The following is a 57,671-nucleotide window of genomic DNA, read 5'->3' as shown; positions in this document are numbered from 1 at the left end:
TCTAGCGTAATGCTACGCGACACCGAGAGCACTTGATGCTCACCCAACTTTTCTATGCTGGATTGATGCAGGGAATGGAACACGAATGTCCCGTTCCTGCCCAATACGTTAAAATGATCAGGAGAGAAATCCTCATAGGGCAAGAAGTCATAGAAATAGCTCTCCCCCGTCTTCGGATCAAAATAGGTTCTGCCAATGAGATTGCTGTTCGAGAAAGTGATCTTGACCAGATTATCGGAAATTTGCTGTCCCAGCTGATACTTTTCGAAATTGGAGTTTTCCTGAAAATAATCGCCTAACAAGGAACCTACTGTCCCCTCCGGTGACATCTGCTGGGACACCTGCGACATATTTTTGTAGCTCTCTTCCATTTTGTCCGTCAATTGCTGCAGATCGATCACCATCGAGGTTTTTAATTTATTTTTCTCTATGGAATGAATCGCCTCATAAGAGACGACAGCTAGAATCATCAGGATGACGATCGTCTCAATGACAACAACAAAGATCAATCTCTGCTTCAACGCTCTTACCTTGAACAAATCTGTAAAATAGAATCCAAGTCGAAGCCTCTTCATTCCGTGTCCTCCATTACATGTTGGAGACCTGTTATTTCAGCCTGATGTGAAGCGCTTTCATTGTTGTCATGAAGCTTTTTCTTCAAGCAGCCATCTCCTCTCCTGCCCTACTCTATAGTTGTGCAAACGTTTGTAATTTATTGTATAACGAACCACTGACCTACTCAACTTTATTTATCATACAATATATGCCTGATCCTTTAAAATCATATGTATTTGAGATTATTCCCTGGGCGATTTCCCATCATTTCTCTATTTTTCTTCAAATATCGTATTGATCCAATTTCCGAAAGGCACCCTCATCAGATAGGTGACATAAGTGATCTGATGCGAATAATAAAAAATCGAGCCCGGGCAGCAGCCCAAACTCGACCTTCTTCAACTCATAAGCATTCATTGATTGCTTCACCTTCGACGTTATTCTGTGGTGCCTATCCTTCTAAATCTGTACGGGCTGTCCGCCATTCAGACGGGACTGCTCAGCGGCGAAGGCGATCAGATGGCTCTGCAACGAGGCTGTCGCAGATGTCAGTCCATAACCCGACTTCTGCTCGAAGTTATGGACATGCTTAATGAACTGGCTGATCATACGCTCATCGCCTCCGCCATGCCCATCTCCGTTCACACTGCACTCGATCTCGACCCGTTCGTCGGTGGCGTAACGATATAAAGTGAACTTGCCTTCCTCCATATCCCCAATAATCTCCCCGCGGGTTCCCATGAGCTGCACTCGTCTTGTGCCACTCTTCGTTAGCCCTGACATGATGAAGGAGGCGTTCGCCCCATTTGCAAACTCCATGTTGACGATCTGATGATCTACCACGTTGTTATCGCAGCGATACACACAGCGTCCGAACGGGCCTTCCTTGATCGCCTTCAGAATTCCCTGCTGGGATAGATCGTCGGTCATATAACGAGCCCACGGATGCTCAGGCGGCTGAATATACATCTTCATCGCGGAGAAGGGACATTCCTTCTCAACCGCGCACAGATCGATGCAGCGCTCCGTTGACCCTTCAGGAGCATTCTCCTTCCTGAAGTGCAGCAGTGATCCATACGAGCTGACACTGGTGCATTTCTCGTCCATGAGCCAGGAGATCAGATCCAGATCATGACAGGACTTGGCTAGAATCATCGGACTCGACTCTTCGGAATTTCTCCAGTTGCCTCGCACATAGCTATGCGCCATATGCAGATAACCCACATTCTCCGTCAGCTGTATCGTAGCTACTGTCCCCAATTCCCCGTCATCGATACAGCGCTTGATTCCCGACCAGAATGGGGCGTAGCGCAGCACATGGCTCACAATAAGCAGTCTTTGATATTGAAGAGAAGCTTGCTCCAACTGGATGCATTCTTCCTTTGAAGGTGACATCGGCTTCTCTAGCAGAACATGATAACCTAGAGCCATCGCCTTCATCGCTGGCTCATAATGCTCCCGATCGAGCGTACTGATGATCATGACATCAGCAAGTTTCCCGTGCTCGAATACCTTCTCCCAAGTATCAAATACATATTGAGGCGCAATCTGATGAATGCCGGCGAATTGCTCTCGACGTTCGGCACTCGGTTCTGCTACCGCAACGAATTGAAGCTCATTCGGAAATTTCTCAGCATAGGGGCCGTAGATGAAGCGCCCTCTGCTCCCAGCACCCAGTAAGACAGCTGTAATTGTCTTCATATCTATTCCTCCTCGTCAGTTTACCGGTTACTTAATAGAGGTGGTTCAAAAAATCTGACTTTTTTGAACTCGCACTTATATTGTAGTAACTGACCCTAAGGTGGATAAATAGATAAGAATAGAGATTCATATACACTTATTGACTTTGCTGCTGAATCTCCGATCCCAGCATTCTGAATTCCTGCGGAGTCATACCACTCTGCCGTTTGAAGAAGCGTATGAAGGCTAGTGCAGAGTTATAGCCTAACGCAGCAGCTACCTCGCCTACTTTTTGGGATGAGTTCAAGAGCATGGACTTCGCCGCCAACGTACGATAATCGTTAATATACTTCGATAATCCCTCTCCCGTAATTTGCTTATACAACCTGGATAAATAGGAAGGATTCAGTCCTACATAATCCGCGAGCGCATTTAATGAAGTGTCCGCGGCAATATTCCTCTCAATATACTGATGAACCTTGGCGACAACCTCAGCCGGAGTATCCTCTTCCCTGGAGGCAATCCATTCAAATATATACTCGGCCAGCTGCCAGAAATAATGATCAAGCTCCTCCCAGGACCCTTGATGCTGCGGATGAAATAGTTGATCCAGGTCAAGCAAGGTATTCAAATAATCCCGAACGTCCGGATGCTTGCTGAGGTAAAACAAGTAGACCGCTGAAAGAGAGTGGTATAGTTCGATTTTTCGCTCATAGGACCCTGTATCTTCCTTCCATATGGAGACCAGTTCGAGGTAGAGCTCACTGAATTGCTCCTGATGGTTGTTCTCCAGACAGGTCATCAGAAGCTGTACGCGGGTATGGTAGAAAGGATCATAGCTCTGCGCCTGGGCCCTGACCTCATCGTTGTCGGTCGTCTCAGCAAACGCCGCAGATTCGATATCTCTTATTCCTTCCCGCTGGGTGGCAAAATCATATTTAAGCGTATGGAAGCATGGGGATAGTTCATTCCATGAAGTACTTCTGTTGCTAAGTACAAAGGAGGCGGATAAACCTAATACCCGTTCACAGCTCTGCTGAATTACATGAATGAGCCGCTTCGCCTCGCGATGCGCTCTCATCCAATCCATGAAGGGCTCGGCGCCCCCGCCCAAGTCCTCTCTGACCGGTTGAATCAGCCAGACGATTCTGTTCTGATCATAGCAGCAGGAGTAGCTCCGCACATGAGATGATAAATATTCATCGCTAATATTTTTGAACGCATAGATATAGAGCGCTTTATCCTGCGCAGACAAGCCTTGCTTCCATTCCTCGATCCGGCCCAGCATCATGTACACCGGCAGCTCGGCCTCCAGTGGAATGCGAACCTCCTCGAGCCTATGGTGAAGCTGCTGAGCACTTAGCTGCTTGCCCTTCAGCAGTTCCAGCACAGCCTCTTTCTGCAGCGAAGGCATCGCCATCCTCATATTGGCCTGGGCCTTGGCGATCATCGCCTTCTCCTTCGCCTCCTCTTCCAGCTTGGCAATCGCTCTTTCCACAGACTGAATGATTTTATCATCGCTCTCGATCTTGAGGATATATTCAAATCCGCCATAGGTTATGGCGCTTCTAGCATATTGGAAGTCGTTATATGCCGACAGAAATATCACTTTGCAGGACGGCCAATGGCTCCTGATCTCCTGCAGCAGCTCAATCCCTTCAAGACCGGGCATCTTGATATCCGAGATCACAATATCGATAGAATGCGCTTTCAAAACTTCCAGGGCCTCCTCCCCGGAATTGGCTTTGTACAGCTCAAGCTCCAGATGCGATGTCTGCTCGAACAATTCGAGAAGGCCATCAACAATAATGGGAAGATCATCGACGATTAACAAGTGATACATGCTGTTTCCCCCTCTAGCTCATTCTTAATTGAATCGTCACCTTCAAACCTCCTAGATCGGAACGTGAGACCGTGATTCCATACTCCTCGCCGTATCGCAGCTGCAATCGGCGATGGACATTAATCAGACCGGTCGTCTCTTCAAAGGTATAGTGAGGCCGTGCCAAGCGGTCATTAAGCTGATGAATATTTAAATCGCTCATACTATCACCGTTATCTTCAACGCAGAGAATAAATGTGTCATCTTGCGGTTCCCCGTACACACGAAGCATGCCGTTGCTTCTCATATTTCCTAGAGCATGTACATAGGCATTCTCAATAATGGGCTGCAAAATAAGACGTGGCACCATCATATCAGGCACGCGAGCGTCAAATTCCACCTCAATCCGGTCGCCATAGCATATACGCTGCATTTCAACATAAGTCCGTGAATGATCCATCTCCATACTCAGCGGGATTTCATCCTCGGTATTGCGGGTAATAAATTGAAAATACTGGCCAATATAAAGGCAGAATTGATATGCCTTCTCTTTCTGATGATCCGATTTGATCAAACGGCACAATACAAAGAAGCAATTGTACAGAAAATGTGGATTAATCTGTGATTGCAGTCGCTTTAACTCCGAGCGTTGATTTCGGATTTGTTGTTCGTAATTTTCTTCGATCAATGTCTTCAAAGATCTTACTGTATTATTAAAGGCATGATATAAATAGCCGAATTCATCCTCGCCCCGATCAATCGCTATGTACTCCAGCTTATTCTGCTGTACGCGGCGGAACGAGTAGATGAGCTTCATCAAAGGGCGGTAGATTAACCTTCGTAATGAATAGGTGAAGAAAAGAACGATACCGACGGCGAGCACTGCAGCGCACCAGAACCACACCTGGTACTTGCGGATCGGGCCTAATATCGCCGATTCAGGAACGCTTGATACTAAGTACGAATTCCAGAGTTCGGAATAGCGATAGACCGTTAAATAACGCTTCCCTTCAAATTTGATCGTTTCATAGCCTTCCTTTGCTTGCTGCTCCTGCTTGTCAACCGCCAGCTGCTTCATCACTTCCAGAAGTCCCGTATTGCTCCCGCTTACCAATGACCACTCCTGATCCATACGTAGCATCGCAGTCTGCCCTTCTCGGGAATTGGTAATCTGCGAGAGCTTCTCGATAATTCTGTTGGTGGACAGCTCAATACTAATGGCAAAGAGAGGTTCCCTAACCGTACTCCCAGGGTACTGCATGCTGATGAACAGACGATTCTGCCAATAGATGAACGGCTGATCATACATATTGGCACTCTGGCGCATCGCTTGATACTCCTGCTCCTCGACATTCGTCTCATAGCTGGAGCTTAGTATCGTTCGCTCAATCAGAGGCACATACGCTCTGGACTCCTGAATGAACGGACTTGAATCCTTCATCAGATGCAACCGCTTCTGGATCTCTAGCACTTTGGCAGACCGCTCGTAGGCGCTCATCACATCTCCTGTAGCGGCCAGCTCCATCAGGTCCGTATCCATCACATAGTTTGGCAAATAGCGGTATATACGATCTACTTCCTGATCGAGAGAATCGAGGTAGAAATGGGTGGTGTTCATCATCGACTCGGAGATTCCCTTACGAATGCTGGCAGCCCCCTGCTGGTTAATAATCCATGTAATCAGCATTAACGGCAGCAAGGCAGCCAGAAAGGCCGCCATAATCTTCTTAAATATGGAAAAGTCACGGAAATGTAGAAGTTTTCTCATAGCTAGCTCTCCTGTATAGATGAATCAGCCTATTCATCCATGTTCAAAAAGGCCGGTTTTCAGCACCGGGAAGGTTGGAACTACTCCTTAACACTCCCCATGACAATCCCCTTAATAAAGAAGCGCTGCATAAACGGATAAATAATCAAAATCGGAAATGCGGCCACGAAAATCTGGGCGGCTCTACTGGTCCGGTCCGACAGCTTCAGCATCAACTCGGCATTCTCCGCCTTAATGAACCGAAAGTCCATATTAATTATAACCGTTTGCAGGAAGGTTTGGAGCGGATAATTATCAGGATGGTTCATATAGAGCATTCCGTCGAACCAGCTGTTCCAATGACCTACAATCGTAAATAGTCCGGTAGTCGCAAGCGCTGGCAATGACAAAGGGGCATATATTTTCCACAATGTCTTGAAATGGCCAGCCCCGTCAATACGAGAGGATTCCTCCAGCTCCTTCGGCAGATTCCGGTAGAAGTTCAGCAGCAGGATAATATTAAATACTTGCACCGCTCCCGGCAGCACCAGCGCCCAGATCGAATCGATTAGGCCCAGCGATTTGACGGTCAGATACATCGGAATCAGCCCGCCGTTGAAGAGAATCGTGAATACGAATATCCAGGCGTACCCGGTGCGAAAACGAAAATGCTGTGTATCTTTGGACAAAGGGTAGGCGGTTATGATCGTTAAGAGCATACTAAAGGCCGTTCCTAGAACTACTCTTTGAATCGATACGGCAAAAGCGCGCAAATACTCCGGTTTGCCGAACACATTCTCGTAGGCGGCTGTTGTAAATTCAACCGGCCACAAAATGACCTTTCCCGCCGATGCAGCCGCTCCGGAGCTTAATGACATCGACAGGATATGGATGATCGGCATTAAGCACAACAAGGAGACGAATCCTAGAAAACAATAATTGCCGACTAGAAACACCTTTCTGCCCCATGATTTATTGTGTGTCATGATGCTGCTCCCTTCCAAGCATTCGCTAATGAACTAGAAAATTCGATAGTTGGCAACTCGATAAGCTAGAATATATGACAATGACATGAAGATGAAGGAAACTACGGATTTCAGTAATCCTACCGCAGTAGCAAAGCCGAACTGCGCTTGCTGGATCCCCATGCGATATACAAATGTATCGATAATATCCGCACTTTCATATACTTGAGGACTGTACAGGTTGAATATCTGATCGAAGCCTGCATTCAGGACATTACCGATATTCAGGGTCATCATCAGAATGATAATCGGCATCATTCCCGGCAGCGTCACATACAGTGTCTGTTTGAACCGGCCGGCGCCATCGATCTCTGCAGCCTCATAGAGAGATGGATTAATGCCTGTCAACGCGGCCAAGTAGACAATGGTACCGAAGCCGAATTCCTTCCATACATCCGAGATAACCATCACATACGGGAACCAGGCGTTATCGCCTAAGAAGAAGATCGGTTTGGCTCCAAATAGTCCAAGCACCTGGTTAACAATCCCGGAGGAAGGCGACAATACATCGATCAAAATACCGCTGAGCAGAACCCAGGATAAGAAGTGCGGCAGGTAGACCAGGGTCTGGAATGTCCTTTTTACCCATTCTCTGGCAATCTCATTGAGCAGAATCGCCATCGTAATCGGCACAACCAGGCCAGCTACTATTTTCATAAATGCAATAAATATCGTATTGAAGAAGATGCGGCCGATGTCCGGGTATTCAAGCAGCAGCTGGAAGTTGGACCAGCCGATAAAAGGTGACCCGAACAAACCGCGATTCGGAATATATTTCTGAAAGGCCATCATAATTCCGGCCATCGGTATGTAGCTGAATATAATCAGCATCGCCAGTCCAGGGATCAGCATCATATGAAGCGGCCATTCTTTTCTCCATGTCCGCGTTATAGTCTTCACTCGTATCACCTCTTTGGAATAGAAAGAGGGATTGAGTCACCCAACCCCTCTATACTGAATGTGCTTTATTTATGATCGGCGTACCATTCGTTCACTTCTTTAGTCATTTCATCTCCGCCAAGCTTCTTCCACTCGGCAGCAAATTTATCAAATTCATCGACGGAAACTTGATTCATAATAATTTTAAAGAACACTTCGTCCCGCTTCTTCTTCAGGATTTCCTCCCGATCTGCCATAGTCGGCGTAGGTGCACCATAAAACTTGTTTTGCAAATAAAGTTTCTCTTCCTGTACCTTTGGAACGATCGAGAACGCGCCATTAGGACCAGAGATTAAATATTCCCACCACAAGCTTGTATCTCCATCCAAATATTGCATAGCTCTTCCATAACGAGTTCGCTGATCTGCGGTCTCTAGAATGCTTTCATCCTTGTCAGCAATTGCTTTCGGCAAGATGGCTCCGTTATTGTCTGTTTGGTTGCCTACGCGGACAGGGCTGAGCAGCCAATAGTTGTTCCCTTTCTCCTTGCGATCTTTACCGTACATATATATCTTTTGATCTTCTGTCGGATCGAGTGCGTTATCCACCACAATCCACTGATTAAGCAGCTTAATAAAACCTTCCGGATGCTTGGCTTGCTTCGCTACGACATAATATTCGTCCGCACCTAGGCCAATTTGGTTCAAGGCTGGATTGCCGTCTACTGAAGGTATTGGATAGACCCCCCACTCCTGAACAACCTTGCCATCCTTAACTGCACCTTTGACAAGCTGTGCTGGCACCCAAGAAGCACCATATACAAGCCCAATTTGATTATTGTAGATTAACTCCGCTTCCTTCTCTGCATCCTTAACAGCAAATTCCGGATCAATCAGGCCTTTCTTGAACATATCCTGCAATGCGGCAAGAGCATTTTTCATTTCAGGCTGAATATCGCTATTCACTAAATTGCCGTTCCCGTCTTCGATCCACATGTTCTCGTATGCATGGTAACCGTTTAGGAAGGCTCTAAGTCCCGTCACGCCTGTATCGACATTAAAAGGATCTTTACTAACGGCAAGGCCGTACGATTTACCGTTTTCAGTTCTCTTTGAAAATGCCTCAGAGATCTTCATCAGATCATCCATCGTCTTCGGTTCAGGAAGATTCATCTCTTTCAGCCAATCTGTACGAACGTATAAGAATTGGAGATATAGAGGGTTAGACGATCTCGGAATTCCCATCAGCTTGCCGTCGAACATAGCAGATTTCATCTGCATGCCGCCATCCTTCTGGAAGAATTCCTTCGTTTGATCCGTTGCATACTGCTCGTATATATCCGTCAAATCCATAATCATATCTGCTTCCGTTAATTCTTTTAGCTGAGTTGCGTTGACTGGCATGAAATCCGGCAGATCATTGGAAGCGATCGTCATCTTAACCTTCTCTTTAAATTGGCTTGTGTCCGTGATCCATTTATTTGTAATTTTCACACCAATGTCTTTCTCGTACTGATCGTAAACCGCATTCTTGTCGTACGTCTCGCCTTCATCAAACTTTAAATATTGGTCACTCGGTACTACGGTCGATACTTCGACCACTGTATTCGGATCCTCTTGCGCTGCTGAAGTTTCCGGCTTCTGTGGCTGCTCAGCTTTCTCCTCAGCTTTGCCACACGCTGTAAGCGCCAGGCTGAACACTAATGTTAAGACTAGAAGCATCTTTGCCTTTCTGTTCATATTACCCCTCCATATGACTTTTTGAGTTCACTACTGCTTTCTTAATTCAAGTATAGAAATGTAAACGCATGCATTCTATATACTTGTGTTGACATTGATATACAGATCTTGACCCCGGAACTGCCTTAGGGATCCTCCTAAATCTTACCTGGGTAGCAAGCTGTAAGATTTTAACGCGTGCCCAGAATCATTTGTTACAACCCCTAGTTCCCTCTTCCATAAGTAAAAAAAAGGCCGTCCTGCGCCGTTTCAACAACGACGAGGACAGCTATATATAAAGGGTGTGGACACATAGTTAAAAAATCACTGTTCCATGAATTCAGGTGCAGGGGATATCTGAACAACCTTACCCCCGGCACGAATTGACTCTGTCGCAGCGCAGCCCACAGCTACGCTCATTCTTCCCGCGATTGGAGTAGCTACCGGTTGTTTGCCATCGAGAATCATATCGATGAAGTCCTTGCAAATATTCGGATCTGCACCACCGTGGGAGCCTTCGGCTTCCTTGATATGATAGACGCGATCGGAGAGTTCCCTGGCATTGTTCGAAAGTCTCGTCTTCACATATACCTTATTCTCAGGCTCGCTATTCTCCATCCGACCTTCCGTACCAATGAACACATAATTGCGCTGATAATCCGGAGTAAAATGACATTGAAGATACGAGGCTTTGATGCCGCCTTCAAGTTCCATGATAACCATATTGTTATCCTCGACATTCACCTCTTCGCGGAAGGCGCATTGAATAAGTCGTCCCGGACTTGCTTCCGTGCAAGTCTCCCGCTCGCTGCAAGTTGGACAAGTCAGATCATTAGGCTTATCTCCGCCATAGAAATCCAGGCTGCCGAACGCGCTAACCTTCGTTGCATATCGGCCAGTGATCCAGTGAATGACATCCAGATCATGCGATCCCTTCTGGAGCAGTAGTCCGGTCGTATTCTTAGAATTGGCATGCCAGTCATGATAATAATAATAGCCCCCAAGTCCGACAAAGTGACGCACCCATACGGCCTTGATCTCGCCAATCACACCTGAATCAACGATTTCCTTCATCGTGCGGTACATGTTCATATAACGCATGTTGAAGCCGACCATCAGATGCTTGCCGGATTCCTTCCATGCTCTTAATATATTGTCACAGCCGTCCACTGTAATCGCGAGCGGCTTCTCACAGAACACATGCTTGCCTGCCTTCAAGGCCGCTATCGCATGCTCCTCATGACAATAATCCGGCGACATGACAGCAATCGCATCTATATCCTCACGGGCAATAAGCTCACGATAGTCCGTCGTTACGAACGCATCCGGATTTACATCCTCTTTGAACTCCCCCAGCTTCTTGGGATCGACGTCCGCCGCACCGACAACAACCGAGCGACCCTCCGGGTTATGCCAATACTTCGCAATGATACCTCTTCCTCTTGCTCCAATGATCCCTAATCTGACTTGCTCCATATGTACGCTGCCTCCCATATGTAGTGGTAGAATGAAAGCTTGCTGGCAGAGATGTGGACCTGCAGATCAACACAATTCGTACAGCTTCAGCGCAATAAGTGATCATGCAACATTAATGCAAATTAGTGCAAAAGTTGCGCAAATAACGAATGAGTTAACTAGATGAGTCGTCCTTCTCTGCTAATATAACATACGATCCTGGGAACTGTAATATCGCCAGGTATATCGTATGACCGCAATAAAAATTGCAATTCAACAGCATTATATCGCCATTCATCATAACGCTTACATCATACATCCGTCGATTTGCTGAGTCAATACATTTGCGCAAATTAATTATAATATTTATTTATTTGGGGCAAATTATTGCTTAGAAAAAAGGACCTGAATTTCGACAATACCCCGTCGATCTTCACAGTCCTCTTATTTCATGGGATGAACTGATTGCCGCTTTTTAAGCTGAACAGGAACTTGCATTCGAAATGGAAATGGATAGGCCTCCTCCATGCTGTCCACCATTATTCTGGCTGCTGCATAGCCCATTTCATATTTTGGAACTTGCACTGTCGTTAATGGCGGCGCTGTATATTTGGAGAACTCAATATCATCTATGCTGACAAAAGACATGTCCAAAGGCAGGCTCATCCCTACTTCGGCAGCTGCCCTCATTGCTCCAATGGCCAGCATATCGCTGGCACTGAACATCGCTGTCGGCCGTTCAGGCAGATCAAGAAGAGCCTTCATTCTCTGATAGCTCTCATCCGCGTCCCAATTAGCGTTAATGACCCACTCGTCCCGGTATTCCAATCCGTGCTCCTCAAGTGTTTTGCGATAGCCAGCATACCGCTTCTCCCGGTCCAGGCTGCCCGATAAGCCGATCCCGCCAATGAATCCGATTCTTGTGTGGCCGCGCTCGATCAGATGTTTGACTGCTATTTGGGCCGCCGCGACCCGATCATAGGTAACGACCGGAATATCCGGGTCATTCACATCGATACCTACGAGCAGCGGAACCCGTCCCTTGAGCCGCTTATAGAGTTCCTTGCTTAACCCCTCGATGCAAATAATGCCCTGCAGATTCGTCACTTCCAGCATAGATTCCAATACAGCTTCGTTATGCAGTTCAGCTTGCGTATGTAAGAAGGCCATAGATAGGCCTCTTTCCAGCAGCTTCGCTTCGATCCCCTGAATAATCGGGGAGAAGTAAGGATGATTGTATTTGTTATCCTGCAGCGCTAATATACATCCGATAGCGGGTCTAGCCAATGAAGCATCCCTGCCCTGCTTCGTCTTGGCAGACTTTGTCCTGCGGGTTGAACTATAGTCCATTTCCTTAGCAGCCTTCCATATCTTCTGCTTCGTCTCTTCACTAATCCTTCTGCTATCATTCTGATTAATGACCCGCGACACAGTCGAGATGGATACACCTACCCGTTCTGCAATTTCCTTCAGTGTAGTCATGTGCCCCTCCGATCCTATTTCCAGGCTTGTACGCTCATAGTCGTTGGTACCTCCCATTATAACGAGCAATATAATTTAGTAAAATAGGTAGTTCGAAAATGGAGTTGCCGAACCTCTCTTGTGCAAAGGTTTGAACAATGCTATAATCCAGTCGAACAAATCATTTTTTATGTTACATATGTGGCCCTTGTATAGGGTCATACAATTTGAAGGCACTGTTATCGTTAGGATACATCCTCGGCCCTAGTTTTTTCGGCTTTGGAGTATCTTTTTTTGTTTTTATCACAACCTATCATAACAGAATCAGGAGGATTACTTATGTTGCTTGAAGCAGTTTACCACCGTCCTAAGCTCAACTGGTCCTACGCTTATGACCAAGGGACGATTCATCTCCGCCTTCGTGCCAAGAAGGGAGATCTATTACAGGCTTTCGCTTTTGCTGGCGATAAATATATGTGGGATCAGAGCAAGGAACTGGTTCCTATGCGGAAGCTGATTAGCGATGAAATGTTCGACTATTGGGAATGTGCGATCAAACCAACGTATCGCAGACTCAAATACGGATTCCTGCTCAAGAGCGCGGATCAAGAAATGTGGATGACAGAGGATAACTTCTCTCCCGAACGTCCAGAAAATCCGGATCGCCTATTCGAATACCCCTTCCTGAATCCGGCGGATGTGTTCACTGTCCCGAACTGGGTTAAGGACGCTGTGTTCTATCAGATCTTCCCGGAACGCTTCGCTAACGGCAATCCGGACAATGACCCGGAGGGTGTGCTTCCTTGGGGCGGTAAGCCAGAGCGCCACAACTTCTTTGGCGGAGACCTACAAGGGGTTATTGATCATCTAGATCACCTGAGCGAGCTCGGCATTAATGCCATTTATTTTACACCGGTATTTGAGGCGACAACCAATCATAAGTACGATACGACGGACTATATGAAGATTGACCCGCATTTCGGTGATGTGAATACGATGAAGAAGCTGGTCAAGGCTTGCCATGAGCGGGGAATCCGGGTAGTGCTGGACGCAGTGTTCAATCACTCTGGGCAAGCTTTTGCCCCATTTCTTGACGTGCTGGAAAAGGGCGAGAAGTCCCGTTACAAGGATTGGTTCCATATTCATCAGTTCCCGCTTGATCCGATCCGTGGCCTACCGACCTACGATACCTTCTCGTTCGAGCCGATCATGCCGAAGCTGAATACCAGCAACCCGGAGACGAAGCAGTATTTGCTGGATGTCGCTGAATTCTGGATCAAAGAAGTGGGCATTGACGGCTGGCGACTTGATGTAGCGAATGAAGTAGACCACCAGTTCTGGCGCGAATTCCGCAAAGTGGTTAAGAAGGCGAATCCCGAAGCATACATTCTCGGTGAGATTTGGCATGAGTCTTCTCCCTGGCTGCAAGGCGACCAGTTCGATGCCGTAATGAACTATCCGTTCACCAATGCGGTAATTGATTTTGTCATTCGGCAAAAGATGGACGCTCAAAGCTTCGCCAGTGTCATCGGCAAGCAAATTTCCCGTTATCCGCAACAAGCGAGCGAAGTGGCCTTCAATCTGCTGGACAGCCATGATACTCCCCGCTTGTTGACCCTGTGCGATGATAACAAGGATCGCATGAAACTGGCTGCATTGTTCCAATTCACTTATATGGGCACGCCTTGCATTTACTATGGAGATGAAGTCGGCCTTGACGGTGGACCGGATCCAGATTGCCGTAAATGTATGGAATGGCGCCCTGAGCATCAGGATCAGGACTTGTTCGACTTCTATCGCAAGCTGATCGCCTTGCGCAAGGAGCTGGCTCCGCTGCGCACCGGTACAATCCGCTTCCTAGAAGCTGAGGAGTATGGCTCGAAGCTCGCCTATGAGCGTAAGCTCGGCGGAGAATCGGCAATTGTATTGCTTAACAATTACGACGCCGGCCAAACCTTCGAGATCGACACGACAGATAAGCTATGGCTGGACAAGATCAGTGGTAAGGGTTATACAGCAGCTGACGGCAAGCTGATGGTAAGGCTGCCTGCTTATGGCTACGCCATTCTAACATCGGAACAATAAGCAATTCATTCACGCCCCCTCCCATACTATAGACATTGAACTAATGATTGTGCGGATACAGGCAGCCGGGTGAAATGTTCAAAGCTTCTCTTCTTTTGAATATCGAACCCTCTTGCCTAGTCCCTGCCCTTTCTTTAGTTCAACATCTATAGCCGCATTAGGAGGGGGCTTTATTTTAAAGAGAAAGTCTTCTCGAGGCATTAAGCGTTTATGACGGATGTTTGAATACGCAGGCCATTAGCGCAAACGATACCACTAATCCTATTTACATTCGATGCCGTATCGATTAATATTACTGTGTAAAGCAAACGGTTCCACAAAGGAGAGTATTTCAATGGCCGTTACGATCAAGGACGTCGCCAAAAAAGCAGGAGTATCGCCCTCCACCGTGTCCCGGGTGCTATCCAACCATCCCAGAATAAGCGCAGAAACCTCAAGAAGAGTAAGAGAAATTATGGAAGAGCTCGGCTATCATCCGAATATTATGGCTAAGAGCCTCGTATCCCGGACGACCAACAGCATTTGCATTATGCTGCCGAAGTCTGCCGAAGAACTGTTCTCCAATTTCTTCTTCATGGAGTTGATCCGTGGTATCGTTACCCAAGCTAACCGTCAAGGTTTTGATGTGCTGCTGAGTTCCGGAGCCAATGAGAAAGATGAGGTTGAAGGGGTAGCAAGGCTCTTGAACGGACACCGGGTAGATGGGGTGATCTTACTCTATTCAAGAACTGACGATCCTGTTGTCGATTTTCTATACCAAAATAACCATAAGTTCGTCCTGATTGGGCGCAGTGAGCAATACGCCGACATATTATCGGTTGATACAGATAATGTACAAGCCTCCTACGATGCTACGAAGCATTTGATCTCGCTCGGACATCAGCGGATCGGATTTGTCAGCGGTCCTCCTGAGCTCGTCGTATCCAAGGATCGCTTGCAAGGTTACCTGCAGGCATTAAGCAATGCCGGGCTGGAATCGAAGCCGGAATGGATTGTCGAAGGCGAATTCCTACAGGAGAGCGGGTACCGGGCCATCTCTTTCTTTATGAATCTTCCCGACCGCCCTACAGCGATCGTTCTGGTCGACGATGTCATTTCCTTTGGCGTATTACGGGGATTGCACGAGCTCAACTACAAGGTTCCTGACGATCTGTGCCTGGTAAGCTTCAACAATATTCCGCTGGCGGAGATGTCTACACCCCCGCTGAGCAGTGTCGATATCGGCATTTATAATATGGGATACACCGCTTCCCAGATGCTGATTCAAGCGATTCAACACAAGGACAACGATAAAGTAACAGCAAGATATGTCATTCCACATCGCCTGGTTGTACGCGAGTCTTCTATATTCTCCGTTCCTAAGGCTTGATGTTCGGATTGTCCCCATTCTACAAAAATAATGGAAGCATTCGCGCTTCTTTTATTTTTTGATATTGATTCAAACGTTTGCGCAAATTTGTAATTCACTGTTATTTCACTATTCATTGCAGGAGGAGATATGATGAGTCACATTCAAGCATGTCTGTTCGACCTCGACGGTGTTCTCGTAGACACCGCCAAGTACCACTATTTAGCCTGGAAGCGGCTGGCCAATGAGCTGGGCTTCGATTTTACGGAGCAGGATAACGAAAGATTAAAGGGCGTTAGCCGTATGGCCTCGCTCGACATTCTGCTAAGTATTGGGAAGCTTACATTGGAGGATGCTAAGAAGCAGGAGCTGGCCGCACGCAAGAACGATTGGTATGTTGAATCGATATCCCGGATGGATCATACGGAAATCTTGCCAGGAGCGTTGGAATTTCTGCAAGCCTGCCGGGAGAACGGACTTAAGACCGCTCTGGGTTCAGCCAGTAAAAATGCGATGACCATCCTGAACAATACAGGACTGACCCCCTATTTCGATGCCATCATCGACGGCACACATACTTCCAGTGCCAAACCTGATCCTGAAGTGTTCCTACTGGGAGCTCGGGAGCTTGGCATATCCCCAGGAAGCTGTGTCGTCTTCGAGGACGCCGAAGCCGGGATTGAAGCAGCGGGCCGCGCTGGTATGAATTGCATCGGTATCGGGTCACCGGCGACGCTTAGCCAAGCTGACTTCGTGATCGCTTCCCTCGCCGAGATGACCGTGGAACGTCTAGATCAGCTCGAACAAGCTTAAGGATCCTCCAGGAGACAGGGTAGGCAATAGGACTTGTTGATATGATGCATAGCTTTGTTCACCACTCATTAAACATATAAATGACAGTTATGAAAAGGAGAAGATCAACGTGAAGCAATATTTGAAATTAGATGAATGGTCCATCATCGAAGAGTCCTTCGACCCGCAAAACCATGAGATATCCGAGAGTATCTTCAGCATCGGCAACGGATATATGGGACAACGGGCCAATTTCGAAGAGCAATACAGCGGCGCAAGCCTGCAGGGCAGTTACATGGCAGGAGTATATTATCCGGACAAAACCCGCGTAGGCTGGTGGAAGAACGGATACCCGGAGTATTTTGCCAAAGTACTGAATAGTACGAACTGGATCGGAATCAATGTCACGATCGATGGCGCTGCGCTTGATCTGGCGGAGTGCGAGGTCAAGGACTTCGTGCGCGAGCTGAATATGAAGGAAGGGTATCTGTCCCGCCGTTTTACTGCTATGCTGAAGGACGGCAAAGAGGTGGCCGTGGAAGCAATCCGCTTCGTCAGTGTCAAACGCCATGAGATCGGGGCGATTCGCTATACGGTAACGCCGCTCAATTTTAGCGGGACAATCACGCTAAATCCATATCTTGACGGGGATGTACAGAATAAGGACTCCAACTATGAGGAGAAGTTCTGGCTGGAGGTAGAAAAATCTGCCGAGCCTGAGCTTTATTATCTAACGGTGAAGACGAAGAAGTTGGACTTCCATGTGACCTCGGTAATGTCCTTCGATGTATTTAAGAATGGAGTCAAGCTGGATATCCAACCTAACGTAAGTGAGAAGGAAAAATATGTTGCCGGTGAAGTCAGTGTTGAGGCGCATGCAAATGAGCCGATTACTTTGTTCAAATATGTAGCCAATGTGACCTCTCGTGATCACGGATTGGGCGAATTGGTCCCAGCTGGCAAAAGCCTGCTCTCGGCAGCGAAGCAAGCCGGATTCGATACCCTGCTCAGCGAACAGGCTGCCGGATGGGCGGATAAGTGGAGAGATAGCGATATTATTATCGAAGGCGATGTCTCGGCGCAGCAGGCGATCCGCTTTAATATTTTCCAATTGAATCAGACTTATAGCGGTGAGGATGACCGCCTCAACATCGGTCCGAAAGGCTTCACAGGTGAGAAATACGGCGGAAGCACTTATTGGGATACAGAAGCTTACTGCATTCCTTTCTACCTTAGTACCGCGGATTCCCATATCGCCCGCAATCTCTTGATCTATCGCTACAAGCATCTGGAGAAGGCTAAAGAGAATGCGAAGAAGCTCGGCTTCACCAAAGGCGCCCTCTACCCGATGGTAACGATGAACGGTGAGGAATGCCATAACGAATGGGAGATTACATTTGAGGAAATTCACCGTAATGGTGCGATTGCCTATGCGATCTATAACTATGTGAATTACACTGGCGACTTCGCCTATCTAGGCCAATACGGACTTGAAGTGCTGGCTGAGATCTCCCGCTTCTGGGAGCAGCGCGTGAACTTCTCCAAGGCCAAGAACAAATACGTCATGCTCGGCGTTACCGGACCGAACGAATACGAGAACAACGTCAACAACAACTGGTATACGAACCGGATTGCCGTCTGGACGCTCGAATATACGCTGGAGGTTCTTGAATACCTGAAGGCTAATGAGTCGGACAGATATCAGGCTCTGATCGACAAGCTTGATTTGCAGGAAGAAGAGACGAAGCAATGGCAGCATATTATCGACAATATGTATTATCCGTACGATGAAGAACGTAGTGTGTTCCTGCAGCAGGATGGCTTCCTAGATAAGGAACTGATCGCTGTGAAGGACCTTCCGGCTGGAAATCTGCCGATCAACCAGAACTGGTCCTGGGATCGTATTTTGCGTTCCTGCTTCATCAAGCAAGCTGATGTCTTGCAGGGCTTGTATTTCCTTGGCGACCGTTATGATCTCGATACGAAGAAACGGAACTTCGATTTCTATGAGCCGATGACGGTACATGAGTCCTCCCTGTCCCCTTGCGTGCATTCTATTATTGCCTGCGAGCTCGGTTATCAGGAGAAAGCCTATGAGATGTATCTGCGGACGGCCAGACTCGATCTGGACAACTATAACAACGATACAGAGGATGGCTGTCATACGACCAGCATGGCAGGCACCTGGATGTCCATCGTACAGGGCTTCGGCGGGCTTCGCGTCGTTAACGGTGAATTGGTTCTGCGTCCTTTTGTACCCTCTCATTGGGACAATTTCTCGTTCAAGGTGATGTTCCGTGACTCACGTCTGAAGGTGAACGTAACCGGAGACAGCATTCATGTCATTAATGAGACCGATGCTCCTGCGGCAATCAGCGTATATGACACGAGCTATACCGTGGACGGACATGGCGAGATCAAGCATCAGAGCGCCTCGTCAAACTTATAAAGACAAACTTAAAGGGACATTCCTGAATGCAGATTCAGGAATGTCCCTTTTTTACTTATTATCAAGCATGAACGGCCAGTACAACTATACCTACTCCATGTACTTGAATTTGCTGCTGCTTCAGGGAGATGACGTGCTCTTTGCCGAAATGCACTTCCCAATCCCCAAGCTCTGGAAGCTGAAGTGTAGTCGGTTCTGGATTCGCATTGTACAGAACATACAGATGACGATCCGGATCACCTCCAGCATGATTGCGCAATGTATACGCGATGGCATGATCCGGCGCTTGTTCGAAATGGAGATGCCTTCTGATCTCTCGCGCCGTTCTCAAGCGGAAGGCCGGGTGCGACTGACGCAGCTTAATCAGGCTGCACATATACAGGACATCGCTCTGGTGCTCGGCACAGCGCTGCCAATCCATCTGATTAATCTCAATCGAGGATTTGTAGCTGTTCTCTACCCCCTGCTTCGTGCGCATGAACTCCTGTCCAGCATGGATGAACGGAATGCCTTGGCTCGTCAAGACGATCGCCGAAGCAAGCCGGTGCATGCTGCGCCGCTCCTCATCCGTATGGCCATCCGTAGAGAGCACTAGCTTATCCCATAACGTATGATTATCATGGCATTCGACATAGTTGACTGTCTGATCTGGCTCAGCAGCATATTGTGCGATTACACCCTCGTACTTGATCCCGCCGACAATCCCTCGCTTCACCTGCTCTTCGAAGCCGCATCCTAGACTAACAAATCCCTCCAGGCCATATACGAAAATATCGCCCTTCACCGCATCCCGGAAACCATCATTGAACTGGCCAATCCGCGGAAGAAGCGCAGCATTGCTCTGATTGGCACGCTGGGCCTCTGGCAATACTGTGTCCATCACCCAGCCTTCTCCGATCATCATAATGGAAGGATCGATCTCATCGAGGCGACGCCTGATCTCATTCATCGTAGCGATATCCATTAGTCCCATCAGGTCAAAGCGGAAGCCATCCATATGATACTCCTGCGCCCAATATACGACCGAATCGACAATGAACTTGGACATCATCGCCCGCTCCGAAGCGCATTCATTTCCGCAGAAGCTGCCGTTAGAGAAGGTTCCATCCTCTTTATAACGCAAATAATAGCCGGGTACAAGCTTGGTGAAGTTGACCAAGTATCCATCATAGACGTGATTGTACACGACATCCATAATGACCCGGATTCCGCGGTCATGGAGCGCCTGAATCGTCTGCTTCAGCTCCCTGATTCTGAGCTCCGGGGAGTAAGGATCCGTGGCATAGGAGCCTTCCGGGACATTATAATTTTTCGGATCATATCCCCAATTGTATTGTGGAAGTTCCGGCTTCGTCTCATCTACGCTCTCCGTTGCGTAATCATATACCGGCAGCAACTGCACATGGGTTACACCAAGTCCAGAAATATAATCGAGCCCTGTTGGTATTCCATCCGGTCCTGTCGTACTGCTCTCTGCCAAACCAAGGAACTTCCCTGGATAGCTGCTTCCGCTCTGCGGATGAATCGATAAGTCCTTAACATGAAGCTCGTAAATCACCGCATCGACAGGAGCTGCCAATAGAGGCCTATCTTCCGTCCAGCGCTGCGGCCGAGTGCTGCTCAGATCGAGTACAACCCCGCGGTCCCCATTGACACCAACAGCTTTGGCATAAGGATCAACCGCCTCATTCCACTGACTGCCGACCTGCACGCCGTACGTATAATACCAATGATTGCAATCCCCGTTCACCGAAAGGACCCAGGTCCCACGAACGTCACGAACCATCGGCTTGCGCTCAACAAGCTCTCCATCCGAGCTATCATAGATCATCACGCTCGCTTCAGAGGCCGTTGGTGCCCACAATCTGAACGTAGTCTGCTCCGGTGTATAGGTAACCCCTAAATCATCGCCATCATAGTAGAACACTTCGTCAAATTTAGGATCAAACACAGAAATTCCATCCGTTACAGTTAGATCCCCATAATCCATAACAACATCCTTTTCCTTCTGTACCGACACTGGCTTCACTCCTATCTCATGAAAGTGTGAAAGTGCGAGAAAATCGAGAAAGGTCTATCAGATGCCAATGTATCATATGGCAACAAATCCCTAAAACGTTCCGCTACCTCCAGGGCCTGTCTAGTAAGGAATCAATTGCACATCATAGTTACCAGACAGGTTGTCCAAAAGACTGTATATCATGCATTCTAGCATCGTTTTTAACTTTGGGCAATCGTTTGCACGAATGTGTTATCAAACCGTCATACCTAGATCGACAACGCTTCCATTCATCGGCTGTACGATAAGCCATTCATTTTTTTCACCAAACCCTTCAGACCTCTTAAAAACATCCACAGCCGCTCCGATAAATATAAAGATATAGTTCTTTGGAACCACCTATAAACTTACAATGCAGAACGGAGGCCTCTATGTATTGCACAAATTGCGGCGCAGCTCTGGAGAAGACTGACAAATTCTGTTTTCATTGCGGGACCGCACAGAGAGAACGAGTCATTGCAGATAGGCAGCGCCTACCTGAGCCTTCTGTATACACACAGCAGGGTCAAATCGTATTGGATGAGGAGCTACAACTGTTCATCGGGAAGAACGCAGCCAGCTATTTGAATAAATGGAGGCAAGCTTCCCATTGGAATTGGCCAGCCTTTATATTCGGACAAAATTGGCTGCTGTACCGAGGCATGTACTTATACTTCTTCCTCTACATGCTCCTTGCGCCAACGATCATCGGGATTGCAGCGGTGATTCTCTCTCCCGGCTATACGTTCTCCATAGGAGCATGCATCACAATGTTACTGGTTGGTCTTTCCCTCCAGGCAGCCTTCGCCTGCATGGCGAATCAGCTATATCTGTATCACGCGAAGCATAAGATCAGCGCCATCAAGCAGCGATACCCGGATCATCGTGAGCAACAGGAAGAAGCCATCATCTCTGCCGGCGAGACGAGCCTGTACATACCAATCGCCCTTGCCTTGCTTCCGTTGCTAATCGCTATCGTAGTTAGCATGTTCAGCTACGTGAATATATATAAGCGAATCCAGCAGGACCTGCAATTTAACAGTATGGAAATCCATAGCAACTCGATCCGTGGAGCTTCTACCTAAGATCAACCTGTGATTTTCCGATTCAAGATTTTTTGGCTTCCAATATGCAAAAAAGGGCCACCATCACCTGCTTCTCTGTGAGTGGCGGTCCTTATGAAGTTGGTATGTCACTTCGGCTAGCCTAGTTCATCTTCTCCATCATACTACGGGCGATCCATACCCCTGCAGCCCCTGCCTGCGCCAGGCCACGAGTAATTCCAGCTCCATCCCCGCCGCAGAACAAGCCGCTGATCTCCGTCTCCAGCCCCTCTGAGAGCTTCGGACGCGCGGAATAGAATTTTGCTTCAACGCCGTAGAACAGCGTATGTTCTGAAGCGATTCCCGGCGTTACTTTATCCAGTGCCTCAACCATTTCGATCAGGCTCTTCATCGTATTATATGGCAGGACAAGCCCCAGATCACCAGCCACTGCCTCTTTCAATGTCGGCTCCAGGAAGCCCTCCGCGATCCTTCCAGCCGTCGATCTTCTTCCACGCAGAATGTCGCCATATTTCTGAACGATTACTCCACCGTTGGACAGATCATTCGCTCTCTTGCAAATCTCGCGCGCATATTCATTCGGCTTGTCGAACGGATCGGTGAACTTATGAGAGACCAGCAAGGCAAAATTGGTGTTCGCCGAGCCTAATGCCGGATCTTTATATGAATGGCCGTTTGCCGCCATCACTCCCGTATGATTCTCGACAACCACATGCCCGGATGGGTTGCTGCAGAAGGTGCGAACTCGGGTCCCCACTGAGGTGTTGAAAATAAACTTTCCTTCATATAGGTGTTCATTAATTTCCCGCATTACAATGTCTGAGGTCTCCACACGCACCCCGACGTCCACTTGATTATTCGTCATCTTCAATCTGCGCTTCTTCAATATTTCCGACAACCACACCGAGCCATCTCGCCCCGGGGCTACCATGACCTGATCTGCCTCGTACACCTCACCGTTCTTCAGAACAATACCCTGTATCTGATGTTGCCCGTCCTGTTTGACAGTAACTATATCTTCAACTTCTGCTTTGAATAGCATATCGATCCGGGATTGCAAATATTCATAAATGGACTTCAATATTTCCAGATTCTGCTCTGTCCCCAAATGGCGTACCTGGGCCCGAAGCAGCTTCAATCCGGCAGCATACCCACGCTGTTCAATGCTGCGGATGGCATCAGTTGTCGGATCGGTGATCGTCGTTGTCGCCCCATGATCGAGATTGATCTGATCAACATATTTAATCAACTCAAGCACTTTAGACTGGGGTAAATAATCACTTAACCATCCGCCGAATTCAGTCGTAATATTGAACTTGCCGTCACTATAGGCCCCTGCTCCACCGAACCCGGCCGTAATCGAACACGCAGGCAGACAGCCGGCAAATTCCTTACGTCCAGCTGCTGGCGGACAAAGTGTAATCTTCTCCTCAAGAATCGGACAACGGCGGCGATAAATGTCATGTCCCTTATCTACCAGCAGCACCTTCCAATGTGGTGCCTTCCTTGTAAGCTCATAGCAAGCAAAAATACCGGCTGGTCCTGCCCCAACGACGATCACATCATATTTACTCATATATGTCCCTCCTGAAGTCAGAAAAATAGCAAAAAATCCTGAGTCTATGAATAGGTATACGAAACATACCTATCGTAGCCAGGATTTTACGGTTCCTTGTAGAGACCCTCAAACCATATTATTGAGGATATACGAAATCATGTGCCAAACATTTAGTTTTTCATCAACAATTACAGCTTACCAAATCAGGCGAATAAGTCAATAAGAGATTGATGATAATATTCGTATTTTCACATTTAATTCATAGTTTATTTTGTTTAATTATTATTTTCTCTACCAAAACACGAACATTAATTACATGCCAATCCTCTATCTATCATGTTAATTCGCAAAATATTGAGCGATATTATATAATAATATTGATATTCATTTTTATCATTTTATAAATAAAAGGAGTAGATGTAGAGAATGGACAGTGACAGGCTATTGGGTTTAAATTTGGTTATGGTGGCGATTCTGATCGCATTAACGGCGTTCTTCGTTGCGGTAGAATTCGCGATCGTCCGCGTAAGAGAGAGTAGAGTGGATCAGATGATTCTGGAAGGGAATAAGAAGGCACTCAGTGTCAAACAGATCATCACTCATCTGGATGACTATCTATCTGCTTGTCAGCTGGGAATTACCATCACAGCTCTCGGACTCGGTTGGCTAGGGGAACCAACGGTGGAAAGAATTTTGCACCCTCTATTCCACAGCCTCCAAATACCTGATGCAATTAGCAAGGTGCTTTCATTCATCATCGCATTTGTTGTCGTCACTTATTTGCATGTCGTCGTCGGGGAACTGGCCCCTAAGACAATCGCGATCCGCAAAGCGGAGACCGTTGCTATGCTAACGGCTAAACCGCTTATTTGGTTCAATAAGATCATGCGCCCCTTTATCTGGACTTTGAACGGATCAGCAAATCAGCTCGTTAAATTGGTTGGCATTAAACCAGCCTCAGAACATGAGGAAGCCCACTCTGAGGAAGAATTGCAGATTATTATTAATGAGAGCTTTGAGAGCGGCAAGATCAATCAGAGCGAATACGGCTATGTAAACCGGATATTTGCTTTTGACAATTTATTAGCCAAAGAGATTATGGTGCCACGTACCGATATGGTGTGTTTATATACGGAGAAATCCCGCCGGGAGAATCTAGACATTATCAAGGAACAGCAATATACCCGCTTCCCGGTCGTACGCGGGAATAAGGATAATATTATCGGGTTTATTAATACGAAGCAGTTCTTCCTTGCCTCCGAGGATAACCCTGATCTGGATATCGCTTCGATTCTACAGCCTACCATGGCCGTATCAGAAGTAACTCCAGTGAATGAACTGCTGCAGAGAATGCAGCGTGAGGGTACCCATATGGCGATTCTGATCGATGAATATGGAGGAACCGCCGGACTCGTAACTATCGAGGACATCCTCGAAGAGATCGTTGGCGAGATTCGCGACGAATTCGATAAGGAAGAGGAACAACCGCTCGTCATGGTCAATGAGAATCATGTCATCGTCGATGGCAAGGTGACGATTAACCATATTAACGATCTATTTATGGCTGATATTAGCACCGACGATGTCGATACGATCGGTGGATGGCTGTTCGGAACGAATCCCGAGATGAAGGTTGGAGAGACACTTGAGCATGAAGAACTGACCTTCAAGCTGCTTGAGAAAGAGCCCAACCGATTCCGCAAACTGGAGATCATTAAGCTGGTTCCCGAACAATCGGGAGTCTGATCTAAACATACTAAGAAATCCACTATCTATTTGGGCCAGCCCCCTGTCTTACAAACAGGGGGCTGGCCTTTGTCGTTAAGTTATGGCCCCCCTTCATTATTACCATCATTTGGAACCACAACTAAACCCATCCGCTTTCGTCCAATTAAGTAACAAATAACGACAAGGTGATGAATAACATGACAACACAAAAAAGCGTACTTTATCTTCTGCTGGCCGTGTCCCTGTTCTATTCGACTCCCGTTCATGCCGAATCCTCAAGCGAGGCCCATACGGTTGCGACCAGCCCTGTGATCGATCCAGCGGCCAATCCTGCAACCGATTCGGTTTCCGGTCTAGTATCGGTTTACTTAGACGGACGACAATTGCAGCTCGAGACCAAACCAATCCTGGTACACGGAAGCGTACTCGTTCCGATGCGCGGACTGTTTGAAGCCCAAGGCGCTAAGCTGGCTTGGGAGGATAGCAGCAAAACAGTCACGGCCACCAAAGGCGAGTCCAAGCTGATTTACCGCATCGGAGAGCCGGTTGCACAGTTGAATGGACAAGCCATCAACCTGACTCTCCCGGGGCGGATTGAACACGGATATTCGCTAGTCCCCTTACGCTTTGTCAGCGAAGCGCTTGGCAGCTCAGTAAAATGGGAGGCGGATACCAAAACGGTTATGATCACTTCCGCCCCCCCGATCAATTACGAAACCAGCATTCTATGGGGCGTCAACCTGCGCAGCGCACCGGATGCGGAGAGCCAGACTTCCGGGGACTTGCTGCCTGCCGGGAAAAAGGTCCACGTCGTTCGCGAAGCCTCCCCATTCTGGCTGGAGGTGCGTACTACCGATAACCGGTCCGGGTATATTTCTGCCAAGCCCAAATATACCGATTATTCTAGTCCTGCCCTGCGGGAGGAACAGGCGAACGAGCTCCTCGCCTACGGTATGAAGTATCTGGGCACACCCTATGAATTTGGCGCCTCGCCGGATCAGACGCAAACGTTCGACTGCTCATCGTTCGTCAAGCGTATTTTTGCAGATATCCTGTCGATCGATCTTCCACGGGTCTCTTACGACCAAGCCAAAGAAGGCAAAGAAGTCGGCTTGAATGACCTGCGCAAAGGGGATTTGCTGTTCTTCGATTCACGGGGGTTGGACATCGGCCATGTAGCCATCTATGCGGGCGACGGCCAACTGCTACACACTTACTCCGTCAAATACGGTGTTCGTTTAGAGGATTTCTCCGACTCTTGGAAGAAGCGGTTTGTCACCGCACGGAGAGTGTTTTAGAACAAGATAACAAAACTGTATGGGAAGCATTATTTAAAGCGGTCGTTGAGTGGATGTTGCGACCACCTCTCCCTATTATAAAATTAAGAAAAACCGGAGGCTTTGCCTCCGGTCCTCTTTACTTTGAGCGAATTCGGAAATAGGTGTTCTGTCCCATATCGGACGACTAGAGATGACGCCCAGGCTGGGCGTACAACGCAAAGAACGGCCGCTTCCCAGGTTTGTCATCATAAATTCAACATCCGTCTTATATCAGCTACCTCTTCATCATCAGGCTCCTGTCCACCGTACCTGACCCGATAATAAAGCATGATTAGCGGCTCTATAGCGGCCCTGTAGGACGCCTGCCCAGACTTCCCTCTCTGATCCTTCTTCTCATTATCATCATGGGGCAGCATATCCCGGGCCATTTCCAACGGAGTAAGCCCAGGCTTTAATTCGCTGCCTTCGCTGCGCCTGGCTAAGAGAAAACGCCGATACAAAAAACGTACTCTCTCCTGATTGCTATGCATATCCTCATAACGTTCCTGACGCCGTCCGAACCGGGACAAGACCGTCCGCCAATGCCCCAGTCTCTGCTTCCTCTCTTCCCAGGAGAAGATCGAGATCTCCTCGTCACGATAACCCTTATTCTCACCGGCCAGGTCCTGTCTGCGCAATAATGCAAGTATGCGATCGATGCTGCGCTTCCAGAAGCCTCCGGCATTTTTATACAACCAGTAGAGAGCAAAACCGATCATAGCTGCGATTACGGCTCCGCCGATCACATAGAAGAGGATATCCAGAATCTGTGATAGCAAGCCCGGCTTCTGCACTTCCCCTGGGAAGAACATGGCCGGCGGCTCCTGAACCTCTTCCGGCTCCAGCTCCTTTGGCTCTCCAGTTGAGCGCGTCAGCCAAGCGAAGATATATCTTACGAATTTCAATAACAGATTACCGATCCAACGCCCGGCTCCCGCAGCCAACAAGACGACAAGTCCGAGAATAATAACAATAAAAAGCGTATTATGTCGGCGCAAGCCCCTTGGCAGCGGAGAATGGTCGGACAACGTCGTATAACGCAAATATTCAGAATTCGTAGTGAACAGTGCAATCGCCAGGCAGCCTACCCCGAACCAAGTGATCAGACCAAGCTCTCCGTGCAGTAGAGCAACGTGGGAATAGACGATCCCGGCCACAAAATATAGCGCAACCCCATACCAGTACAGCTTGGCCACACCGGCCCGATCGGTAGCGGTCATACCTTGCAACGCAAATAGCGCTGCGCAGAGCCCGATTAAGGGAGAGAAGCCTGCTGACCCACTTGATAAAAACACAGCAGCACAGGCCGCTCCGACCAGAACAGCGGCTCCAAGCTTTTTCCACAATACAGGGACATAACTGCGAATAGCTACGCCGAGAAAAGAAACAAACGGCAGTATCACCAGCCAGATTAAGGGCAGATACTGCGGACTTAGAACCATAATTCCGGCAAGATAGATCGGCATCAGCACCACCATCTCACCAAGGCAGGACAAGCATAATTTCAACGTTTTTATGATGTAAGCGTTACCCGTATTTTCCATTTAGAAATGCCCTCCATCGTCATTGCCATCGCATCGGCGTCAAATGGGTGCTTCAAGCTAAATCATAGCACAGCTATAGACTTCCAAACAATGACAAAGGGTTCTGCCTCAGATAGAGGAAGAACCCTGAATTACTAGATCGCTGTAATTTTACTATAGTCCTGAAGACTCGTCGTAAATGGCTGCCCTCTTTTCTTCTTGACCCCGTACTCATGTATGGTCATGGCCCGAAGGCCCTCTTCCAATGAGTACGACGGGGACCAGCCAAGCAGATTCCTGGCCTTATCATTACTCAGAATGCTGCGATCAATATCTCCTGGCTTCTGAGGCATAAATTGAACGGAAATGTTATGCTCGCACAGCTGCTGTAATATTCTACTTAACTCAAGTAGGGAAAGTCCTACCCCACTGCTTATGTTGAAAATCTGTCGTGAACCAGCACCCAGCGCTAGTACATTCGCAACAGCTACATCCCGAACATAAACGAAATCCCTGGTCTGGCGTCCATCACCGTATATAATCATCGGCATTCCTCCAGCCATCCGCTCGATGAAAGCCGTCATCACACCGTCCTCGCCGGTTCGATGCTCACGCACTCCATATACATTCGCATAGCGAAGGATAGTATAATCAAGATGATACTGATCCGAGAATGAACGGATATAGTTCTCTGCTACATATTTCGACAACCCATAGAAAGATTGCGGGGCAAGGGTACACTTCTCCTCAATCGGATAAATACCGGGGTTCCCGTATACAGCTGCCGAAGAGGCAAACACCATTTTCCTCACCTTGTACCGGACACACATGCGAAGGACATTAATCGTCCCCACAATATTCACTTCGGCATCCAGATGGGGATTCTCGAAGGAGCGGGGCACGCTAACCTGGGCGGCCAGATGGATACAATAATCAGGCTCCTCCTTAGCGAAAACTTGCTCTAGATCTTCCGACACAATATCGACCTCATAGTAGGTAACCGACTGGTCACAGGGCAGCTTATGATCACCTCGTCGCTGATCGACTACAATGACCTGATAACCCTGTTCGAGCAACTGGCTCACGGTGTGGCGGCCGATGAACCCTGCTCCCCCGGTAACTAACACCTTCATCTTCTTCTACTCTCCCATTCTTCAATGAAATCCGTCTCAACACTTTATGAATGAGAGGATTAAATTATGCTTTACACACATATTCATAGTTCAGATTCAATCTTTTATAGATGTGCGAAGGAGATTAGTTATTATGGCATTTAAAATATACCGGGGAAGTTCCTTACTCCGGCGAAATTTATTTAAATCAAGGTTCTTAATATACTTGTTGCTCTTCTCTCTCTCAGCTATTGTCGTTCTTGCTATAACCTCTCCCTATCGCAATATGACCATCAATATTATGCAAGCCGGGGCACGTGGAGACGGCATCCGTGACGACAGCGCCGTGTTCATTCGGGCCCTTCATCAGGCAGCTGGACGTAAAGGTTCGACGAGAATCATAGTGCCTGCAGGAACCTATCTGCTAAATGTGAAGGAGCCGCTTGAGCTATCCAGCAATACTCGCCTCATTGGAGAAGACAAGCCTGTATTAAAATTTATAGCCCAGCCGTCAGAAGCCTTTGGATATGAAGCAATCCGCATCTCTGGTCGGGACGTGCTTGTCGATGGCATCGAGCTAGATGGATCAGGCAGCTTCATCCGCGGCATCGGCATTCATCCTGGCTCAGCAGACGTCACAATTGCTAACTCGGTCATTAGAAATATGAGACAAGCAGCCGATCCGCAGAGCCCACTCTATTCGGCGGTCGTCTCCGGCATCATGATCTACGGCGATACTGAGGACATTAAGGTGATCACCTCGCTCATCACGGACATCAGCGCGATGCACTCGCAGCCGGTTGCCCGAGGGATCATGGTCTGGAATGGATCAGGGGCGTCTCCAGCCAAGCGTGTGACAATCTCTGGCAATGAGATCTCATATATTACTCCACGTGAGGATGCAGACGGCATCTTCTTCGATGTCCCCCCTAACCTGGCGGAGCTGTCCGACTCGATCGTTGAGAACAACAAGATTCATCATGCCGCCAAAAGAGGGATCAAGATCTCCGCTCCCGGAGTGATTGTGCGGAACAACTACATCACTAACTCTTATTCGGGGAATAACCGTTATCTATTTGACCCAGAGCAGCCTCTATCCCAGGATATGTACTCAGCAATCTCTATCTATGCGAGCCATGTCACGGTCAGCGAAAATCTCATCAATGGCAGAGGGAGCTATTATGCTGCGATTGAAGCAGACTTCGAAAATCTAGATCGTATCGTTATTGAGAATAATCGGATTGATGGAGAACAAACAGAGCAAGCGGAGGAAATGACGACAGGAATTCGCCTTGGAGCGTTTGATAGCTCTAATGTCCGGGGCAATGTAATTCGTAATGTAGGAACAGCCATTTATATCGCAGGTAGGGATACGGATCACGATAACAATGTGCTTGGGAGTTTGTTGTCAGAGAATGACGTAGCTGGTATTAAAAATAGAACAGCACCTGCCAACCCCAAGTAGAATGACCTTGGAAGGCAGATGCCTTTATGATCAAAATCGCGCCATGCCATAGTAAGCGAGAACTCCTCATTTATTTGACGACGATATTTATCGCTCTGGGCGGAATGACGATCTTCGCTTTGCCCGCCGTTATATTGTTGCCAATACAAGTAATATTCTTCTGTACATATCCGCTTAAATACGTTGTAAGATCAATCCCCGTGCCTTTCTTCACAACAATAGAGTTGCTCTGGATCGTACCCTGATCGGCATTCTGCCATGTCCAGATTCCTCTCTCCCCATTGCTGATATTGTTATTCAGCAGCTGGAATCCTCGAATATTCCCCAAGCGAATCGCCGTAGTTCCCGCAATGTTGCTCTTGTCACCCATACTGATTGAATTGCCCTGAATCAATGTGTTCTCAATCAGATTGCCGGCACTCACCTCAATCGCGGCGTAGAAGCTGCCAGCCCCGTTAATGATATTATTCACAACCACATTGTTGCTTCCATATATGCTTATCGCCGAATACATATCCGGGGCAAGCGTGCCTTTCTTCGTGCCTTTATAATAATTGTTGTTCAAGAATGGGTTCTCAATTTGATTGCTCTGGATTTGCATCCCTTGGGCATAGACCTTGATCGCTCTTTTACTGCAATAAGTGAACCGGTTGTTGGCGATCACACTGCCGGTATTCTCACCTAGGTTATTATCCATAGCCGGGTCCTCGTAATAAATGCCGTCCCCGTCATCCGCTGGGCTAATATGGTGAATATAACAGCCCGATATCAATATTTTCTTGCCGATTTTCTCCGTACTGCCCCATGTCGTCGTCACGAAGATGCCTCTGGCGATCAGACTTCCTTGAGAGACATTAATGGCTGAGACGTTATAAATTTCCGTGTTGGAGATCGTAACCGAGTTCGTATTGCCGTAGATTACGATCCCGGACACCACCCCGACGTAATAATCGCTCTTCTTATCAGTACTGTGCGTGGCATTGGCCACAGAAGAGTTGTTAATCACAATATTAGAGCTGCCTCCGCCAATAGCCAGCACCCGATTCACGCGATTATTCCCATCCAATGACACGTTGTTAATATTGATATTGCTTCCCTGTACCCTGATCATATCCCAGCCAAACCCGCTGGAAGCGGCCTTAATGACCGATGTCTTGCCATTGCCAAGAATGGAAGTATTCGTCCCTACCGACAGCGTCCTTGCCGGATCTATAATATACACCCCGTCTGGGAAATAAACTGTATCCTTGCTTTGGGCTGCCTGCTGCAGTGCTCTCTGAATAACTGCTGTATCATCCGTCTTTCCATCTCCCCGCGCTCCTGCTCTTTTTACGTCAATCACGCTAATCTCCTCCCGCTAATGCGTTATAACGAGCACTGCTGCATATTGAGCCGCGAACGTATCTTTAGTTTTATTTAATAACGGGAGATAAAATGGAACAATCGGCATCTGACCTACAGGTTGGCCTAACTATTGTGGAGATTATTCGAAATTTGCTCGGCTTCAGCAATGATTGAGCAGGATTGCCACCCCGTATTTCAGAGAAATCGGTACATTTCATACTGCTGGATCGGGTCCCTTTGAAATCCTAGATGCTGCAGGAATCCTTGCAACCCGGCGTTATTGGAAAATGATATCTGTAGCCGCGTTAAAGCTAATTCATGAATGGCGCTATTCAGCAGCATTTGGGCTATTCCGCGTCCCCGTTCATTCTTATCAACCATCATTAGACTGATTCGCCCTTGACGGGTAATAGCCAAAACTGCGCAGGGATTGCCGTTCATCCAGGCCCCATAAAATACATATTTGTCCGATCGACTAATATAATCGAGGTCATTTTGCCAGTTCAGATGGAAATATTCCCGTCCTTTTATTGCTTCCACGAACTGATGATTATCAAGCTGTGTGATACTAGCTATTCCATGACCTGGTGCATCCATTTGCCTTATTGCAGCTAATCTAGATAAATCCGTCAGCGTATAATAAGACAGATCATACAGCCTCTGATATCCATGATGGTTATAGAAGGCTATCGCCCGGTCATTCCCCTGAATGACCTCCAAATACAACTGGCGACAGCCTCGATCAACGGCCTCCTGGTGATGCAGCCAGAACAACTCCTTGCTCACCCCTTGCCCACGTAAATCAGGACGGACAGCGAGCGCACCGCAGCGCATCGTCTGTATCCCTTCGTACGGCTTGATCCCGCCAAGTATGATGCCGACCGCTTCATCCCCGGACATGGCTACAAAAGAATGCTCACGCGCATTTCCTTCCTGGCCGAAGAAATGGGCGGCGAACTGGTCCATGGTAAGGTCAAGCTTAACGATATAGTCGACAAATCCAGTTTGAAAAGCGGAGAACAACACTTCCATATCCTGTTCCGTACCGCGATAATATTGGAGCATCCTCTTACCTCCTAAATAAAGTCATTGATCTCGGGAATCTTCATCCATTCGACGCCGTTTCCCCGCTGCAGCAGCTGGTCAGCTGCCGTTCTCAGCTTCTCACCCTGATGACAGGAGATCAGTAGATAATCGGTGTCCACCGGATCTTCGTTCAACAACTCCTCGAGCAGAGTCGACATCGAGACTGTCCGATCCAGAACAAGCCTGGCCAACGTCGACAGCAAGAGCTCGAACTGATCGGCTGCCGCGGAGGGTTCGATCCTGACAGATTCTCTTGGGCCATTGATCAGATGTCCATTGCAGATCAATCCAGTCTCGACCCCGCTTCGCAGCGCCTGATCGGCCACTGTAGCCGCATATCTGATGCCCAGTTCTATTCGCGCCGGGTCATTAATATTACGCCACATCGTATCGCTATCCTCCAAATTGAGACAAATCATAAGCCGATGATCGGCTGTATAATCGCGCTTATGGACCTGCAACGCACCTGTACGTGCCGTCGCCTTCCAATTGATTGATCCCATAGCATCGCCGGGGCGATATTCGCGGATTCCCGAGGTCAAGAACGGATCCTCCACGATCCAGCGCCTTACAGCAAGCTCTCCAATCCAGCTATGGTTCGGCAGCGGAAGCTCCTGCAAGGCGAGGATTTGCGGATATACAAGCAGCTCCAGGTTCAGCGGAAATTTCTGCGCCTTGGAGATCAGACCAAGCGGATCGCCTGTCGTCAGTGTAGCCGAATCCAGACGGAAGAGACCACGACGCGAGCATATAACCTGATGATGTCTCTTAATTCGACGATAGGAACGAAGATAGAATAGACTGATATGATTCTGATAGATGTCCCCGGAGTAGATGTCCAGATTGGCCTGATTACCGAACCGGAGTCCTGCTTGAATGCTCGACTCCAGCCGCAGCCAGGGCAGTGGAAGCCATTTCTCATTGGAGATCACCTCCACCATTTCGACCGTATCCCCTTCGAACACGGCGTCCTTGGTGAAGTAGCGAGTATAGCTCAACCCTCGCATCGCGCTTCGCTGATAAATAAAGGCCAACAATCCGATCAGAACGGAAGCGCTAACAATTAACCAGGTTAATTGCATGTCAACCACCTACTTCCCTCTTCCTGTCAGTACATCCTCCGCAGGAACCTCCACTTCACTGAGCACTTGCCGAACTACTACATCGCTTTGTCGATCATCCGGACGGAGTCCGTGGCGAACGAGTAGTCGATGGGCCAGCACCGGCTCTGCAACTCGCTTGATATCGTCCGGAGTTACATAATTCCGGCCTTGCAGCAGAGCGATTCCCTGCGCGGCACGCATCAGAGCAGTGCTAGCACGCGGACTGGCGCCAAGCCTCACATCAGGATGCTTCCGCGTTGCCTCCGTAATGCGGACGATATAGCTCAGCAAATCCTTAGAGACGCTAATCCCAGCAACAAACCGCTGTACAGCAGCGACCTCCGCACCTGTAGCTACTGGAATAAGTCCTTCTAGCGGATTCTTCACCTGGAATCGTAGCAGAATATCCACGCCTTCCTCATGCGTAGGATAGCCGACCTCAATCCGCATCAGAAAGCGGTCAAGCTGAGCCTCAGGAAGTGGAAAAGTCCCCTGATTATCGACCGGGTTCTGTGTTGCCATTACGAAGAACGGACTGGACAGCTCATGGGTCAGGCCGTCTATCGTCACCTGGCGCTCCTCCATACATTCCAGGAGGCTGGATTGGGTTCGCGGCGTCGCCCGGTTAATCTCATCAGCTAGCAGCACCTCCGTGAACACAGGTCCTGGCCTGAATTCGAACTCACTTGTCTTCTGATTATAGAAGTTAATCCCGCTTAGATCAGAGGGCAACAAATCAGGAGTAAATTGGATTCTCTTGAATTGCCCATCCAGGGAACGCGCCAGAGCCTTGGCCAGAAGTGTCTTGCCCGTGCCGGGTACATCCTCCAGCAGCACATGTCCATTGCCGAACAAGGAAGCCAGCAACAGCTCAATTACTTCTTCCTTCCCTACGATCACTTCGCTGATATTGGTATGAATTCGCTTCGATATCGATACTGCTCCCTGCAAGTCCATAATTCCACCGCCTCAATAACTAGAATAGGATTATAATAGGATAGTTTAAGTTATGTATATTTTTCCTTCTATATATCATAACAAAAAGCCCGCTTTGATTATAGCGGGCCTTCTGATGAATATTGGGTTTACACTCTGGCTTCGATGCCGCTTAAAATGGTACGCTCCAGTGGGAACAGACTGCCCTCGGCTGTAGCTCCCTGGTAAATATCCTTAAGCTGATCACGCAGTTCCTTCGCCTCAGCCAAATAAGAGATCGATTGCTTCATTGAAGCAGAATAACGATTCCTAACCGCTAGAACGGCATCTGCAAACTTCTCATCTGTTCCTTCAGCAATCGCAAGCTGATATACGTCAAGGATCTGATCTCCTTGACGAACTGGGAAGTGCTCATGAGGTGCCGTGCTGTCGAATATAGCAATCCCTAGCTCCGGGAAGATCAGCATATCTAGGCTATTCGGATCAAAGCCACAATGATAGATTTCTGTATCGATGCCCTTCAGCTCAGCGGAAGCAGCCAGACTTTTAAATAGAGTCGATTTGCCTGAACCCGGACGGCCCTTTACATAAATGCGCCTCTGCAGACGGTCGGTCAGATTAGGAACGAAATCGATAGCTCCTCTCCAGGTCGCTGCGCCGAGGAAGCGATGGACAACTTGCGCCTTTTTGCCCGCTCTCACAGGTTGTAAATACTGCTCCGACCATTCCGTCGCCAGCGTATTCATCGCCTCGCGGTCAAGATGATCAATATAAATCTTCTCCCAATCATCATGGATGCGCAGTGTCTTCAGAAACATATCATAAGCCTGCTCATAGGCTGTGTCGATCTGCCCCTGCAATCGTTCAATCTCTTCGGACGAAGCCTCCAGTTTGCCTGTATCAAGTACGGAACAAAGGTCGATATATCTGATGTCCGCCCCGACCGGTTCCGCATTAACCGACCAGGCATCCCCATCGACGATCCCGAACGACAGATCCGTAACGATAATCCCCTCCAGGGATTCGTGGTCAAGAGGCTGATGAATTCTCTGCAGGGAGAAGCCGCACTGCTCTAATGCCGCCGCAATCCGCCCCATTATCGCTTCCGTCCCCCCAGGAAAGCCCTGCAGCACGTAAATGGTGCCGAGTCCCTGAAATACCGAATCTGCCAAGCTGACTAATCCTTGCGCTGTATTTCCCCGCATGAAATAATGAAGATCCTGCTCTGCCATTTCCAGTTCTGCCCCTTTCTCTTTACCGAAAATCAATACCCTACACTTTATGCATAAGGTTACGACTGTGTGTTAGCCTATTACTTCCCTAGGACAGGTTAACTTGAGATGGCCAGCAGAAGCTGCAAATAGCATGATCACTGCTTCAGCCATTGCTGCAGATCCACTACTGAATGAAGTGCATATTGTTTCTGCACCAGAAAGCCAGCTTGAAAGATAATCAATGCCGGCACACTGGAGATTTGCCAATCCTGCGTCAGATCTGGCGCGTAGTTAATATTTATTTTAGATACCGGAATCGTTCCGCCTGCTTCAAGGACAATCTCCAGCATTCTCTCCGCGAGTTTACATGTCCCACACAATGGTGTATAGAACAATACCGCCTCTCTGGAACCAGCCCGCTCCCATCTAACCCTTAGTTCCTTTTCCGAAATCTCCTGCAGCATGTGACAATCTCCTTAACATTATAAAAAATTTACGACATTACTCATCTTCTTGATCTTGCTGCATAGCAGGTCTCAGCTATTTCCTCCACGTTTACGGTAACTACTCGGCGATATTCCAGTGACTCTCTTAAACACGCGGGAAAAATAGAACATGTCCTGATACCCCAGCGCTTCAGCGAGTTCTTTAACGCTCATTTCTGTATTCAGCAGCAAATTTTTGGCCTCCGCGATCTTTAACCGGTGAATAAATTCGTTGAGCGGATATCCGCTATACTCATGGACGATTCGCCGTAGCGTAGATACGGATATATGATGCCTGTCTGCAATTTCCTCCGGTTTCTGCTGTACATAAATGGAACGGGAAAGGTCTTCAATGATTTTCAATGTAAATGTTCCACGGTGACCGGCTTGGGTCTGCTCTATCTGTACCACAAGTTCGTACAAGAACAGCTCCAGCATCATGGCCGCCCTGTCCAGGTTGCCTGGCTGGTTGCTATCAATCAGCATAAGCATCATTTCCATCCGGTGCAGAAGTGCATCATCAGTAATGCCGTGCTTCACCTGTTCAGGATTATTGAGCCAGTTCTGTAGCCATTCGTCGACCCGTTCGCCATATACAGTGAAATAGTATTCATCCCAGAAGCCCCCACGATTCGGGCCATAATTAAATACAGCCCCAGGATATAGGCAGAACCAGGAGCCTGGAACTACCTTCTGCCTCTCCCCGTCATTAACCTGATAAAATCCCTCCCCGCCCGTTATCATGACAAACGCCCAATGAGCGAACACAGAATTTACTCTTTGTAGCGTCCTCCCAGGTAAATGCCCAGCGCTATGGAAGGCCAAAGATTTAAGTTTTAGCTTGCTCGGATCGACGAGCGGCTCATAGGTACGAATCGGGTATGGACTGATCATATAATCCATATATTTTGTCATTCTGGACATTCTCCCTTGCAAATTCTTGTGATAGATTGTAGGTAATTGAACAAATAAACCATGCCGCCGTGAATGAAGTACATAATATTGTAGCAAATTCGCTGCGGGGATGAAAGGATGTAAGCGTAAACAATGAAACAGGTAAAAATCGGTCTCATCGGCTGCGGATCCATCTCTGAATGTCATTTGAATGCCTATCAAGAAAATCCTCATGTCCAACTGTATGCAGTCTGTGATCTGAATGAGGAAAGGGCCAAAAAAGCAGCAGAAAAGTATAATGTACCTCATGTCTATACCGATTATCGAGATCTGTTGGCTAACTCGGAAATAGATGCTGTCAGCATCTGTACATGGAATAACTCCCATGCAGAGATCAGCATCGCTTCTCTTGAAGCCGGCAAGAATGTACTCTGCGAGAAGCCGCTCTGCAAAACGGTAGATGAAGCTCTTCGCGTACAGGAAGCCGTGCATCGCACTGGCAAGACGCTGCAGGTCGGCTATGTCCGCCGCCACGCTTCCAATATTGAAGTACTGAGACGTTTCATTGATGCGGGCGATCTGGGTGAAATTTATTTCGCCAAAGCCAGCTTGATCCGTAGAATCGGTAATCCCGGCGGCTGGTTCTCCGATATTGAACGCTCCGGCGGTGGCCCGCTGATTGATATCGGCGTGCACGTTATCGACCTATGCTGGTACCTGATGGGCAAACCGAAGGTGAAATCGGTAACCGGCAATACGTATCGTAAGGTAGGCAACCGCTCCAATGTTCTGAACTATGATTTCTATAAAGCAGCGGACTATGATGCTTCCCATAACACGGTAGAGGATATGGCTAACGCCTTGATCCGCTTCGAGAATGGAGCTTCCCTGATGGTCGATGTCAGCTTCAATCTCCACGCTACACAGGATTCGCAATCGATCAGCATCTTTGGCGATAAAGGCGGCGCCGAGCTCGAACCGCAGCTGAAGATCACTACAGAACGACATAATACGATGATTAATATCGATCCGCAGATCACTTATCCAGGATTCGACTTCCAGGGTGCTTTCAACCGTGAAATCAATCATTTTGTAGAATGCTGTCTGGGGAACACCGAGACAATCTGCCCTGTAGAAGACGGAACCCAGTTGATACAGATTCTGAATGCCATCTATCAATCGGCAGCAGAGGGACGGGAAATTCAGTTCTAATTTTCTTGAAGCAGATTCTGCTTAGCGTCAGAACTAGTCCTGCTGTGGTTAACACAAGAGAATATAAGGTCCAGCTGGACGTTCTGATACATTTGGCAGCTTAAAAATATCAGGGAGTGTGAATAAAGGTGAATTTGACGAACAAAATCGGTGTCATTGTTGACAGCTTCGGAATCGGCGTTCGTGAAGGCTTGAAGAAAGCGAAGGAGGTTGGCGCAGAGGGGGTACAGATCTACGCTGTGTCGGGTGAAATGGACCCGGATCAGCTTAGTCCAGCCCAGCGCAAGGAACTGCGCCAATACATCGCGGACCTGGGGCTAGAGATCTCGGCGCTCTGCGGCGATCTGGCCGGACATGGCTTCCAAGATGCAGCCGCCAACCCGGCAAAAATCGAGAAATCCAAAAGAATTCTCGACCTGGCAATGGATCTCGGTACCAACGTGGTGACTACCCATATCGGGATTGTCCCAGAAGATCGCAATGGACAAATTTACACAGCTATGCAGGAAGCCTGTGAAGAGCTAGGCGTCTATGCGAACAGCATGAACGCATACTTCGCTATAGAGACCGGACCAGAACGGGCAGCCCATCTGAAGAGCTTCCTGGACACGCTTAGTACCCGCGGCGTCTCCGTCAACTTTGACCCTGCCAATATGGTCATGGTCACAGGCGATGACCCGGTAGAGGGCGTCAGGACGCTCAAGGATTACATCGTGCATACGCATGTCAAAGACGGACATCGTCTCTGCCTTGTTGATCCTAAGGACGTCTATGGCTATCTTGGCTATGATGCAATGGATCATCAGAAGATTGCCGAAATGGCCAGCTCCGGAGCAGCCTTCGAAGAAGTTCCGCTCGGGGAAGGCAAAGTGGATTTCCCTGCCTACTTCGCAGCTCTGCAGGAGATCGGCTATAAAGGCTACCTGACCATCGAGAGAGAAGTCGGAGATAACCCTGCTGCTGACATCGAGAAGGCCGTTAAATTCATTAAAGCTTACCGCAACTAGATTATAATGAGTGTTCAAAAAGTTCGGTTTTCAGCACCGAGAAGGTTGGATGAAGCTAGGGCCTGAGGAGCGGAGCTACACGTTTTCGTAGAAAACGACCTCGTAAGCATTTGCTTGTAGTTTGTACGTGAGCACCTAAGATGTTTCTGGAGGAAACATAACTTCGTAAGCATCTGCTTAGGCCCGGGTGAATTCAAGATTCGATGTCGATTAACTTCCTGATTTACTTCGTGTTAGATATAGAATTTATACGTTATCTTGCTACGCTGATGGAATTCTATATCGCAAGAAAACCTACATCTGGATCGTGGTCGCTCATCCTCGAATGACTTCGATCGGTTTTCTTATCAAAAGCGGACTTTTTGAACTACCTCTATAGAGAAGGAGTGACTTGTCATGAAACTGGGAATTAGCTCTTATAGTTTATATCAGGCCATAGAAGCAGGGTCTATGGATATACTAGGTGCCATTGATTGGGTGAAGGAGATCGGAGCCGAGCATATCGAGATCGTTCCTCTAGGGTTCAGCCTGATAGACAATCCTGAACTGATAGATCAAATCGTAGAGCGCGCCGCAAAGGCCGGAATCGAGATTTCCAACTACGCTATCGGTGCCAACTTTATTACAGATACAGAGGAAGCCTACGAGGCTGAGATCGAGCGAGTATTGAAGGAAGTAGATGTCGCTCACCGACTTGGCGTCAAGCTAATGCGCCATGACGTCGCTTCCCGCCCCGACACCTCGATCGTGAACTTCAATTCCGATCTGAAGCGGATTGCGGACGCCTGCCGTAAAATCGCCGATTATGCCAAGGGCTTCGGCATTACAACAAGTGTAGAGAATCATGGCTACTACGTTCAAGCCAGCGACCGGGTTCAAACGCTGGTTCATACCGTGGGCCGGGATAACTACAAGACGACGCTCGATATCGGTAACTTCGTCTGTGTGGATGAAGACCCGATCCGCGCGGTCAAAAATAATATCAGCATCGCCTCCATGGTGCATGTGAAGGACTTCTATATCCGTCCTGCCGACTACAACCCGGGAGAAGGCTGGTTCCCGAGTGCAGCAGGCCGTTACCTGCGCGGAGCCATCGCCGGTCAAGGAGACCTCGACGTGCCAGCTCTGCTCGGTATCGTCAAGAGTTCCGGCTACGACGGATACTTGTCGATCGAATATGAAGGCATGGAAGACTGCAGACGCGGAACGAAGATCGCCTTCGATAACGTGAAGCGGATCTGGAACGAACTGTAGCTCAATAGAGAAAGGGGCTGCCCCCGTCGTTGAACCGCCGTATTTCCAAAGTTTTCTCTTTGGCGACGGTTCAAATTCCAGGGCTGCCCCTTCTTTCATTTGGCTCCAGCCATGTTAATCAGATCTTGCATCGGCCGCAATTCGCGATTAACGTCGTAAGGATAACGATTCAATACCTGAAGCAGCATCTCGTGCAGCTTACTATTGTTATCAACTTGCTGCAGAAGCTCCTCCATTTGAGCGATAAGCTGCTTATACTCCTGAATATGGTCCGCTCCATAGACCTCGAATTCGAAGAAGGAGTTGCCGAACACCGTTGCCCGCTTCACACCTTGGAATTTCACATAACGCGCCTGCGTCGGGTCAAAGGTAATCGTATCGAGATTGCCTTTGGAATGAATCACTCCATCCTTGTCACCAGATACGCTGGTCCAGCTCTTCTTATCCGTCGACACCAGCAGCTTGAATTTCTCGGCATAAGCTGCCTGCCAGCGAATAATCACCTTGCTGATATCCTTGATATCGCCCAAGTCCACCATAAACCAGGCATCATCTACGTATGCGCTGGACCATCTGGAGGTTGGGGAGACATCCCCGTCAACAGCCATATCCGCCGAGTAGTATGGAAATTCAGTGGCGGAGGATTCCGCTTTTTGATGCAAAGCCAGATTATCGCTGTTCAGCAAATCGATCGCCTTGTTGTAGATCATGACATTATCCAGTACGCCCTTAAACGCATTCGTTGTGCTGCCGATTCGGAGCGTCGGCAAGACAAGCGTGTTCATTTTAGGGTAGGTCTCCTCCATCCGTTCCACATACTCATCTACGTTAACGAACAAGGTCACACCTTTATTGTCGCCCTTGAACGTCAGATGCGTCCACTTACCCTCCGGAACGGAGTAATTAAACGTGCTGTCATAATGCTCCTTCGTAAAGCCAAGCTTGCCTGTACTACCCTGCTTCAGCTTCAGTGTTCCTACAGGCGATTCCATCAGAACCGCATCCGCCGGATTACCCGGATCGGGCTTGATCCACATGGAGGCCGACCAGTCAAAGCCAACGGCCTCAACCGGAGTCTCAATATAGCTCTTCCCCCCGTTCAGCCGCACGCCGTTGTCATATTTCCCCTGCGTTATATCGATATTCACGCCTTTGCCATCATAATGATTGCCTGAAGTATCTTCAAATTCCTTCTCGAACAGATATTGAATGACACTATTATCTTCATTGTTAACGACTACCGTATGGGAGAGATTCGCAGTAGGTGCATCACCGATCTTCTCCTTCCGCTGCTCGAAACGTTCGAAGGACCTGTCTTCCCTCGTCCCGGTCCACATTTTCTCGGCAACGACCTGAATTCCAGGGAGCATACGATCATGCGAATCATCCATCGATAATCCATTAACTTCGGAAGCATCATTCCATGAGGAGAACATGCCGCCCTTGACGCGCGGATGGCCGAATGGAAGTGTCATTGTCTCCCATTTGATGGGTTCCCATTCATTATATAGGAACTGGGTATTCAGGTAGTTCCCGTACAACGTAGGAACGATGTACATGTAAGTACTTTGGGTATTGATGACATCATAGCCGAGATCCACCGCTTGCTGTGGAGTACCATAAGATTCACGCCAAATATCCATCGTAGCATCGGTACTGATCGGCGTCACCCCATTATACTGCGTAAGGCCGCCCCACAAGTGAGGGTGTTTGCCTTTGCTGTTAATATACTTGATGAGGGTGTCCATGTATCCGCGGAAGACTTCCACATCGCCGGTGTATTCATCTGTACCAATGTTAATATCAGGCCCGACAAATGTCGGATCATTGCCATCCAGATATTCATCAAATAGGGACTTGACGAACTTTATCGTCTCCGGTTTGGAGATATCGAGCATATTGTCGTTGCCCAAGGACGGATTATACGAAGTGAACACACGCGAATGCCCCGGGGTGTCGATCTCTGGTATGACGTTTACGCCATATTCCATCCCCATAAGCTGCAGGTCTTTAAATTCCTGTTTTGTATAATGGCCATTTAGACTAGACAGTCCCGGATATGTGCTGCTCTCCAGCCGGAAGGCTGCCCTCGTTCCGTCTTTGAATGGCGTTCCGACACTATCGTTCAAATGAATCTGGAACGTGTTCATTTTGTACCACGACAGCAGCTTCACATAGCTCCGCAGAAAATCAATCGTATAGAACTTGCGCGCCACATCGATCATAAGCCCTCGCTGCTCGTATTTCGGATAATCCCTTGCTTCCCCGCGCGGAATGGTGCGGTCCGGATGCTGCTTGATAATCTGCAGGGCAGTTCTTGTACCGAAAAAGACACCCTGAGCGGTAGACGAGGTCATAGAGACGTACTCATCGACCCGGAACAGATTTCCTTCATCGCCAAGCCATGTCAGGGAAGGATCAATCGCCAGGTAGAGATCGCCCTTCTTCGGCTTTCCATACTCGATCTCGAGATTAAATCCGGTAATTTCCTGTAAGTCCTGGCGCGTCAATTCAGCGGCATTCTGCAGAACATCCTGATCCTTCGCATCCACGACGATCCGCGACGATTCCGTCAGTGTATAATTGCCCTTGCTGCCATACCACTCCCGCAGCGATGGAATCACATCCGGTTCGGCATTACGATCCGCAGTTTGTTTATGCTGCCCCGGAACTATGAAGGTGATATTCTCGGAGAGCAGCTTGCGGTTTGGATTCTTCTTATCCGTGACCTGGATGATCAGATTTACCTTAGCATCCACTAAGGGCTCGCGAATATTGCCTTCCAAATCAATTACAGGCAGTCGGTCGCTGCCATACAAGGCAACCTCATAATCTGCAGGGACATGTGCCGCAGACCAATCGAGCTTCGTCTGTCCGGGAGTTACAGTAAGTGCCGCTGTTACGTCGTCCACAATCGTCCGCAGATCATTCAATTGGTATACTTCAAATTCATAAAAAGAGTAGCCGTACAGCTTGCCTTCAACCGGGGCCCGCTTCACCCCCTGGAATTTCACGTATCTTGCCTGAAGCAGCGGGAAATCCACGGTCTCAACGCCACCCTTGCTTGTGATCACGCCGCCATCTGCCCTTACATTCTTCCAGCGCTTGGCGTCATCAGATACAAGAATTTTGTAGCTTTTTGCCGGAGTTTGCCAACGGATCACAACGCGATCGATGCCCATCTTTGCACCAAGATCCACGTAAAACCACTGATCATCTTTGTAAGAGGATGACCATCTGGTGTTGCTTTTCCCATCTACAGCTAGCTTCGGCTTCAAAGCATCCACTTCATTTCCTGAGGCAAAGGCCGGCTTATCCAAAGCCAGATTCGTCTGTGTAGGCGCCCCTTTCACAGCTTCCTTGGAAGCAGTCTGGGCATGGACCGCAATCGGCTGTACGATAGGTATAAACAACATGGCCAACACAAGCATCGTTGAAACGGTTTTCCAAATGATCTTCTTCATATTCCCTCCATATCTTTTGGATTTTGATGATTTTTCCACTGACAATATACGCTTCCTCTCATCACAGCAAAAAACCGCCTGGACAGCCAGACGGTTGGACAGCACTATAATTATGTACGAAAACATGCTGCTAAAAGTTAACAGGGCTGGCCCGTCATGTTTCATGACGAAGAGCCAGCCCTGTTCTTTTTTATATAAAATATTAAGCTTCAGATTCCAAAGGATACTCTTCCATGTAGCTGAGCAGTTCATCCACAGTTGTGAAAGCAAGTCCAGTTACGGTGTCCGCACAGCCATAGTAGATAGCGATACGGCCAGTTTCCGCATCGGTTAAAGCCGCACAAGGGAAGGTAACGTTCGGAACGTCGCCAACGCACTCATACAACGTCTCAGGCCCAAGAATATAGTTGCGGGAACGCGCCAACACCTTCCAAGGCTCATTGATATCAAGCAATGCACAACCCATACGATATACAAAGCCATTACAAGTGTTGATAACGCCGTGATAGATCAAGAGCCAGCCTTTATCGGTCTCAATCGGAACAGGCCCTGGGCCAATTTTCTTGGATTGCCAAGCGGAGGCATCACCATTGATTGTACCCATCACATAACGGTGTTTGCCCCAGAAAGTAAGGTCGGGACTTGCACTGTAGAAAATATCGCCGAACGGAGTATGTCCTGTATCGCTTGGACGGCTGAGCATTGCATAGTTATCGCCGATTTTACGCGGGAACAGTACGCCATTACGATTATAAGGCAAGAAGGCATTCTCTAATTGATGGAAGGTCTTGAAGTCAGTCGTATAGCCGATTCCAATCGTTGGTCCATGATAGCCATTGCACCAGTTGATATAATATCGGTCTCCAATTTTAACGACCCGTGGATCGTAGCGATATTCCCGCTTAGTTACTTCTGGATCTCCTTCAAATTGGATCGGTTCATGATTGATCTCCCAGTTCACGCCATCCTTACTGAAGCCGGCGAAAATGTCCATGCTGACGGATCTGGAGTCACAACGGAATACACCGGCAAACCCATCTTCAAAAGGCACTACGGCCGAATTAAATACGCTGTTGGAATTCGGAATCGCATTCCGTTGGATAATCGGGTTAGCCGAATAGCGCCAGACTGGAGAGTTGCTGCCTGCAGGCTTGTCCTGCCAAGGGATGTTCGTCAGTTTTTCGCCAATAATTCTGCTCATTTTAATTCTCCTTTTCATTTAACGATAAGTTTTAAGTAATGAGAAATCATACTCAAGATCACTTTCGCACTCCGAATTGTAAGTGACGAGTGTCCGATTTGCAATTGAAGAATCACGACATCGCGTCGTGGTTCTTCCTGCAGCTTGTGGCTTCGCACGCCTTTGCTGCGTTTATCTCACGTTTACAAGATGCCTTCCTTCATTGCCCGGTATACGAGCTGAGAGAAGAGGCTGTTCGACCAAGCGAACCATTTCCGCGTGAAGATCGTTGGATCATCGACATGGAAGCCTTCGTGCATAAATCCGGTATCCGCATCGGTGTTCTCCAGCATCGCGATCATCTCGAGCTTCTCTTCCTTCGTCTGCGCCGTGATTCCCTGCATAGACAGCGCCATATGCCATACATAATTCTCCGGAGTATGCGGGCTGCCGATTCCTTTGGCTGCTTTCCCTTCAAAGTAGAACGGATTTTCCTTGCTCAGTGCAAAGCGTCTCGTATTCTGATAGATCGGGTCATCGGCCGTTACGTATCCGAGATACGGAATGGAGATCAGGCCTGGTGTACCTGCGTCATCCATCAGGCAGTAGTTGCCGAAGCCATCAGTCTCATATGCATAGATAGGACCGAATTCTGGATGACGATATATTCCGTACAGCTTAATGCCGTAATCTACTTCGAACTCCAGCTCTTTCAGTTCAGCCAGGAAGTCCATATCACGGAATACCCACTCGGCAAATTCCTGCATCTGCCGCAGCGCTACAACTGCGAACATATTGCCTGGAATGTTGTAATGGAAGTCACAAGCATCGTCGCTCGAACGGAAGCCGGACCAGATCATTCCCGTATAGTTGACCGGCATGCCAAGACCTTTGTTACGCAGCGAGTCTTCAGGGATTCCATTGTTACGGGTAAAGCGATAAGGCGAATTCTCAAAATGATGCTGTTCCGTCTTGAAGACTTCTACGATCTTTCTCATCGCCGCTTTGAAGCCAGCGTCAAAGATGTCAGTCTGCTCAGTCTCTTTCCAATACGTATAAGCTAGGCGTACGACAAAGCACAGAGAATCGATCTCGAATTTGCGCTCCCATACCCATGGAGACATATCGGTCTCATCGGTTGTATTCCAATGCCAATCATTTGCGGATTCATTGAAAGCATTCGCATACGGATCAATATGAATATATTGAATATGACGTTTGATCAAACCGCTGATGATGCGCTGCAGATCCTCGTCCTGCTTCGCGAACGGTACGTAATGAATCACCTGCTCGACCGAATCGCGCAGCCAGGAAGCCGGAATATCACCGGTAATGACGAAGGTCGTTCCGTCCTCCATCAGCTTTGTCGTCGTCTCCAGCGTATTTGGGAAGCAATTTTTGAATAATTGCAACAGCTTCGGACGGTGAGCTAGCTTCACCTCTGCTTCGGCTAATACATCCTTAATTGCCGCCGGGAGCTCCAGCTTAGGCATCGGTATTTTCGGGAGTCTGAATTGCTCCATGTCGTCACGCTCCTATAGTCTGATAAAATTAATGATATTAGTTGTTAATCCGTTTAATCTTAATCCTCTCGTACCCATAAGTCAGCGCTCAGCGTGTCATTTACATGCTTGCCGACTAGAATACGGAATTGCCCCTGTTCAACTATCAGCTTATAGTCTTGTCCGATATATTGCAATTGCTCGGCACCAACTGTAAACTCGACCGTTCTGCTCTCGCCCGGTGCCAGCTTGATCTTACGGAAGCCCTTCAGCTCCTTGGCTGGTCTTGAAACGGTGCTAACCACGTCAGAAATATACATTTGTACTACTTCCGCACCTTCACGGTCGCCGACATTAGTGACATCTACACGAACCGTTGCCTCTCCATCTGTAGGGATTGTTTGGGGTTCAACAGTAAGATTGCTGTAGCTGAACTCCGTATAGCTCAGTCCATAACCGAACGGATAGCGCGGCTGTGAATCCTCCTCGAGATAACGCTTACCTCTTGAACGCTTGCCATTATAGTAAACTGGCAGCTGTCCGACATGCTTCGGCACAGAAACAGTCAATCGGCCTGAAGGGTTCACATCACCGAACAGGATATCTCCTATGGCGTGTCCTCCCTCTTGACCCGGGTACCAAGCCTCAAGAATCGCATGCGCGTGATCCTCAATCCATGGCTCTGCAATCGGACGGCCATTAATGTAGACAACGATTACAGGTTTGCCAAGCTTGTACACCTCTTGAATCAATTCAAGCTGCACGCCAGATAGTTTAAGAGACATACGGTCGATTCCTTCGCCGCAATCCATATCGCTCCAGGAGTGATTCGTCACCTTCGAGGCTCCAGTCTTCAGATCGATCGTTCCTTCACCGAAGTCACGTGCGCTAGAACCGCCGACAACCATCACAACCGTGTCGGCTTGTCTTGCACATTCCAGGGCATAATCAAAGCCCTCTCTCGATTCATCCTTAATCCGGCAGCCCGGAGCATATAGTACACGCTCCGGCTCGTCAGCGAGCTTGCTGCGGATTCCACCCAGCACGGTCGTTACTTTCGCACCCGGCTGTGGTGAAGTATAGTCCCCAAGCTGATTGTAGCCGATATCGGCATTCGGTCCGATTACAGCGATCCTGCCGGACTTCTTCGACAGTGGAAGAATCCGATCTTCATTCTTCAATAGAATAATGCCCTCTTCAGCAAGCTTCCGGGCGAGTGTAATATGTTCTTCACTACCTATAACTCTAGCTGCGTGTTTAGGATCAGCATATGGTGCGTCGAACAAGCCTAGCTTGAACTTCAAATCGAGTACGCGGAGAACCGCAGTATCGATGACAGCTTCATCCAGCTTGCCTTGCCGTACGGCCTCTATCAGATGATTGCCGAACATTTCGCCGGACATCTCCATATCAATGCCAGCGCGAATAGCCTGAACAGCCGCATCCATACCATCCTCTGCGGTATCATGACCTGTGGCCAGCATATTGATCGCTCCGCAGTCGGTAATGACCATGCCTTCAAATCCCCACTCCGTGCGGAGAATGTCCTGCAACAGCTCGCGATTGGTTGTACAAGGAATACCGTCAATCTCATTGTAAGCTGGCATAATCGATGCCGCGCCTGCCTCCACCGCTTTCTTGAACGGAAGCATGTCAACCTCCAGTAGTTCCCGCCTGCCCATATGCACTGGCCCAGCATTTCTGCCACCCTCCGAGCTTCCATAGCCTACAAAATGCTTCAAAGTTGCAGCCACGCTCTCCTTCTGATCCAGCGACTGACCTTGCAGCCCTTCCACCGAGGCTACCGCAAGCTCGCTTATGAGATAAGCATCTTCGCCGAAGCATTCTTCCGTCCGGCCCCAGCGTGGATCACGAACCACATCAAGCACGGGCGAATAAGTCGCTGCCCCGCCCTGGCTCCGCGTCTCGCGAGCCACAGCTCGACACATCTCGCGATAAAGTTCCACATTCCAAGTACTGCCCAGACTGAGCGGCACCGGGAATACGGTAGCGCCTATCGCCATATGGCCATGTGAGCATTCCTCGCCAATCAAGATCGGAATCCCCAAGCGGGAATGCTCGATAGCATAGCGCTGAATTTCGTTGACTGCCGCCGCCCCTTCTTCAGGCGATAACCCAGACTCCAGCGTAACGCCAGTCCATGGGTCTGCGCGAAGCACGCCATACAGGGAGCCGACTCCTCCGCTTTCAATCTGCTTCTTGAAAGCTTCGGTTAGTTCAATTTTTCCGTCCTTTTGCTCGTAAACCTGCCAGCCGAACGGTTGAACCAGTTGCCCGGTCTTCTCTTCAAGTGTCATCAGACTAAGCAAATGTTGGGCCCGTTCTGAGTTGGAATAGTTACGATCCTTATAGATCACTATCCTTCACACTCTCCTTTCAGAGGTAGTTCAAAAGGTCCGTTGTGCTGTAAACTGACCCTTTTTGAACTCACATTACATGAAGAAGTTGGCTTATTCTTTAACAGCCCCTACCGTCAAACCTTGGATGAAATAACGTTGGAAGAATGGATACGCAAAGATGATCGGCAGAGTCGCCATAACGACCATCGCCATACGTGAAGTATCCTGTGGTAAAGATCTCATCGCTTCAAGACTGAGCGAACTGTTCTGAGCATTTTGCATAATGAACTGCATACTGGTCTCAATCCGCATCAGCATCGATTGCAACGGTACTAGATTTGGATTGTCGATATACAGCAGTGCGTTGAACCAATCGTTCCAGTAACCAAGTGTACTGAACAAGCCGATGGTCGCTAGACCAGGCAAGGACAACGGAAGAACGAGCTTGATAAAGATACGAAACTCGCCTGCACCGTCAATTTTTCCTGACTCGATGATAGCATCGGGAACACTTGTTGCATAGAACGTCCGCAGAATCATAATGTAGAAGGCGTTGACAGCCAGTGGCAGGATCAGTGCCCAGACCGTATCCTTAAGCCCCATCAATTGCGTTACGATGATGTAAGTCGGTACGAGACCGCCATTGAACAACATTGTAAAGAAAGAAAAGAAGGCGAAGAAGTTACGGTAGCGGAAGGTCTTCCTAGAGATAGCATAAGCATAGAAGGCCATGACCAATAAGGCAATGACTGTACCAACTACGGTAACGAAGATCGTTATTCCGTAAGAACGAAGCAGCGTATCGCCCATGTCGAACATGTAGCGGTAAGCAGCTAGGCTCCATTTCTCCGGAATCAACCGATAGCCGTTCTTGGCCAGCGTTCCTTCATCTGTCAAGGAAATGATAACCACGAATAGAAAAGGGAATACGCAAAGAATAGCAAAAATCCCGGCAATCAGGTTAAAAGTTATATTCATCGGTTTCGATAGATTGTGAAAATCACGTTCTTTCTTTCTTTGAGACACTCTGCTCACTCCCTTGCAGTATATTTAGAACAAGGCATTATCCTTGTCGTATTTGCGTACGATAAAGTTCGATGTTATGACGAGAATGAAACCTACGACGGATTGATATAAGCCTGCCGCAGTACTCATGCCAATTTCACCTGTTGTTTTCAGTCCACGATATACATAAGTGTCGATAACGTTCGTTACCCCGTACAATGTACCGGAGTCTCTTGGTACTTGATAGAACAAGCCAAAGTCTGCATAGAATATTTTCCCGATCGCCAGCAGAGTCATAATCGTAATGATCGGTCTCAACATCGGCAATGTGATTGCACGAATTTGTTGCATTTTGCTGGCTCCGTCAATCATTGCTGCTTCATAAAGGGATTTGTCGATACCCATAATCGATGCCAAATACACAACGCTGTTATAGCCTACCGCCTTCCATAGGTATACCAATACCAGAATTAGCGGCCAATATTTCGATTCCGAATACCACTGAATTGGAGGAATCCCTAACGAATTGAACACTCCGTTCAGCAAACCGCGATCCGAGCTAAGGAAGCTAAATGTGAAATAACCGACGATGACCCACGATAGAAAATACGGAAGGAACATCCCGGTTTGATATACTTTTGAGAGCCGCTTGTTCGTGATTTCCGACAAAACAACGGCCAACAACACAGATAAAACTAAGCCTAAGAAAATAAATACGATGTTGTACAACAACGTGTTTCTCGTAATGATGTACGCATCATTCGTACTGAACAGAAACTTAAAGTTCTGCCATCCAACCCATTTACTATTGACGATACTGGCCCAGAAGCCGTCCCGGTCGAAGCGGTATTCCTTAAATGCAATTACCGTACCGAACATCGGTAGGTATGAGAAGAAAAGGAACCAGAGCGCCCCAGGGAGCACCATAAGCAGCATCATTTTATTTCTGACGATATTCTGAAAAAACTCGCCGACCCTTTTCACGTTTTATCCCTCCTGAATGTAATGAAATAAAATGACTGTTGATAGATAGTCGGCCTTAGAAAACTTTTTAAAGACGGCCGTACGTAGGAACGAAAAAAAGATCGGGCATAGGCAAATCACCCGCCCGATCTTCTCTGTTATCAAGGAATTAAAATCCCTATTAAAGCTTACTTACCAACACTTGCTCTCCACTCATCGATTTGTCTTTGAGCTTCAGCCATGATTTTATCAAGACCAGCGGCTTTGAACTTCTCAATCGCTTTTGGAAGGTATTGATCAGGATCAACCGTACCAGTCATCAATGCAGACCAGTATTCTTCCTTCACGTTTTGAACTGCAGCCAGCTCAGTAGTTACCTTCGAAGTATCGAAGTTGAATCCGAGCAATGGAGCTTTGATACCGGAATCGTTAAATTTCTTGAATTCCTCCCACTTGTTAGCAGGGTCCCCTTCGTTCAAGTAAGTAATCATGATGTTACCAAGGGAGAAGGTAGGCATGTCATAATTCTTGGATGCTTCCAAGTTCTTCATAACGTTGTCGCCAACTTTTTCGTAATGAACCCCTTCAATGCCGGAGTCAACCATATTACGAAGTACTGGATCTGTGTTTAGAAGGTTCAGGAATTCCATAGCTTTCTCAGGATATTTCGAGTTAGCAGAGATCGCTTGCATGGAGCCCATTACCGACCAGTTATAGATGTAAGGATCGCCAGCTGGTGTGGATACTACAGGGTATCCATAACTTGCGGACCAGAGGTTATCAGCAAAAGGTTGTGTAGTAGCACGGTCCAAGAACCATTTACCGGATTTCATCAGATCGTCTGTAGATGTTGTTGTAGCTGCTTCTGGAGAAATATATCCTGCTTTGTAGTACTTGTTCATCGTTTTCAGAGCAGCTTTTAATTCAGGGCTTTCCAGAACGTTAACTACTTTGTAGTCTTTCGTATCCATTGCAACAGCCATCGGTAATTTCTCGATAACATAGTCATATGGAATTACTGGCATGTAAGTCTTATCCATTGCGAATGGAGTGATGTTCGACTCATTTTCCTTGATTGTCTGGAGCATAGGCTCAAGACTTTCCAGGGAGCGTACATCCTTCATATCAAAGTTATATTTGTCTAGGAGTTCTTTATTAAAACGCCATACTTCCTGTGCTGGCAATTCCTTGTTGGCAGGGATTGCATAGTTATGTCCATCAACCTTAGAACCTTCCAGGAATGCAGGATCAAGCGTCTTCACAATGTCTTGTCCATGAGTCTTTAGCAGATCATCAAGTTCCATGAACGCGCCTTTACGTGCGTTCTGAACATAATCAAATGCCCAAGAGCAAGTGAACATAATATCCATCGGCTCGCCGGATGCAGCCATAACCTGCATTTTTTGCGTATAATCACCGAAGTCGATTTGTTTCAATTTGATTGTGGCATTGATTTTTTCTTTCGTGTATTTGCTGACTTCCTCCATAACTTTATCCGTATCTTTTTGCGGCGTACCGATTGTGTACCAGATCAATTCGACTGGTTTCTCACCTTTACCATCGCCGGCTGCGTTATTGCTTGCATTTTTTCCTCCGCAGGCACTAACGAGAAGTGTAAGCGCCATCAGCGAGGCCAACATTAGAGAGAATTTTTTTCTTTTAGAACTCATTGTTGAATACCCTCCTTTTAAATTAACCTTGACTATTTATCTAGTCTGTATTCAAGGACTATCTTAACTTTAAATTATGAAAGCATTTTCAAATAGAAGTGAAAATAAATAATTTCATGTACAAAATAAAGAAAAAGGCCTGCTAGTGTTATTTTCTAGCTAAGCCCTTTATATTCTGTCGGCGAGATACCGACATATTTCTTAAATTGCTTATAAAAGTATCCGGTCTCCCAGTAACCAACGCATCGTGCAATTTCTTGTACTTTCATCGGACTATGCTTCAGCAATTCCTTGGCCTTCTCAATCCGGTACCAATTGATGTAGTCGGTGAAGGACTGATTCACTTCCTTATGGAACAGCTGACCAAGATAGACCGGATGGATATTGTACAGGGCGCCAAGTGTCTTCAGCGAAATGTCCTCGTTGTAGGACTGATCGATATAATGGAGCACCTGCTGAACGACCGGACTCTTCATATCATTGGTTAATGATTCGACCGTAATCTCTGCAACCTCATGCATGATTTGGACCAGTTCTTCAATGGAGGATGTCGTGCGGACTCTCGCGAACTGATTCTTGTAAAGATCGGATTCCTCCTCATGCCTGATCTCCTCAAGCTGCATCTTGAAGCGGATAATCCATTCCATGGCCAATTCCTGAAGAAGTCTGGGCGATATACCTTGTATTTGCCTCAGCGCTCCGAAATCTTCATCTATATGGGCGATCAGCCCGGCCTTATCCTTCGCCATAATCAACTTGGAGTAATCGTTCCAATTCATCGGAATGCTGCGTTCGGCATTATCCTGATGATCCTTCAACTGGTTATAGTGAAGAATATCCTCCTCCGGATAGATCATGAAGTATTCTTGCGCTTTCTTGGCGTGAGTATAGCTCAGGGAGGGCTCTCCCTCCATCTCCTGGGTACTGCCAATCGACATCCTAAGTGGGCGGTAAGACAACAGAACGCTCATCAGCTGATGATTCGTAAGTTCCATCTCCTCCAGACCTTGCTCCAGTTCATCGAAGTTGTACACTAGTACAATATTCCCCTCTACATCACGAAACGGGATTACTCCCTCCTTACCCCACAATTGATGAAGCACGGCCTCAAACAACGATTGGCTCGATTCCTTGGACCGCAGCAGCGATACCAAGACGTAACGCTTGTCCAAATGAATTCCTAACAGGTCAGCGCGTTCCTGGAACTCCTGAGGCTTAATCTGATTCCTTATCCAGCGGTACATAATATTATCCTTCAGGATCAAGATACTCTGCTCACTTAGATCGACTAATGGACTCTTGGAGGCGTTCAATTTCTCAGCGACTGTGTTCAGTGTAGCTTTGAACTCCTCAAGGTTGATCGGCTTCAGCAAATAATTCTCGATGCCGAGCATCATGCCTTCCTTTAAATAATCAAACTCGTTAAAACCGCTCAGGACAATCACTTTAAGCTCTGGATGCAATTCACGAGCCTGACGGATTAGATCAAGCCCATTCATCTTGGGCATAGAAATGTCGGTGACGAGTATATCGGCAGGGATATGCTTCAGTGCTTCTAGCGCCTCAAGTCCATTCCCGGCTTGTCCGACGATCTCCATATCGAGCTCCGCCCAATCCACAATATCGTATAGACCTTCAATAATAAATGGTTCATCATCGACTATGAACACCTTGAACATCGTCTATTCAATCCTCCCCCAGATCGGGGAATAATACGGTAACCACCGTTCCTCTCCCCAGATCACTCTTGATATCTACACCGTACGGGGCTCCGTACAACAATTTTAGCCGTTCATGTATGCTTCGCAGCCCAAAGGAGCCTGAATATTCATCTGGATTCGCGAGTGCATCTTTAATTTGTCCCAAGCGATCCGGAGGGATACCCTGCCCATTATCTTTGATCTCAACACATAGATCTTCTTCTATTTTCGTGATCTTAATCGTAATCTCATTATCGGTTCCATCTGTCCGCATCCCGTGTAGGATATAGTTCTCGATAATCGGCTGTAAAGACATTTTCAACAAAGTCCTGCCCATCAACTGTTTATCGCAAATAATCTCATATGAGAATTTATCTTTGTAGCGGATTCGGAACAGCTCCAGATACATCCGGCAGGCTTCAAGTTCATCCTTCAGGGTGTAGCGCGGCTTCTGCTGGACATAGTTCTTGAACAGCATGGACAGGCTGTATATCATCTCCCCTACATCCGCCGCCCCTTGGGATACAGCACGCATGCGAATAACTTCGAGCGTATTGTATAGAAAATGGGGATTTACCCTCGCTTCGAGCGCAGCAATCTCCGTATGCTTCTGCTTAATCTCCGCTTTATAGACCCGGTCGATATACAAGTTCAGATCAACCAGCATCTCATTGAAGCTCTTGGCAATCTGCCCGATCTCATCGTCCTTCGTCTCCGCAATTCTCGCATCCAAATCTCCGTTCTTCACCTTGCGTGTAAATTGAATAATGCTGTGGGTCCGTCTGGCGAAATTCATAATGAACAGCGAGGATATCAGGATCGCGAATAGGATACAGATCGAGCTGACCAGAACAATTGTATTACGAACTCCACGATAGGTAGCGGCGAGCTCATTTTTAGGGATCAGACTTAGTACGGTATAACCTCCCTGAGTGTCCGTCAGCTTGATAATCGAGTCCCCTTCCTCCGTCACATCATTGTCGTAGACCGTGTTGATCTGCTCCACATAGGGATATCTGTCCCCATAGAAGCTACCATCCGTATCGAAAATAACGTCACCGTTACCGGATAATACAACGATCCGCCCCTTGATTTCCTCCCTGTAATTTTCAATACTGTTCCATATTTTCTCTGAGTTGAAATATACCTCTAACTGGCCGATATTGCGCAGCGTTATGTTATTGTTGATCGGTATGCGCACGGAGAACATCGGCGACTCTGGCATCTCAATCGTCTTTCTCACCCATACATTAGGTGTAGAAACCTTCGAGTTCTCTCCAGCATACATCGCATCGGGAACGAGAGATCTCGCTGCATTGGTGCTGATAATTTTAAAATTCGCATTATTATATACATACAACTGCTGTAACGAAGCGCTGTACAGCATTAGGGCCGCAATGTCTGGATCATCCTCGAACCGATTTCTGAATATCTGTACGGTATCACTGGTTAAGCCACTATCATTGCGATTCAGTCTGAATTCGATGTAATCTTTGTATGGATGCTCCAGGAAATAAGAGGTGTTGGAAGCCAAATCAGCATCCCTATAGGTATCGCGCATCATGTTCTGCACAGATTCATATTTATTATTGATATATTTGTTGATATTCTGTACTGCGCTGCGCTGGATACCCAGCTGCCGCTCTACCGCGGCGTCAGACATAGACCGGAACATCAAATAAGAGAAGATGATAATGGTTACGATCGTAATCATCGAAAAGAGAAAAATGATCTTCAGAAACAATTTATCTTTGAAATATTTGCGGTAAATCTTCATAGATCATCAATGTCCTCCTTCGATCTGTATGCCACGATCCGGATAAAAGCCGGTAGAATTATCATAACCGTTATCCTATACATAGAACAAGCGCCCGTCTTCAGGGTCTACTGAAGTTCGGGCGCTGCACTAGTATATAAGATTAATGTACGATTAACCGCGGAACTCCTGTAAGCCTTGATTCAGTTCGCGGGTCGCCGAGTAAACTTGCTGGTACAGCTTGAAGAGGCGAGCATAAGTGTCCACATTTGCAGGTATCGGTTCAAACGTCTTACCGTATCCGATGAACTTGTCGGCACATTCTTTGAGGCTGTCGAACCAGCCGCTGCCTACAGCAGCCATCATCGCAGCGCCCATGGCAGGACCTTGCTCGTTCTTGAGCGAGACGACTGGTGTATTGAAGATATCCGCCTGCATCTGCAGCCATACCGGATTCTTCGCCCCACCGCCGATGGAGATGATCCGTCTGGTGTTGATTCCCGCCTGACGGAAGAGCTCAAGCGATTCGGCCAGCGAGAATGTGATGCCTTCCATCACAGCGCGGGCCATATGCTCGCGGCGATGCGTACCGGACAGACCGATGAAGCTGGCCCGGATCGCGCTGTCGGCATGCGGCGTGCGTTCACCAACCAGATAAGGCGTGAACAACAAGCCGTCCGCACCCGGCGGCAGATCAGCAACCGGCTTCAGCA

The 57,671-nt window shown here is 47.9% G+C and carries 41 protein-coding genes and 1 riboswitch (2 of these 42 only partly in view); of the genes, 11 read left to right on the top strand and 30 right to left on the bottom strand.

The annotated features are described in order from the left end of the window. The 9 genes from ABD014_RS20755 to ABD014_RS20715 form a co-directional block, all read right to left on the bottom strand. Nucleotides 1-575, bottom strand: the beginning of a protein-coding gene (locus ABD014_RS20755; protein WP_343864416.1) for a sensor histidine kinase. It extends 1,219 nt beyond the left edge of the window; the window shows 575 of its 1,794 coding nt (coding positions 1-575); it begins with the start codon at nt 573-575; its stop codon lies beyond the left edge, outside the window. Nucleotides 576-1,014: 439 nt separating this feature from the next. Then, a complete protein-coding gene (locus ABD014_RS20750; protein WP_343864414.1) occupies nt 1,015-2,256 on the bottom strand; it encodes a Gfo/Idh/MocA family oxidoreductase in 1,242 nt (413 codons plus the stop codon). A 136-nt stretch (nt 2,257-2,392) separates the two neighbouring features. Next, the gene (locus ABD014_RS20745; RefSeq protein WP_343864412.1) at nt 2,393-4,078 is read right to left on the bottom strand and encodes a response regulator; all 1,686 of its coding nucleotides are present in this window, start codon (nt 4,076-4,078) and stop codon (nt 2,393-2,395) included. A gap of 13 nt (nt 4,079-4,091) precedes the next feature. Next, nucleotides 4,092-5,825 carry a sensor histidine kinase gene (locus tag ABD014_RS20740; RefSeq protein WP_343864410.1) on the bottom strand — a complete coding sequence of 578 codons (1,734 nt, stop codon included), beginning with the start codon at nt 5,823-5,825 and terminating at the stop codon, nt 4,092-4,094. A gap of 80 nt (nt 5,826-5,905) precedes the next feature. Next, on the bottom strand, nt 5,906-6,790 hold the full coding sequence (locus ABD014_RS20735; protein WP_343864408.1) for a carbohydrate ABC transporter permease: 885 nt from the start codon (nt 6,788-6,790) through the stop codon (nt 5,906-5,908). Between the two features lie 33 nt (nt 6,791-6,823). Further along, nucleotides 6,824-7,684, bottom strand: a complete 861-nt coding sequence (locus tag ABD014_RS20730; protein ID WP_251417607.1) for an ABC transporter permease — start codon at nt 7,682-7,684, stop codon at nt 6,824-6,826. A 110-nt stretch (nt 7,685-7,794) separates the two neighbouring features. Next, nucleotides 7,795-9,447: an extracellular solute-binding protein gene (locus ABD014_RS20725; protein ID WP_343864406.1), complete on the bottom strand. Its 1,653-nt coding sequence runs from the start codon at nt 9,445-9,447 to the stop codon at nt 7,795-7,797. 303 nt (nt 9,448-9,750) lie between these two features. After that, nucleotides 9,751-10,902, bottom strand: a complete 1,152-nt coding sequence (locus ABD014_RS20720) for a Gfo/Idh/MocA family protein (protein WP_343864404.1) — start codon at nt 10,900-10,902, stop codon at nt 9,751-9,753. 423 nt (nt 10,903-11,325) lie between these two features. Next, nucleotides 11,326-12,363, bottom strand: coding sequence for a LacI family DNA-binding transcriptional regulator (locus ABD014_RS20715; protein WP_343864402.1), 1,038 nt, complete (start codon nt 12,361-12,363; stop codon nt 11,326-11,328). A 318-nt stretch (nt 12,364-12,681) separates the two neighbouring features. Here ABD014_RS20715 and ABD014_RS20710 point away from each other — a divergent pair, with 318 nt between their 5' ends. From ABD014_RS20710 to ABD014_RS20695, 4 genes are all read left to right on the top strand, one after another. Beyond that, nucleotides 12,682-14,427 carry an alpha-glycosidase gene (locus ABD014_RS20710; protein WP_343864400.1) on the top strand — a complete coding sequence of 582 codons (1,746 nt, stop codon included), beginning with the start codon at nt 12,682-12,684 and terminating at the stop codon, nt 14,425-14,427. Nucleotides 14,428-14,761: 334 nt separating this feature from the next. After that, nucleotides 14,762-15,796, top strand: a complete 1,035-nt coding sequence (locus ABD014_RS20705) for a LacI family DNA-binding transcriptional regulator (RefSeq protein WP_343864398.1) — start codon at nt 14,762-14,764, stop codon at nt 15,794-15,796. Nucleotides 15,797-15,928: 132 nt separating this feature from the next. Further along, the gene (pgmB, locus tag ABD014_RS20700) at nt 15,929-16,588 is read left to right on the top strand and encodes a beta-phosphoglucomutase (RefSeq protein ID WP_343864549.1); all 660 of its coding nucleotides are present in this window, start codon (nt 15,929-15,931) and stop codon (nt 16,586-16,588) included. 109 nt (nt 16,589-16,697) lie between these two features. Next, entirely contained in the window at nt 16,698-19,016 is a 2,319-nt protein-coding gene (locus ABD014_RS20695) for a glycoside hydrolase family 65 protein (protein WP_343864396.1), read from the top strand. 61 nt (nt 19,017-19,077) lie between these two features. Here the strand turns inward: ABD014_RS20695 and pulA are convergent, their stop codons facing one another. Continuing rightward, nucleotides 19,078-21,036 carry a type I pullulanase gene (gene pulA, locus ABD014_RS20690; protein WP_343864394.1) on the bottom strand — a complete coding sequence of 653 codons (1,959 nt, stop codon included), beginning with the start codon at nt 21,034-21,036 and terminating at the stop codon, nt 19,078-19,080. Between the two features lie 410 nt (nt 21,037-21,446). Between pulA and ABD014_RS20685 the strand changes: the two genes are divergently transcribed. After that, nucleotides 21,447-22,139, top strand: coding sequence for a DUF2628 domain-containing protein (locus tag ABD014_RS20685; RefSeq protein ID WP_343864392.1), 693 nt, complete (start codon nt 21,447-21,449; stop codon nt 22,137-22,139). Nucleotides 22,140-22,260: 121 nt separating this feature from the next. Here ABD014_RS20685 and ABD014_RS20680 read toward each other — a convergent pair whose 3' ends face one another. After that, nucleotides 22,261-23,694: an NAD(P)/FAD-dependent oxidoreductase gene (locus tag ABD014_RS20680; RefSeq protein ID WP_343864390.1), complete on the bottom strand. Its 1,434-nt coding sequence runs from the start codon at nt 23,692-23,694 to the stop codon at nt 22,261-22,263. 55 nt (nt 23,695-23,749) lie between these two features. Next, nucleotides 23,750-23,849, bottom strand: a riboswitch (purine riboswitch). Nucleotides 23,850-24,102: 253 nt separating this feature from the next. Here ABD014_RS20680 and ABD014_RS20675 point away from each other — a divergent pair. Next, nucleotides 24,103-25,422: a hemolysin family protein gene (locus ABD014_RS20675; RefSeq protein WP_343864388.1), complete on the top strand. Its 1,320-nt coding sequence runs from the start codon at nt 24,103-24,105 to the stop codon at nt 25,420-25,422. Nucleotides 25,423-25,601: 179 nt separating this feature from the next. After that, nucleotides 25,602-26,702 carry a C40 family peptidase gene (locus tag ABD014_RS20670; protein ID WP_343864386.1) on the top strand — a complete coding sequence of 367 codons (1,101 nt, stop codon included), beginning with the start codon at nt 25,602-25,604 and terminating at the stop codon, nt 26,700-26,702. A 227-nt stretch (nt 26,703-26,929) separates the two neighbouring features. Here ABD014_RS20670 and ABD014_RS20665 read toward each other — a convergent pair whose 3' ends face one another. Together ABD014_RS20665 and ABD014_RS20660 are read right to left on the bottom strand one after the other, a co-directional pair. Beyond that, nucleotides 26,930-28,267 (bottom strand): DUF4129 domain-containing protein, encoded by a 1,338-nt coding sequence (locus tag ABD014_RS20665; protein WP_343864384.1) that lies wholly within the window; start codon nt 28,265-28,267, stop codon nt 26,930-26,932. 134 nt (nt 28,268-28,401) lie between these two features. Further along, nucleotides 28,402-29,379 carry an NAD-dependent epimerase/dehydratase family protein gene (locus ABD014_RS20660; RefSeq protein ID WP_343864382.1) on the bottom strand — a complete coding sequence of 326 codons (978 nt, stop codon included), beginning with the start codon at nt 29,377-29,379 and terminating at the stop codon, nt 28,402-28,404. A gap of 133 nt (nt 29,380-29,512) precedes the next feature. Between ABD014_RS20660 and ABD014_RS20655 the strand changes: the two genes are divergently transcribed. Continuing rightward, complete coding sequence (locus tag ABD014_RS20655) at nt 29,513-30,823, top strand: right-handed parallel beta-helix repeat-containing protein (protein WP_343864380.1); 1,311 nt, start codon at nt 29,513-29,515, stop codon at nt 30,821-30,823. 70 nt (nt 30,824-30,893) lie between these two features. On the opposite strand, the gene ABD014_RS20650 is transcribed toward ABD014_RS20655, so the two are convergent. From ABD014_RS20650 to ABD014_RS20620, 7 genes are all read right to left on the bottom strand, one after another. Continuing rightward, nucleotides 30,894-32,165 carry a glycosyl hydrolase family 28-related protein gene (locus tag ABD014_RS20650; RefSeq protein WP_343864378.1) on the bottom strand — a complete coding sequence of 424 codons (1,272 nt, stop codon included), beginning with the start codon at nt 32,163-32,165 and terminating at the stop codon, nt 30,894-30,896. 197 nt (nt 32,166-32,362) lie between these two features. Further along, nucleotides 32,363-33,232 (bottom strand): GNAT family N-acetyltransferase, encoded by an 870-nt coding sequence (locus ABD014_RS20645; protein ID WP_343864376.1) that lies wholly within the window; start codon nt 33,230-33,232, stop codon nt 32,363-32,365. A gap of 11 nt (nt 33,233-33,243) precedes the next feature. Beyond that, a complete protein-coding gene (locus tag ABD014_RS20640; protein WP_343864547.1) occupies nt 33,244-34,335 on the bottom strand; it encodes a DUF58 domain-containing protein in 1,092 nt (363 codons plus the stop codon). Between the two features lie 9 nt (nt 34,336-34,344). Further along, the gene (locus ABD014_RS20635; protein WP_343864375.1) at nt 34,345-35,313 is read right to left on the bottom strand and encodes an AAA family ATPase; all 969 of its coding nucleotides are present in this window, start codon (nt 35,311-35,313) and stop codon (nt 34,345-34,347) included. Between the two features lie 128 nt (nt 35,314-35,441). Then, the gene (locus tag ABD014_RS20630; RefSeq protein WP_343864374.1) at nt 35,442-36,524 is read right to left on the bottom strand and encodes a hypothetical protein; all 1,083 of its coding nucleotides are present in this window, start codon (nt 36,522-36,524) and stop codon (nt 35,442-35,444) included. Between the two features lie 137 nt (nt 36,525-36,661). Further along, a complete protein-coding gene (locus ABD014_RS20625; RefSeq protein WP_343864373.1) occupies nt 36,662-36,970 on the bottom strand; it encodes a thioredoxin family protein in 309 nt (102 codons plus the stop codon). Between the two features lie 72 nt (nt 36,971-37,042). Beyond that, nucleotides 37,043-37,906, bottom strand: a complete 864-nt coding sequence (locus ABD014_RS20620; RefSeq protein WP_343864370.1) for a helix-turn-helix domain-containing protein — start codon at nt 37,904-37,906, stop codon at nt 37,043-37,045. 132 nt (nt 37,907-38,038) lie between these two features. Between ABD014_RS20620 and ABD014_RS20615 the strand changes: the two genes are divergently transcribed. The 3 genes from ABD014_RS20615 to ABD014_RS20605 all read left to right on the top strand — a co-directional run bounded on the left by ABD014_RS20615 (nt 38,039) and on the right by ABD014_RS20605 (nt 41,358). Beyond that, nucleotides 38,039-39,097 (top strand): Gfo/Idh/MocA family protein, encoded by a 1,059-nt coding sequence (locus tag ABD014_RS20615; RefSeq protein WP_343864368.1) that lies wholly within the window; start codon nt 38,039-38,041, stop codon nt 39,095-39,097. Between the two features lie 128 nt (nt 39,098-39,225). Further along, nucleotides 39,226-40,104, top strand: coding sequence for a sugar phosphate isomerase/epimerase family protein (locus ABD014_RS20610; protein WP_343864366.1), 879 nt, complete (start codon nt 39,226-39,228; stop codon nt 40,102-40,104). Nucleotides 40,105-40,500: 396 nt separating this feature from the next. Next, nucleotides 40,501-41,358, top strand: a complete 858-nt coding sequence (locus ABD014_RS20605; RefSeq protein ID WP_343864364.1) for a sugar phosphate isomerase/epimerase family protein — start codon at nt 40,501-40,503, stop codon at nt 41,356-41,358. Nucleotides 41,359-41,453: 95 nt separating this feature from the next. On the opposite strand, the gene ABD014_RS20600 is transcribed toward ABD014_RS20605, so the two are convergent. From ABD014_RS20600 to xylB, 10 genes are all read right to left on the bottom strand, one after another. Then, on the bottom strand, nt 41,454-44,822 hold the full coding sequence (locus ABD014_RS20600; protein WP_343864362.1) for a discoidin domain-containing protein: 3,369 nt from the start codon (nt 44,820-44,822) through the stop codon (nt 41,454-41,456). Between the two features lie 202 nt (nt 44,823-45,024). Continuing rightward, nucleotides 45,025-46,023, bottom strand: a complete 999-nt coding sequence (locus tag ABD014_RS20595) for a glycoside hydrolase family 130 protein (RefSeq protein ID WP_343864360.1) — start codon at nt 46,021-46,023, stop codon at nt 45,025-45,027. 182 nt (nt 46,024-46,205) lie between these two features. Then, on the bottom strand, nt 46,206-47,525 hold the full coding sequence (locus tag ABD014_RS20590) for a glycoside hydrolase family 125 protein (RefSeq protein WP_120464493.1): 1,320 nt from the start codon (nt 47,523-47,525) through the stop codon (nt 46,206-46,208). Between the two features lie 59 nt (nt 47,526-47,584). Next, a complete protein-coding gene (locus ABD014_RS20585; RefSeq protein WP_343864545.1) occupies nt 47,585-49,885 on the bottom strand; it encodes a glycoside hydrolase family 3 N-terminal domain-containing protein in 2,301 nt (766 codons plus the stop codon). A gap of 90 nt (nt 49,886-49,975) precedes the next feature. Next, nucleotides 49,976-50,842, bottom strand: coding sequence for a carbohydrate ABC transporter permease (locus ABD014_RS20580; RefSeq protein ID WP_343864543.1), 867 nt, complete (start codon nt 50,840-50,842; stop codon nt 49,976-49,978). A gap of 72 nt (nt 50,843-50,914) precedes the next feature. Then, nucleotides 50,915-51,808 (bottom strand): ABC transporter permease, encoded by an 894-nt coding sequence (locus tag ABD014_RS20575; protein WP_379338682.1) that lies wholly within the window; start codon nt 51,806-51,808, stop codon nt 50,915-50,917. Between the two features lie 212 nt (nt 51,809-52,020). Next, nucleotides 52,021-53,502: an ABC transporter substrate-binding protein gene (locus ABD014_RS20570; RefSeq protein ID WP_343864353.1), complete on the bottom strand. Its 1,482-nt coding sequence runs from the start codon at nt 53,500-53,502 to the stop codon at nt 52,021-52,023. 155 nt (nt 53,503-53,657) lie between these two features. Beyond that, nucleotides 53,658-55,181 (bottom strand): response regulator, encoded by a 1,524-nt coding sequence (locus ABD014_RS20565; protein WP_343864351.1) that lies wholly within the window; start codon nt 55,179-55,181, stop codon nt 53,658-53,660. A gap of 7 nt (nt 55,182-55,188) precedes the next feature. Continuing rightward, nucleotides 55,189-56,979: a sensor histidine kinase gene (locus ABD014_RS20560; protein ID WP_343864349.1), complete on the bottom strand. Its 1,791-nt coding sequence runs from the start codon at nt 56,977-56,979 to the stop codon at nt 55,189-55,191. 153 nt (nt 56,980-57,132) lie between these two features. After that, nucleotides 57,133-57,671 carry the end of a xylulokinase gene (xylB, locus tag ABD014_RS20555; protein ID WP_343864347.1) on the bottom strand. The gene runs 958 nt beyond the window's last position, so only the last 539 of its 1,497 coding nucleotides appear in the window; the start codon falls outside the window, past its right edge; it ends in the stop codon at nt 57,133-57,135.

The organism is Paenibacillus motobuensis, assembly GCF_039521865.1.
GTDB lineage: Bacteria > Bacillota > Bacilli > Paenibacillales > Paenibacillaceae > Fontibacillus > Fontibacillus motobuensis.
This window is presented reverse-complemented; position numbering and strand designations above follow the sequence as displayed.

Coding starts and splice junctions, on each gene's coding strand:
- ABD014_RS20750 (WP_343864414.1), bottom strand. CDS start 2,256: ATGAAGACAATTACAGCTGTCTTACTGGGTGCTGGGAGCAGAGGGCGC.
- ABD014_RS20745 (WP_343864412.1), bottom strand. CDS start 4,078: ATGTATCACTTGTTAATCGTCGATGATCTTCCCATTATTGTTGATGGC.
- ABD014_RS20740 (WP_343864410.1), bottom strand. CDS start 5,825: ATGAGAAAACTTCTACATTTCCGTGACTTTTCCATATTTAAGAAGATT.
- ABD014_RS20735 (WP_343864408.1), bottom strand. CDS start 6,790: ATGACACACAATAAATCATGGGGCAGAAAGGTGTTTCTAGTCGGCAAT.
- ABD014_RS20730 (WP_251417607.1), bottom strand. CDS start 7,684: ATGATGCTGATCCCTGGACTGGCGATGCTGATTATATTCAGCTACATA.
- ABD014_RS20725 (WP_343864406.1), bottom strand. CDS start 9,447: ATGAACAGAAAGGCAAAGATGCTTCTAGTCTTAACATTAGTGTTCAGC.
- ABD014_RS20720 (WP_343864404.1), bottom strand. CDS start 10,902: ATGGAGCAAGTCAGATTAGGGATCATTGGAGCAAGAGGAAGAGGTATC.
- ABD014_RS20715 (WP_343864402.1), bottom strand. CDS start 12,363: ATGACTACACTGAAGGAAATTGCAGAACGGGTAGGTGTATCCATCTCG.
- ABD014_RS20710 (WP_343864400.1), top strand. CDS start 12,682: ATGTTGCTTGAAGCAGTTTACCACCGTCCTAAGCTCAACTGGTCCTAC.
- ABD014_RS20705 (WP_343864398.1), top strand. CDS start 14,762: ATGGCCGTTACGATCAAGGACGTCGCCAAAAAAGCAGGAGTATCGCCC.
- pgmB (WP_343864549.1), top strand. CDS start 15,929: ATGAGTCACATTCAAGCATGTCTGTTCGACCTCGACGGTGTTCTCGTA.
- ABD014_RS20685 (WP_343864392.1), top strand. CDS start 21,447: ATGTATTGCACAAATTGCGGCGCAGCTCTGGAGAAGACTGACAAATTC.
- ABD014_RS20680 (WP_343864390.1), bottom strand. CDS start 23,694: ATGAGTAAATATGATGTGATCGTCGTTGGGGCAGGACCAGCCGGTATT.
- ABD014_RS20675 (WP_343864388.1), top strand. CDS start 24,103: ATGGACAGTGACAGGCTATTGGGTTTAAATTTGGTTATGGTGGCGATT.
- ABD014_RS20670 (WP_343864386.1), top strand. CDS start 25,602: ATGACAACACAAAAAAGCGTACTTTATCTTCTGCTGGCCGTGTCCCTG.
- ABD014_RS20665 (WP_343864384.1), bottom strand. CDS start 28,267: ATGGAAAATACGGGTAACGCTTACATCATAAAAACGTTGAAATTATGC.
- ABD014_RS20660 (WP_343864382.1), bottom strand. CDS start 29,379: ATGAAGGTGTTAGTTACCGGGGGAGCAGGGTTCATCGGCCGCCACACC.
- ABD014_RS20655 (WP_343864380.1), top strand. CDS start 29,513: ATGGCATTTAAAATATACCGGGGAAGTTCCTTACTCCGGCGAAATTTA.
- ABD014_RS20645 (WP_343864376.1), bottom strand. CDS start 33,232: ATGCTCCAATATTATCGCGGTACGGAACAGGATATGGAAGTGTTGTTC.
- ABD014_RS20640 (WP_343864547.1), bottom strand. CDS start 34,335: ATGCAATTAACCTGGTTAATTGTTAGCGCTTCCGTTCTGATCGGATTG.
- ABD014_RS20635 (WP_343864375.1), bottom strand. CDS start 35,313: ATGGACTTGCAGGGAGCAGTATCGATATCGAAGCGAATTCATACCAAT.
- ABD014_RS20630 (WP_343864374.1), bottom strand. CDS start 36,524: ATGGCAGAGCAGGATCTTCATTATTTCATGCGGGGAAATACAGCGCAA.
- ABD014_RS20625 (WP_343864373.1), bottom strand. CDS start 36,970: ATGCTGCAGGAGATTTCGGAAAAGGAACTAAGGGTTAGATGGGAGCGG.
- ABD014_RS20620 (WP_343864370.1), bottom strand. CDS start 37,906: ATGACAAAATATATGGATTATATGATCAGTCCATACCCGATTCGTACC.
- ABD014_RS20615 (WP_343864368.1), top strand. CDS start 38,039: ATGAAACAGGTAAAAATCGGTCTCATCGGCTGCGGATCCATCTCTGAA.
- ABD014_RS20605 (WP_343864364.1), top strand. CDS start 40,501: ATGAAACTGGGAATTAGCTCTTATAGTTTATATCAGGCCATAGAAGCA.
- ABD014_RS20600 (WP_343864362.1), bottom strand. CDS start 44,822: ATGAAGAAGATCATTTGGAAAACCGTTTCAACGATGCTTGTGTTGGCC.
- ABD014_RS20595 (WP_343864360.1), bottom strand. CDS start 46,023: ATGAGCAGAATTATTGGCGAAAAACTGACGAACATCCCTTGGCAGGAC.
- ABD014_RS20590 (WP_120464493.1), bottom strand. CDS start 47,525: ATGGAGCAATTCAGACTCCCGAAAATACCGATGCCTAAGCTGGAGCTC.
- ABD014_RS20580 (WP_343864543.1), bottom strand. CDS start 50,842: ATGAATATAACTTTTAACCTGATTGCCGGGATTTTTGCTATTCTTTGC.
- ABD014_RS20575 (WP_379338682.1), bottom strand. CDS start 51,808: ATGATGCTGCTTATGGTGCTCCCTGGGGCGCTCTGGTTCCTTTTCTTC.
- ABD014_RS20570 (WP_343864353.1), bottom strand. CDS start 53,502: ATGAGTTCTAAAAGAAAAAAATTCTCTCTAATGTTGGCCTCGCTGATG.
- ABD014_RS20565 (WP_343864351.1), bottom strand. CDS start 55,181: ATGTTCAAGGTGTTCATAGTCGATGATGAACCATTTATTATTGAAGGT.
- ABD014_RS20560 (WP_343864349.1), bottom strand. CDS start 56,979: ATGAAGATTTACCGCAAATATTTCAAAGATAAATTGTTTCTGAAGATC.